Source organism: Mesobacillus jeotgali, assembly GCF_014856545.2.
In the GTDB taxonomy this organism is placed as follows: domain Bacteria; phylum Bacillota; class Bacilli; order Bacillales; family Cytobacillaceae; genus Mesobacillus.
In genome coordinates, this window is the sequence record NZ_CP109811.1 from 115,343 (window position 1) to 169,982 (window position 54,640).

Annotated in this window: 71 protein-coding genes and 1 other annotated feature; of the genes, 61 read left to right on the top strand and 10 right to left on the bottom strand. The window is 44.3% G+C overall.

Annotated features, from left to right (window positions below):
* Positions 1 to 58 precede the first annotated feature (58 nt).
* The 57 genes from cysE (at position 59) to rpsI (ending at position 42,535) form a co-directional block, all read left to right on the top strand.
* A complete protein-coding gene (cysE, locus tag FOF60_RS00560) occupies positions 59 to 745 on the top strand; it encodes a serine O-acetyltransferase (protein ID WP_192472794.1) in 687 nt (228 codons plus the stop codon).
* Positions 735 to 2,132, top strand: a complete 1,398-nt coding sequence (cysS, locus tag FOF60_RS00565; RefSeq protein WP_192472793.1) for a cysteine--tRNA ligase — start codon at positions 735 to 737, stop codon at positions 2,130 to 2,132. The genes cysE and cysS overlap by 11 nt, the downstream gene beginning before the upstream one ends.
* Positions 2,133 to 2,135: 3 nt before the next feature.
* Positions 2,136 to 2,540 (top strand): Mini-ribonuclease 3, encoded by a 405-nt coding sequence (locus tag FOF60_RS00570; protein WP_192472808.1) that lies wholly within the window; start codon positions 2,136 to 2,138, stop codon positions 2,538 to 2,540.
* Between the two features lie 286 nt (positions 2,541 to 2,826).
* Positions 2,827 to 3,555: a 23S rRNA (guanosine(2251)-2'-O)-methyltransferase RlmB gene (gene rlmB / locus FOF60_RS00575; RefSeq protein ID WP_192472807.1), complete on the top strand. Its 729-nt coding sequence runs from the start codon at positions 2,827 to 2,829 to the stop codon at positions 3,553 to 3,555.
* 2 nt (positions 3,556 to 3,557) lie between these two features.
* Complete coding sequence (locus FOF60_RS00580) at positions 3,558 to 4,067, top strand: NYN domain-containing protein (protein WP_192472792.1); 510 nt, start codon at positions 3,558 to 3,560, stop codon at positions 4,065 to 4,067.
* Between the two features lie 68 nt (positions 4,068 to 4,135).
* A complete protein-coding gene (gene sigH / locus FOF60_RS00585) occupies positions 4,136 to 4,786 on the top strand; it encodes an RNA polymerase sporulation sigma factor SigH (RefSeq protein WP_192472791.1) in 651 nt (216 codons plus the stop codon).
* Between the two features lie 357 nt (positions 4,787 to 5,143).
* Positions 5,144 to 5,293 carry a 50S ribosomal protein L33 gene (rpmG, locus tag FOF60_RS00590; RefSeq protein WP_192472790.1) on the top strand — a complete coding sequence of 50 codons (150 nt, stop codon included), beginning with the start codon at positions 5,144 to 5,146 and terminating at the stop codon, positions 5,291 to 5,293.
* 51 nt (positions 5,294 to 5,344) lie between these two features.
* The gene (gene secE, locus FOF60_RS00595) at positions 5,345 to 5,527 is read left to right on the top strand and encodes a preprotein translocase subunit SecE (protein ID WP_192472789.1); all 183 of its coding nucleotides are present in this window, start codon (positions 5,345 to 5,347) and stop codon (positions 5,525 to 5,527) included.
* 177 nt (positions 5,528 to 5,704) lie between these two features.
* Entirely contained in the window at positions 5,705 to 6,238 is a 534-nt protein-coding gene (gene nusG, locus FOF60_RS00600) for a transcription termination/antitermination protein NusG (protein WP_192472806.1), read from the top strand.
* Positions 6,239 to 6,410: 172 nt separating this feature from the next.
* Positions 6,411 to 6,836 carry a 50S ribosomal protein L11 gene (rplK, locus tag FOF60_RS00605; protein WP_139378273.1) on the top strand — a complete coding sequence of 142 codons (426 nt, stop codon included), beginning with the start codon at positions 6,411 to 6,413 and terminating at the stop codon, positions 6,834 to 6,836.
* Positions 6,837 to 7,139: 303 nt separating this feature from the next.
* Positions 7,140 to 7,832 carry a 50S ribosomal protein L1 gene (gene rplA, locus FOF60_RS00610; RefSeq protein ID WP_192472788.1) on the top strand — a complete coding sequence of 231 codons (693 nt, stop codon included), beginning with the start codon at positions 7,140 to 7,142 and terminating at the stop codon, positions 7,830 to 7,832.
* Positions 7,833 to 7,882: 50 nt separating this feature from the next.
* Positions 7,883 to 8,020: a sequence feature (ribosomal protein L10 leader region), on the top strand.
* Positions 8,021 to 8,052: 32 nt separating this feature from the next.
* Positions 8,053 to 8,553, top strand: a complete 501-nt coding sequence (rplJ, locus tag FOF60_RS00615; protein WP_192472787.1) for a 50S ribosomal protein L10 — start codon at positions 8,053 to 8,055, stop codon at positions 8,551 to 8,553.
* A gap of 57 nt (positions 8,554 to 8,610) precedes the next feature.
* Complete coding sequence (rplL, locus tag FOF60_RS00620; protein WP_144481269.1) at positions 8,611 to 8,976, top strand: 50S ribosomal protein L7/L12; 366 nt, start codon at positions 8,611 to 8,613, stop codon at positions 8,974 to 8,976.
* 158 nt (positions 8,977 to 9,134) lie between these two features.
* Complete coding sequence (locus FOF60_RS00625; RefSeq protein WP_192472786.1) at positions 9,135 to 9,737, top strand: class I SAM-dependent methyltransferase; 603 nt, start codon at positions 9,135 to 9,137, stop codon at positions 9,735 to 9,737.
* A 245-nt stretch (positions 9,738 to 9,982) separates the two neighbouring features.
* On the top strand, positions 9,983 to 13,543 hold the full coding sequence (gene rpoB / locus FOF60_RS00630) for a DNA-directed RNA polymerase subunit beta (protein ID WP_192472785.1): 3,561 nt from the start codon (positions 9,983 to 9,985) through the stop codon (positions 13,541 to 13,543).
* Positions 13,544 to 13,655: 112 nt separating this feature from the next.
* Entirely contained in the window at positions 13,656 to 17,258 is a 3,603-nt protein-coding gene (gene rpoC / locus FOF60_RS00635) for a DNA-directed RNA polymerase subunit beta' (protein ID WP_192472784.1), read from the top strand.
* Positions 17,259 to 17,442: 184 nt separating this feature from the next.
* Positions 17,443 to 17,691, top strand: a complete 249-nt coding sequence (locus tag FOF60_RS00640) for a 50S ribosomal protein L7ae-like protein (protein WP_192472783.1) — start codon at positions 17,443 to 17,445, stop codon at positions 17,689 to 17,691.
* Between the two features lie 101 nt (positions 17,692 to 17,792).
* Positions 17,793 to 18,215 carry a 30S ribosomal protein S12 gene (gene rpsL / locus FOF60_RS00645; protein WP_023626436.1) on the top strand — a complete coding sequence of 141 codons (423 nt, stop codon included), beginning with the start codon at positions 17,793 to 17,795 and terminating at the stop codon, positions 18,213 to 18,215.
* A gap of 40 nt (positions 18,216 to 18,255) precedes the next feature.
* The gene (gene rpsG, locus FOF60_RS00650; protein WP_023626435.1) at positions 18,256 to 18,726 is read left to right on the top strand and encodes a 30S ribosomal protein S7; all 471 of its coding nucleotides are present in this window, start codon (positions 18,256 to 18,258) and stop codon (positions 18,724 to 18,726) included.
* Positions 18,727 to 18,774: 48 nt separating this feature from the next.
* Positions 18,775 to 20,853, top strand: coding sequence for an elongation factor G (gene fusA, locus FOF60_RS00655; RefSeq protein ID WP_192472782.1), 2,079 nt, complete (start codon positions 18,775 to 18,777; stop codon positions 20,851 to 20,853).
* A gap of 124 nt (positions 20,854 to 20,977) precedes the next feature.
* Positions 20,978 to 22,165 carry an elongation factor Tu gene (gene tuf, locus FOF60_RS00660; protein ID WP_192472781.1) on the top strand — a complete coding sequence of 396 codons (1,188 nt, stop codon included), beginning with the start codon at positions 20,978 to 20,980 and terminating at the stop codon, positions 22,163 to 22,165.
* Positions 22,166 to 23,003: 838 nt separating this feature from the next.
* Positions 23,004 to 23,312: a 30S ribosomal protein S10 gene (gene rpsJ, locus FOF60_RS00665; protein WP_009791329.1), complete on the top strand. Its 309-nt coding sequence runs from the start codon at positions 23,004 to 23,006 to the stop codon at positions 23,310 to 23,312.
* Positions 23,313 to 23,350: 38 nt separating this feature from the next.
* Positions 23,351 to 23,980, top strand: coding sequence for a 50S ribosomal protein L3 (gene rplC / locus FOF60_RS00670; RefSeq protein WP_192472780.1), 630 nt, complete (start codon positions 23,351 to 23,353; stop codon positions 23,978 to 23,980).
* A gap of 26 nt (positions 23,981 to 24,006) precedes the next feature.
* A complete protein-coding gene (gene rplD, locus FOF60_RS00675) occupies positions 24,007 to 24,630 on the top strand; it encodes a 50S ribosomal protein L4 (RefSeq protein WP_192472779.1) in 624 nt (207 codons plus the stop codon).
* Positions 24,630 to 24,914: a 50S ribosomal protein L23 gene (gene rplW / locus FOF60_RS00680; RefSeq protein WP_225650347.1), complete on the top strand. Its 285-nt coding sequence runs from the start codon at positions 24,630 to 24,632 to the stop codon at positions 24,912 to 24,914. Before rplD ends, rplW begins: the two co-directional genes overlap by 1 nt.
* Before the next feature lie 29 nt (positions 24,915 to 24,943).
* Positions 24,944 to 25,774, top strand: coding sequence for a 50S ribosomal protein L2 (rplB, locus tag FOF60_RS00685; protein ID WP_192472778.1), 831 nt, complete (start codon positions 24,944 to 24,946; stop codon positions 25,772 to 25,774).
* Positions 25,775 to 25,831: 57 nt separating this feature from the next.
* Entirely contained in the window at positions 25,832 to 26,110 is a 279-nt protein-coding gene (rpsS, locus tag FOF60_RS00690) for a 30S ribosomal protein S19 (RefSeq protein ID WP_044393904.1), read from the top strand.
* Positions 26,111 to 26,128: 18 nt separating this feature from the next.
* Positions 26,129 to 26,470, top strand: coding sequence for a 50S ribosomal protein L22 (gene rplV / locus FOF60_RS00695; protein ID WP_079504264.1), 342 nt, complete (start codon positions 26,129 to 26,131; stop codon positions 26,468 to 26,470).
* Between the two features lie 3 nt (positions 26,471 to 26,473).
* Complete coding sequence (gene rpsC / locus FOF60_RS00700; RefSeq protein ID WP_079504263.1) at positions 26,474 to 27,130, top strand: 30S ribosomal protein S3; 657 nt, start codon at positions 26,474 to 26,476, stop codon at positions 27,128 to 27,130.
* 1 nt (position 27,131) lies between these two features.
* Complete coding sequence (gene rplP / locus FOF60_RS00705; protein WP_102264859.1) at positions 27,132 to 27,566, top strand: 50S ribosomal protein L16; 435 nt, start codon at positions 27,132 to 27,134, stop codon at positions 27,564 to 27,566.
* Complete coding sequence (gene rpmC, locus FOF60_RS00710) at positions 27,556 to 27,756, top strand: 50S ribosomal protein L29 (RefSeq protein WP_023626422.1); 201 nt, start codon at positions 27,556 to 27,558, stop codon at positions 27,754 to 27,756. The genes rplP and rpmC overlap by 11 nt, the downstream gene beginning before the upstream one ends.
* Positions 27,757 to 27,775: 19 nt before the next feature.
* On the top strand, positions 27,776 to 28,039 hold the full coding sequence (gene rpsQ, locus FOF60_RS00715; RefSeq protein ID WP_023626421.1) for a 30S ribosomal protein S17: 264 nt from the start codon (positions 27,776 to 27,778) through the stop codon (positions 28,037 to 28,039).
* 40 nt (positions 28,040 to 28,079) lie between these two features.
* On the top strand, positions 28,080 to 28,448 hold the full coding sequence (gene rplN, locus FOF60_RS00720) for a 50S ribosomal protein L14 (protein ID WP_023626420.1): 369 nt from the start codon (positions 28,080 to 28,082) through the stop codon (positions 28,446 to 28,448).
* A gap of 34 nt (positions 28,449 to 28,482) precedes the next feature.
* On the top strand, positions 28,483 to 28,794 hold the full coding sequence (rplX, locus tag FOF60_RS00725) for a 50S ribosomal protein L24 (protein ID WP_192472777.1): 312 nt from the start codon (positions 28,483 to 28,485) through the stop codon (positions 28,792 to 28,794).
* 26 nt (positions 28,795 to 28,820) lie between these two features.
* Positions 28,821 to 29,360, top strand: coding sequence for a 50S ribosomal protein L5 (gene rplE / locus FOF60_RS00730; protein ID WP_041966519.1), 540 nt, complete (start codon positions 28,821 to 28,823; stop codon positions 29,358 to 29,360).
* 25 nt (positions 29,361 to 29,385) lie between these two features.
* Complete coding sequence (gene rpsN / locus FOF60_RS00735; protein WP_009499044.1) at positions 29,386 to 29,571, top strand: 30S ribosomal protein S14; 186 nt, start codon at positions 29,386 to 29,388, stop codon at positions 29,569 to 29,571.
* A 30-nt stretch (positions 29,572 to 29,601) separates the two neighbouring features.
* Positions 29,602 to 30,000, top strand: a complete 399-nt coding sequence (gene rpsH, locus FOF60_RS00740) for a 30S ribosomal protein S8 (protein ID WP_023626417.1) — start codon at positions 29,602 to 29,604, stop codon at positions 29,998 to 30,000.
* 32 nt (positions 30,001 to 30,032) lie between these two features.
* On the top strand, positions 30,033 to 30,569 hold the full coding sequence (gene rplF, locus FOF60_RS00745) for a 50S ribosomal protein L6 (protein ID WP_192472776.1): 537 nt from the start codon (positions 30,033 to 30,035) through the stop codon (positions 30,567 to 30,569).
* Positions 30,570 to 30,601: 32 nt separating this feature from the next.
* Positions 30,602 to 30,961: a 50S ribosomal protein L18 gene (gene rplR / locus FOF60_RS00750; protein WP_192472775.1), complete on the top strand. Its 360-nt coding sequence runs from the start codon at positions 30,602 to 30,604 to the stop codon at positions 30,959 to 30,961.
* Positions 30,962 to 30,985: 24 nt separating this feature from the next.
* Complete coding sequence (gene rpsE / locus FOF60_RS00755; RefSeq protein ID WP_192472774.1) at positions 30,986 to 31,486, top strand: 30S ribosomal protein S5; 501 nt, start codon at positions 30,986 to 30,988, stop codon at positions 31,484 to 31,486.
* Positions 31,487 to 31,499: 13 nt separating this feature from the next.
* Positions 31,500 to 31,682 (top strand): 50S ribosomal protein L30, encoded by a 183-nt coding sequence (rpmD, locus tag FOF60_RS00760; protein ID WP_023626413.1) that lies wholly within the window; start codon positions 31,500 to 31,502, stop codon positions 31,680 to 31,682.
* Positions 31,683 to 31,713: 31 nt separating this feature from the next.
* Positions 31,714 to 32,154: a 50S ribosomal protein L15 gene (gene rplO, locus FOF60_RS00765; RefSeq protein ID WP_192472773.1), complete on the top strand. Its 441-nt coding sequence runs from the start codon at positions 31,714 to 31,716 to the stop codon at positions 32,152 to 32,154.
* The gene (gene secY, locus FOF60_RS00770; protein WP_192472772.1) at positions 32,154 to 33,449 is read left to right on the top strand and encodes a preprotein translocase subunit SecY; all 1,296 of its coding nucleotides are present in this window, start codon (positions 32,154 to 32,156) and stop codon (positions 33,447 to 33,449) included. The genes rplO and secY overlap by 1 nt, the downstream gene beginning before the upstream one ends.
* Before the next feature lie 58 nt (positions 33,450 to 33,507).
* Positions 33,508 to 34,158, top strand: a complete 651-nt coding sequence (locus tag FOF60_RS00775; RefSeq protein WP_167834104.1) for an adenylate kinase — start codon at positions 33,508 to 33,510, stop codon at positions 34,156 to 34,158.
* Positions 34,158 to 34,904 (top strand): type I methionyl aminopeptidase, encoded by a 747-nt coding sequence (gene map, locus FOF60_RS00780; protein WP_192472771.1) that lies wholly within the window; start codon positions 34,158 to 34,160, stop codon positions 34,902 to 34,904. The genes FOF60_RS00775 and map overlap by 1 nt, the downstream gene beginning before the upstream one ends.
* A 225-nt stretch (positions 34,905 to 35,129) precedes the next feature.
* Complete coding sequence (gene infA, locus FOF60_RS00785) at positions 35,130 to 35,348, top strand: translation initiation factor IF-1 (RefSeq protein WP_019157108.1); 219 nt, start codon at positions 35,130 to 35,132, stop codon at positions 35,346 to 35,348.
* 34 nt (positions 35,349 to 35,382) lie between these two features.
* Complete coding sequence (gene rpmJ / locus FOF60_RS00790) at positions 35,383 to 35,496, top strand: 50S ribosomal protein L36 (RefSeq protein WP_003156543.1); 114 nt, start codon at positions 35,383 to 35,385, stop codon at positions 35,494 to 35,496.
* A gap of 23 nt (positions 35,497 to 35,519) precedes the next feature.
* Positions 35,520 to 35,885, top strand: coding sequence for a 30S ribosomal protein S13 (rpsM, locus tag FOF60_RS00795; protein WP_192472770.1), 366 nt, complete (start codon positions 35,520 to 35,522; stop codon positions 35,883 to 35,885).
* 23 nt (positions 35,886 to 35,908) lie between these two features.
* Positions 35,909 to 36,298, top strand: a complete 390-nt coding sequence (rpsK, locus tag FOF60_RS00800) for a 30S ribosomal protein S11 (RefSeq protein WP_023626407.1) — start codon at positions 35,909 to 35,911, stop codon at positions 36,296 to 36,298.
* Between the two features lie 176 nt (positions 36,299 to 36,474).
* Positions 36,475 to 37,419 carry a DNA-directed RNA polymerase subunit alpha gene (locus FOF60_RS00805; protein WP_192472769.1) on the top strand — a complete coding sequence of 315 codons (945 nt, stop codon included), beginning with the start codon at positions 36,475 to 36,477 and terminating at the stop codon, positions 37,417 to 37,419.
* 80 nt (positions 37,420 to 37,499) lie between these two features.
* Positions 37,500 to 37,862 (top strand): 50S ribosomal protein L17, encoded by a 363-nt coding sequence (gene rplQ / locus FOF60_RS00810; protein ID WP_041966509.1) that lies wholly within the window; start codon positions 37,500 to 37,502, stop codon positions 37,860 to 37,862.
* A gap of 400 nt (positions 37,863 to 38,262) precedes the next feature.
* Positions 38,263 to 39,102: an energy-coupling factor ABC transporter ATP-binding protein gene (locus FOF60_RS00815; protein ID WP_192472768.1), complete on the top strand. Its 840-nt coding sequence runs from the start codon at positions 38,263 to 38,265 to the stop codon at positions 39,100 to 39,102.
* Complete coding sequence (locus FOF60_RS00820; RefSeq protein WP_192472767.1) at positions 39,078 to 39,947, top strand: energy-coupling factor ABC transporter ATP-binding protein; 870 nt, start codon at positions 39,078 to 39,080, stop codon at positions 39,945 to 39,947. Before FOF60_RS00815 ends, FOF60_RS00820 begins: the two co-directional genes overlap by 25 nt.
* A complete protein-coding gene (locus FOF60_RS00825; protein ID WP_192472766.1) occupies positions 39,944 to 40,741 on the top strand; it encodes an energy-coupling factor transporter transmembrane component T family protein in 798 nt (265 codons plus the stop codon). The genes FOF60_RS00820 and FOF60_RS00825 overlap by 4 nt, the downstream gene beginning before the upstream one ends.
* A 5-nt stretch (positions 40,742 to 40,746) precedes the next feature.
* A complete protein-coding gene (gene truA / locus FOF60_RS00830; protein WP_192472765.1) occupies positions 40,747 to 41,511 on the top strand; it encodes a tRNA pseudouridine(38-40) synthase TruA in 765 nt (254 codons plus the stop codon).
* Between the two features lie 173 nt (positions 41,512 to 41,684).
* Positions 41,685 to 42,122 (top strand): 50S ribosomal protein L13, encoded by a 438-nt coding sequence (gene rplM, locus FOF60_RS00835; protein WP_167834111.1) that lies wholly within the window; start codon positions 41,685 to 41,687, stop codon positions 42,120 to 42,122.
* A gap of 20 nt (positions 42,123 to 42,142) precedes the next feature.
* Entirely contained in the window at positions 42,143 to 42,535 is a 393-nt protein-coding gene (gene rpsI, locus FOF60_RS00840; RefSeq protein WP_167834112.1) for a 30S ribosomal protein S9, read from the top strand.
* A 100-nt stretch (positions 42,536 to 42,635) separates the two neighbouring features.
* Here the strand turns inward: rpsI and FOF60_RS00845 are convergent, their stop codons facing one another.
* The 8 genes from FOF60_RS00845 to FOF60_RS00880 form a co-directional block, all read right to left on the bottom strand.
* Complete coding sequence (locus FOF60_RS00845; RefSeq protein WP_192472764.1) at positions 42,636 to 43,277, bottom strand: response regulator; 642 nt, start codon at positions 43,275 to 43,277, stop codon at positions 42,636 to 42,638.
* A gap of 12 nt (positions 43,278 to 43,289) precedes the next feature.
* Positions 43,290 to 44,408 (bottom strand): GAF domain-containing sensor histidine kinase, encoded by a 1,119-nt coding sequence (locus tag FOF60_RS00850; protein ID WP_192472763.1) that lies wholly within the window; start codon positions 44,406 to 44,408, stop codon positions 43,290 to 43,292.
* Positions 44,409 to 44,460: 52 nt separating this feature from the next.
* Entirely contained in the window at positions 44,461 to 44,838 is a 378-nt protein-coding gene (locus FOF60_RS00855; protein ID WP_192472762.1) for a VOC family protein, read from the bottom strand.
* A 12-nt stretch (positions 44,839 to 44,850) separates the two neighbouring features.
* Positions 44,851 to 45,873 (bottom strand): S-adenosylmethionine:tRNA ribosyltransferase-isomerase, encoded by a 1,023-nt coding sequence (locus tag FOF60_RS00860; RefSeq protein ID WP_192472761.1) that lies wholly within the window; start codon positions 45,871 to 45,873, stop codon positions 44,851 to 44,853.
* A 64-nt stretch (positions 45,874 to 45,937) separates the two neighbouring features.
* Positions 45,938 to 46,588, bottom strand: coding sequence for an SDR family NAD(P)-dependent oxidoreductase (locus tag FOF60_RS00865; protein WP_319801557.1), 651 nt, complete (start codon positions 46,586 to 46,588; stop codon positions 45,938 to 45,940).
* Positions 46,589 to 46,818: 230 nt separating this feature from the next.
* Positions 46,819 to 47,511: a hypothetical protein gene (locus FOF60_RS00870; RefSeq protein ID WP_192472760.1), complete on the bottom strand. Its 693-nt coding sequence runs from the start codon at positions 47,509 to 47,511 to the stop codon at positions 46,819 to 46,821.
* A gap of 304 nt (positions 47,512 to 47,815) precedes the next feature.
* Positions 47,816 to 48,589, bottom strand: coding sequence for an endonuclease I family protein (locus FOF60_RS00875; protein WP_192472759.1), 774 nt, complete (start codon positions 48,587 to 48,589; stop codon positions 47,816 to 47,818).
* On the bottom strand, positions 48,586 to 49,551 hold the full coding sequence (locus FOF60_RS00880; RefSeq protein WP_192472758.1) for a S8 family peptidase: 966 nt from the start codon (positions 49,549 to 49,551) through the stop codon (positions 48,586 to 48,588). The genes FOF60_RS00875 and FOF60_RS00880 overlap by 4 nt, the downstream gene beginning before the upstream one ends.
* A gap of 258 nt (positions 49,552 to 49,809) precedes the next feature.
* On the opposite strand from FOF60_RS00880, the gene FOF60_RS00885 reads away from it, so the two are divergent.
* The 3 genes from FOF60_RS00885 (at position 49,810) to FOF60_RS00895 (ending at position 52,275) form a co-directional block, all read left to right on the top strand.
* Positions 49,810 to 50,253, top strand: a complete 444-nt coding sequence (locus FOF60_RS00885) for a YbaK family protein (RefSeq protein ID WP_192472757.1) — start codon at positions 49,810 to 49,812, stop codon at positions 50,251 to 50,253.
* Positions 50,254 to 50,331: 78 nt separating this feature from the next.
* Positions 50,332 to 51,048 carry an N-acetylmuramoyl-L-alanine amidase CwlD gene (gene cwlD / locus FOF60_RS00890; protein ID WP_192472756.1) on the top strand — a complete coding sequence of 239 codons (717 nt, stop codon included), beginning with the start codon at positions 50,332 to 50,334 and terminating at the stop codon, positions 51,046 to 51,048.
* A gap of 171 nt (positions 51,049 to 51,219) precedes the next feature.
* Positions 51,220 to 52,275, top strand: coding sequence for an Mrp/NBP35 family ATP-binding protein (locus FOF60_RS00895; RefSeq protein ID WP_192472755.1), 1,056 nt, complete (start codon positions 51,220 to 51,222; stop codon positions 52,273 to 52,275).
* 88 nt (positions 52,276 to 52,363) lie between these two features.
* Here FOF60_RS00895 and gerD read toward each other — a convergent pair whose 3' ends face one another.
* The gene (gene gerD, locus FOF60_RS00900; RefSeq protein ID WP_192472754.1) at positions 52,364 to 53,005 is read right to left on the bottom strand and encodes a spore germination lipoprotein GerD; all 642 of its coding nucleotides are present in this window, start codon (positions 53,003 to 53,005) and stop codon (positions 52,364 to 52,366) included.
* Positions 53,006 to 53,153: 148 nt separating this feature from the next.
* Between gerD and FOF60_RS00905 the strand changes: the two genes are divergently transcribed.
* Positions 53,154 to 53,831 (top strand): KinB-signaling pathway activation protein, encoded by a 678-nt coding sequence (locus FOF60_RS00905; RefSeq protein ID WP_192472753.1) that lies wholly within the window; start codon positions 53,154 to 53,156, stop codon positions 53,829 to 53,831.
* Positions 53,832 to 53,839: 8 nt separating this feature from the next.
* Here the strand turns inward: FOF60_RS00905 and pdaB are convergent, their stop codons facing one another.
* Positions 53,840 to 54,592, bottom strand: coding sequence for a polysaccharide deacetylase family sporulation protein PdaB (gene pdaB / locus FOF60_RS00910; RefSeq protein ID WP_192472752.1), 753 nt, complete (start codon positions 54,590 to 54,592; stop codon positions 53,840 to 53,842).
* Positions 54,593 to 54,640 lie beyond the last annotated feature (48 nt).

The window sequence follows — 54,640 nt, forward strand, 5'->3', positions numbered from 1 at the left end:
AAGGTGCTCACTAATGAGCAAAAACCATAATAAATTTTAAAAGAAGGAGGATTTCACCATGTTTAAGATGATGAAGGAAGACATAGATGTTGTTTTTGATCAGGATCCTTCTGCCAGGAGTGTGCTGGAAGTGGTTTTGACATACGCAGGCCTGCATGCGATATGGTCCCATCGTTTGGCGCATGCTTTCTATAAGCGGAAGTTTTACTTTATCGCAAGGGCCATTTCGCAGATCAGCCGTTTTTTCACGGGGGTAGAAATCCATCCGGGAGCTAAGATTGGCAGACGTTTTTTCATCGACCATGGGATGGGGGTCGTCATTGGTGAAACGTGTGAGATCGGAGATAATGTGACCGTATTCCAGGGAGTGACCCTGGGCGGTACTGGCAAGGAAAAGGGCAAACGCCATCCGACTGTTAATGACAATGCTCTGATTGCGACCGGCGCGAAGGTTTTAGGTTCGATTACGATTGGGGAGAATTCTAAAGTGGGTGCTGGATCCGTTGTCCTGAAGGATGTGCCGCCGAACTCCACAGTTGTGGGCATTCCCGGCAAAATCGTCATCCAGGACGGCGTCAGGGTCAAAAAGGATTTCAATCATCGCGATTTGCCGGATCCGGTAGGGGATCGATGCAAGGAAATCGAGATGCAATTGGTTAAATTGAAAAAAGAACTTGATTTAGTCAGATTACAAGAAGAACTGGAAGCTGCGAAGCAAGGAAGGGGCATGGAAAATGGCAATTAAAATTTATAATACACTCACTCGAAACAAGGAAGAGTTTATCCCTTTAGAAGAGGGAAAAGTGAAAATGTATGTATGCGGTCCTACCGTCTATAATTATATTCACATTGGAAATGCCCGCCCGGCTATCGTTTTCGATACGGTCCGCCGCTATCTTGAGTTCCGCGGCTATGATGTACAATATGTTTCGAACTTTACCGATGTCGACGACAAACTGATCAAAGCAGCGAATGAACTTGGAGAAGACGTACCGACAATCGCTCAACGATTCATCGACGCTTATTTCGAGGATGTCCACGCATTGGGCTGCAAGAAAGCCGATGCACATCCACGGGTAACGGAAACGATGGATTTGATTATCGACTTTATCAGCGCGTTGATTGAAAAAGGCTTTGCCTATGAATCAGGCGGAGACGTGTACTACCGCACGAGGGAATTTAAAGAATACGGCAAGCTTTCACATCAATCCATTGAAGAGCTAAAGGTTGGAGCGAGGATCCAGGTTGGGGAAAAGAAACAGGATGCGCTTGACTTTGTGCTTTGGAAATCGGCTAAAGAAGGTGAGATTTCCTGGGATAGTCCTTGGGGCAAAGGCCGTCCAGGCTGGCATATTGAGTGCTCGGCGATGGCCCGCGAATACCTTGGAGATACGATCGATATCCATGCAGGAGGCCAGGATCTGGCATTCCCGCACCATGAAAATGAAATCGCCCAGTCAGAGGCATTAACAGGAAAGACGTTTGCCCGCTACTGGATGCATAATGGATATATCAATATTGATAATGAAAAGATGTCTAAGTCACTTGGCAATTTCGTGACGGTTCATGACATCATTAAGCAGGTTGATCCACAGATTTTAAGATTTTTCATGATTTCTGTCCATTACCGGAATCCAATCAACTACAGCCAGGAGCTGCTTGAAAAGACACAGGCCGCTTTCGAACGCCTGAAGACATCTTACCAAAATCTGAAGCACCGTATGGGAGCGAGCGCGAATCTTACCGATAACAACCAAGAATGGTTGGGTAAAATCGCCGGTCTTCGCGAGCAGTTCATCAATGATATGGATGATGACTTCAATACCGCAAACGGCGTATCAACCTTGTTTGAACTTTCTAAGCTTTCTAATCTGTACTTGATGGAGAAAAATACTTCCGAGGAAGTCATCCAAGCATTCATGAATGAATTCGAAACCTTGTTTGATGTACTTGGCCTGTCACTGAAGGATGAAGAGCTGCTTGATGAGGAGATCGAGGCGCTGATTGAAAAAAGAACACAGGCCCGCAAGGAAAGGAACTTCCAGCTTGCCGATGAAATCCGTGACCAGTTAAAGGAAATGAACATCATCATCGAGGACACTCCTCAGGGCATCAGATGGAAAAGAGGCTAAATGATGCTGCATTACGAACAAAAAATAGATGAAAAACAATTGAATAGCCTTGCGCTTGCTTATATGGGTGATGCCGTTTATGAACTGTATGTCCGGCATCACCTGCTGCAAAGCGGCAAGGTCCGGCCAAACAAGCTGCATAAAGAAGCAACTGCTTATGTGTCGGCGAAGTCGCAAGCGAAATACCTTCATAAGCTGATGGAGATGGACATGCTATCCGAAGCGGAGATCACGATTGTAAAAAGGGGCCGGAATGCGAAGTCAGGATCTGTCCCGAAAAACACCGATGTTCAAACATACCGTTACAGCACAGCCTTTGAGGCACTGATCGGTTATTTGTATCTGGCAGGTAATGAGAAACGGATAGAGGAACTGATTACCACAGTATTTGCACTTGCTGAAGAATAGATGGGAGGAAAGATTCCAGATGAGCCAGAAACAGCAACATAAACAGAGCCGGAACAATAGGCAAAAACCAGTTGATGACAATAAGCGGAAACCAGTGCGGAACAAGGCGCAAAGACAGGACGAAAAGCCAAATAATCGTCCAGCGAGAGGCAAGGACCAGAAACACGAAGCAAGACAGGACCGAAAACATGAGGCTGGACGCGATCGGAAACACGAGCCAAGACGTGACCAGAGGCAAGGGCAAAAACCTGATCAGGTTAGGGATCAAAATGAAAATCAGGATTATATCATCGGTAAAAATCCGGTAATCGAAGCGTTAAAATCAGAACGTGACATCAACAAAATCCTGATTGCTGAAGGCTCCCAGAGCGGACAGATGCAGCAGGTAATCGGAATGGCGAAGGAAGCCAATGTCATCGTCCAATTCGTCCCCAAAAAGAAAATCGATCAGCTGGCCGATGGCAACCACCAGGGTGTCATCGCACAGGTTGCAGCCTATGAATATGCGGAGATCGATGATTTGTTTGCTTTAGCAGAAAAGAAGAACGAGGCTCCTTTCTTCTTGCTTCTCGATGAAATTGAGGATCCCCACAATCTTGGCTCCATCATGAGGACAGCTGATGCATCAGGTGCGCACGGGATCATCATTCCCAAGCGGAGAGCGGTTGGGCTGACCGCGACAGTGGCAAAATTATCGACAGGCGCAATCGAATATATTCCGGTTGCGAGAGTCACGAATATGGCTCAGACCATCGATGAATTGAAAGAACGCGGTGTCTGGATAGCAGGCACGGATGCTTCGGCAAAGCAGGATTTCCGTCAAATTGATGGAACATTGCCTCTTGGCCTGGTGATCGGCAGCGAGGGTAAAGGTATGGGAAGGCTGATTAGGGACAAGTGTGATTTTCTTTTAAGTCTTCCAATGGTTGGACATGTCACTTCCTTGAATGCATCAGTGGCTGCGGCCCTCTTGATGTATGAAGTTCACCGCAAACGACAACCGCTAGGGGAATAGGAATGGATATCCTGCTTGTTGACGGCTACAATATCATCGGCGCATGGCCGGAGCTGGTCAGCTTGAAGAAGAGAGAGCTCTCTGCCGCCAGGGACCGGCTGGTTGAAATCATGGCAGAGTACCAGGCGTATACCGGCTATCGCGTCATCATTGTTTTTGACGCCCATTTTGTATCAGGAACACAAAAGAAGTATAAGAACTACAAAGTGGAAGTAATTTTTACAAAAGAAAATGAAACGGCGGATGAACGGATTGAAAGGCTGGCGATCGAACTCAGCAACCGTAAAACGCAGATCCATGTAGCCACCTCAGACTATACTGAGCAATGGGCCATTTTTGGACAGGGAGCACTAAGGAAGTCAGCAAGGGAGCTGCTTAACGAAACAAATTTAATTAGTAAAAAAATAGAAAAAAGTGTGAAAGTGATCCAGGAAAAAAAGCCTAGTGCCAAGATTCCGCTTACAAAAGAAGTGGCAGAAATTTTTGAAAAATGGCGCAGAGGAGAGCAATGACCTGTTGACGCCTTAAAAACGCCTGCTGTATAATATTTCTAACTGTATGTGCGGGCGGGGGGATCGAAATGAGTGCTGACATCGGGAATCGTTTAAATGACTCTTATTTATTGCTGGAAGATGAAGAAATTGTAGAAGCTGTACACAGAGGAGAAAGTGATGCACTTGATTTTCTGATTCACAAATACAGGAATTTTGTTCGGGCGAAAGCACGGTCATATTTCCTGATTGGAGCGGATAAAGAGGACATCGTGCAGGAAGGAATGATCGGCTTATATAAAGCGATCCGTGATTTCCGTGAGGACAAGCTGACATCATTCAAAGCATTTGCAGAACTGTGCATTACCCGTCAGATCATTACGGCCATCAAGACGGCCACAAGGCAAAAACACATCCCGCTTAACTCCTATGTTTCCCTGGACAAGCCGATTTATGATGAAGAATCGGACAGGACACTGATGGATGTTTTATCCGGAGCCAAAGTGATGGACCCCGAAGAATTATTTATTAATCAGGAAGAGTTTGACCAGATTGAAGTGAAAATGTCTGAGCTGCTGAGTGACCTTGAACGAAAAGTGCTCGCCTTATATTTGGACGGACAATCCTATCAGGAAATTTCGGAAGAGCTGAATCGCCATGTCAAGTCAATCGACAATGCACTTCAGCGCGTGAAGCGGAAACTTGAGAGGTATCTCGAGTTGAGAGAGCTGTCAGTGTAGGTTGAATTGCCGAAAAATAGGCACAAAACTGACTTTTTGTAGCTGGAATTATTAATTTTTCATTTGGATAATTGGCCAGCTCCAGCGCCTAGCCAGTTTTCATCCTCGAGACCGCTTCTTCGAATATCTTGCGAGAAGCGTTAGCTTTGAGCAGCTCGAGTCGCTTCGATCCGCCCAATGAAGTCAAAGAACGACTTCACCGGTCGGCCCTCCAGCGCTTGTCGGGGCTGAACAAGGCGCTTGCGCTTTTCTGTTATTGACACAAGCTATCAGCCGTGGTATCTTTTTAAAGATATAATAGATGGCGGTTTCATGCACCAGATTGGAATCAGCCTGTTGAAGCGGGTGTGAGTGTCAATGAACAACAAAGTGACTCTTGCTTGTCAGGAATGCGGTTCCCGCAATTATTCCACACCGAGCAACAAGCAAACGCAAACAGAACGGCTGGAGCTGAAAAAGTACTGCAGCAACTGCGGTGCCCATACAGTTCATAAGGAAACGAAATAAGGTTTTCAGATAGATCATCATATGGAATTCCGATAAGTTGGAGGTTACAAAATGCAGCGCATCACTAATTTTTTCAGTGAAGTTGGACGTGAAATGAGGAAGGTCAGCTGGCCTAGACGCAAAGAACTGACTCGCTATACGATTACGGTTCTGTCTACAGTCGCTTTTGCTGCTCTATTCTTCGCAGTGTTAGACCTTGGTATTTCTGAATTGATTCGCGTAATTCTTGAATAACCACTACTCACTCATGGTATAATGGAAAATATAAACGCAGGACAAGTTTAAAAGCCCGGATAACGGGTTTTTTATTTGCTTGAAAAATTCGCATTCAATGCCGGGGCTGCAGTTTACGCATGACGGTTACGCCGGGCGTCTGGAAATGGGGAGGGACGGACGAATTAGTCCTCGATGATGGAAAAGAATTGGTATGTAGTGCATACTTACTCAGGTTACGAGAACAAGGTAAAGACAAATCTTGAAAAGCGTGTTGAAACAATGGGCATGCAAGATAAGATTTTCCGGGTGATCGTACCTGAAGAAGAAGAAACAGATTTCAAAAATGGTAAAAAGAAAGTTGTTAAGAGAAAGACTTTCCCTGGTTATGTCCTGGTAGAATTGGTCATGACAGATGACTCCTGGTATGTTGTCCGCAACACTCCGGGTGTAACCGGATTCGTAGGATCTGCTGGTGCAGGTTCAAAACCAACTCCGTTATTGCCTGAAGAAGCAACATTCATCCTCAAGCGCATGGGTATGGTGGAGAAGAAGGTAGATATCAACTTCGAACTAGGTGAAACTGTCCAGGTCAGCGAAGGACCGTTCGCCAACTTCACAGGCACAATCGAAGAGATTGATAAAGACAAGGCGAAGCTTAAAGTTCTTGTCAATATGTTCGGCCGCGATACTCCGGTTGAACTTGAATTTTCGCAGATTGAAAAATTATAATCTTAAATAGCTTGAAATCAACTTTAAAAAGTGTTAATATTTCATAGGTCAGTATGTCTTGGACGATTGACAGATATATGTCAAGTTCTTTATTTCATATAAAGACTTTTAAAATGAGTGGGAGGGGAAAATCCCCTATTACCACATCACGGACTTTAAGGAGGTGTGTCTCGTGGCTAAAAAAGTAATTAAGATGGTTAAGTTGCAAATCCCTGCTGGTAAAGCCAATCCGGCACCACCAGTTGGACCTGCACTAGGTCAAGCCGGTGTTAATATCATGGGATTCTGTAAGGAGTTTAACGCTCGTACAGCTGATCAAGCTGGACTAATCATTCCGGTTGAAATCACGGTTTTTGAAGACCGTTCATTTACATTTATTACGAAAACTCCTCCTGCTGCAGTTCTTTTGAAGGTAGCAGCTGGAATCCAGTCTGGTTCTGGTGAACCAAACCGTAATAAAGTAGCAACAGTCAAGCGTGAGAAAGTACGTGAGATTGCTGAACAGAAAATGCCTGACCTTAACGCAGCTAGCGTTGAAGCAGCAATGCGCATGGTTGAAGGTACTGCACGCAGCATGGGAATCACTATCGAAGACTAATTTCTGCTGCAGAGGATGAATGGGTTGCGGAGCTGAATTAGATTTCACCCGCAACCTTTTGTCTGAAACGGCGCCTTTATGGCGCCTTCGCTTTTCGAGCTCTGGTGCTTTGTTAAAAAGCACCTCCGCTTTTCGTTGTCTAGCTGCGGCGCCTAGCCCCTCGACCGCTTCGGTCCGCCCGTTGAAGTCAAAGAACGACTTCATCGGTCGGCCCTCCAGCGCCTGTCGGGGCTGGACGAGGCGCCTCCGCTTTTCATCGTGGGAGGTTATTCCGTTAAAACCACAATACAGGAGGAAATAAAAATGGCTAAAAAAGGTAAAAAGTATCTTGAAGCTGCTAAGCTTGTAGATCGCTCTCAAGCATATACAGCTGCTGAAGCAATTGAGCTTGCTAAAAAGACAAGCACAGTTAAATTTGACGCTACAGTTGAAGCTGCTTTCCGTCTGGGCGTAGACCCTAAGAAAGCTGACCAGCAAATCCGTGGAGCAGTTGTGCTTCCAAACGGAACTGGTAAAACTCAACGTGTCCTAGTATTCGCTAAAGGCGAAAAGTTAAAAGAAGCAGAAGCTGCGGGCGCAGACTATGTTGGCGATTCAGAATACATCAACAAGATCCAGCAAGGCTGGTTTGAATTCGATGTAATCGTTGCTACACCTGACATGATGGGTGAAGTTGGTAAGCTTGGTCGCGTATTGGGACCTAAAGGCTTAATGCCAAACCCTAAGACTGGCACAGTTACTTTTGATGTAACGAAAGCAGTTAACGAAATCAAGGCTGGTAAAGTAGAATACCGCGTTGACAAGTCTGGTAACATCCATGTACCTATCGGAAAAGTTTCTTTCGAAGACAACAAGCTTGTTGAAAACTTCAACACAATCTTCGAAACTATGATGAAGGTTAAGCCAGCTGCAGCAAAAGGAACTTACATGAAGAACGTTACGATCTCTACTACAATGGGACCTGGCGTTAAAGTAGATCCTTCAACTGTAAAATAATAGTATTTGACAATCAACGAAGGATTGGATATAATTCTTCTTGTTGTGAAAATAAAATAACATTTGTACCGCAGACAGCAGGGGCATAATGCTTAATAACCTGCCGAGGTCATACGATAGAGCAACACTACTTGCTATTGTATACTTCCTCCGTGTCTGTCCAGATACGGAGGTTTTTATTTGATCGGTATAAATGCAAAAATCTACAGGAGGTGTAAGGATGAGCAAAATCATCGAAGTGAAAAAGCAAATCGTTGACGAGATTGCTGGCAAACTAAAAGAAAGCAAATCAACAATCGTTGTTGATTACCGCGGACTTACAGTTTCTGAAGTAACTGAACTTCGTAAAGAGCTTCGTGAAGCTGGCGTAGAATTCAAAGTTTACAAAAACTCTATGACACGCCGTGCTGCTGAAGCTGCTGAACTTGCTGACTTGAACACATCTTTAACTGGTCCTAACGCAATCGCGTTCAGTACTGAAGATGTAGTTGCACCAGCGAAGATTCTTAACGAATTCGCTAAGAAGCACGAAGCCCTTGAAATCAAAGCGGGCGTAGTTGAAGGCAACATCGTTACAGTAGAAGAAATCAAGGCACTTGCAGACCTGCCGTCTCGCGAAGGTCTACTTTCTATGCTACTCAGCGTACTTCAAGCTCCAATCCGCAATCTTGCTCTTGCTGCAAAAGCTGTTGCAGAACAGAAAGAAGAGCAAGGCGCGTAAGCTAAGAATAATCACCGTTTAACAATAAAAAACTAACCTATTAGGAGGAAACAAATCATGACTCAAGAACAAATCATTGAAGCAGTTAAAAATATGACTGTTTTAGAACTTAACGATCTAGTAAAAGCAATCGAAGAAGAATTCGGCGTAACTGCTGCTGCACCAGTAGCAATGATGGGTGGAGCTGCTGCTGGCGGCGCTGCTGAAGAAAAGACTGAGTTTGACGTAGTTCTTGCTTCTGCTGGCGACCAGAAGATCAAGGTTATCAAAGTTGTTCGTGAAATCACTGGTCTTGGACTTAAAGAAGCGAAAGAAGTTGTTGACAACGCTCCTAAAGCTCTTAAAGAAGGCGTTTCTAAAGAAGAAGCTGAAGAAATCAAAGCTAAGCTTGAAGAAGTTGGAGCTAACGTCGAAGTTAAGTAATCAACCTTACAATAAAAAGCTCGCTGCTAAAGCGGGCTTTTTTTTCGCTTTATTAGTTTCAAATTTTGCTTTTTAAGATTTAAAAGTTTATAATACCGCAGTAGCAATGCAATCCGCGATCGCATTCTTCAAATGAATCCCCGTGGAGGTGAGAGATTTTGACTGAACATTATTACTCCCGCAAACCCAGTACTGACAGCAGTCCGGTAAAATGGCAAAGCGAATTGAAGGGGAATAGCTTCCGCTTCAAAACAGACAGTGGTGTTTTTTCGAAAAAGGAAGTCGATTTTGGGTCAAGGCTGTTGATCGACACGTTCGAATTGAATAAAGCTGATGGATTGATTCTTGATGTTGGGTGCGGCTATGGGCCGATTGGTCTTTCGCTAGCAAAGGCTTATCCTGATGCAATGATCCACATGGTGGATGTCAATGAAAGGGCGATTATGCTTGCTGAAGAAAATGCGTCCGAAAATAAAGTGAACAATGTGAGAATCTATGAAAGTGACCGGCTGACTGGAGTGGAGGAAAAAGGATTCAATGCAATCCTTACGAATCCGCCGATCCGTGCCGGGAAAAAGATTGTGCATGATATTTTCGAACAAAGTTTCCTTCATTTAGCTGAAGGCGGAGAGCTTTGGGTGGTCATCCAGAAGAAGCAGGGTGCACCGTCCGCGATGGATAAAATGAAAGAGCTTTTTGGCGAAGTAGATATTGCGGCTAAAAATAAAGGATACTTTATTCTCAAATCTGTTAAATGTTGACGTGAGAAAACCGCTATGTTAATATTATAAAATGCCAATATATTAGTTTCCTTTTCAATTGCTATTTTCAACGAAAGTTGTATAATTTTGGGCATTAAGGGAAAACTAACAAAATAATTGTTCGTTGCAGGAAATGTGGTTTTTAGGTGAAAACCCTTTTTCTTTTTGTCTTTTGAAATGGAGGAAACTTCATGGACAAGACAGGGATAGATGAATAATAACGCTTGATTTGAGGGGTGAATCAGTTGACAGGTCAACTAGTTCAGTATGGACGACACCGCCAACGTAGAAGTTATGCTCGCATCAGTGAAGTTTTGGAATTGCCGAATTTGATTGAAATTCAAACCTCTTCCTATCAGTGGTTTCTTGATGAGGGCCTCCGTGAAATGTTCCAGGACATTTCACCGATTGAAGACTTTACTGGTAACTTATCGTTAGAGTTTATCGATTACAGTCTTGGCGAACCGAAATATCCAGTGGAAGAATCAAAAGAAAGAGACGTCACTTACTCTGCACCATTGCGAGTAAAGGTCCGCCTTGTGAATAAGGAAACAGGTGAAGTAAAGGACCAGGATGTCTTCATGGGCGATTTCCCGCTTATGACAGAAACTGGCACGTTTGTAATTAACGGTGCTGAAAGGGTTATCGTTTCCCAGTTAGTGCGTTCACCAAGTGTATACTACAGTGGAAAACTTGATAAGAACGGAAAGAAAGGGTTCACTGCGACCGTTATTCCGAACCGAGGCGCCTGGTTAGAGTATGAAACAGATGCCAAGGATGTTGTATATGTAAGGATCGATCGTACGAGGAAGCTCCCTGTTACGGTTCTTTTGCGTGCATTAGGGTTCGGTTCTGATCAAGAAATCATTGATCTGATCGGTGATAACGAATATATCCGTAATACTCTTGAAAAAGACAATACGGAAAGCACGGAAAAAGCGCTTTTGGAAATTTACGAGCGTCTCCGTCCTGGCGAACCGCCTACAGTTGACAACGCAAAAAGCTTGCTGGTTTCAAGATTCTTTGATCCAAAGCGCTATGACCTTGCAAATGTAGGGCGTTATAAAATCAACAAAAAGCTTCATATTAAAAACCGTTTATTCGGGCAAAAGCTTGCAGAAACATTAGTAGATCCTGAAACAGGAGAAATTATTGCAGAAAAAGGAGTCACTTTAGACCGCCGAACTCTGGATAAGATCATTCCTGCGCTGGAAAAGGATGTTGGCTTCAAGAATTTCAGCCCTTACGGCGGCGTGGTTGAAGAGGATGTAACTTTACAAAGCATTAAGATCTATGCTCCGAACGATGAGGGCGAAAAAGAAATCAATGTTTTAGGTAATGCCTATGTCCCTGAACCGATCAAAAACATCACGCCTGCTGATATCATTGCATCCATCAGCTACTTCTTTAACTTGCTGCATGGTGTTGGCGACACAGATGACATCGACCATTTAGGAAACAGACGTCTTCGTTCTGTAGGTGAGCTGTTGCAGAACCAATTCCGTATTGGTTTGTCAAGAATGGAGCGTGTAGTCCGTGAAAGAATGTCCATCCAGGACACAAATACGATTACACCACAGCAATTAATCAATATCCGCCCGGTCATTGCGTCCATTAAAGAGTTCTTTGGAAGCTCCCAGCTTTCACAGTTCATGGACCAGACGAACCCGCTGGCTGAATTAACACATAAAAGGCGTCTATCCGCATTGGGACCTGGTGGTCTTACACGTGAACGCGCTGGCTTCGAAGTGCGTGACGTTCACTATTCCCACTACGGACGTATGTGCCCGATTGAAACGCCTGAAGGTCCAAACATCGGTTTGATCAACTCCCTTTCAAGCTTCGCGAAGGTAAACCGTTTCGGATTCATCGAGACACCATACCGCCGTGTAGACCCTGAAACAGGAAAAGTGACAAGCCATTTCGATTACTTAACAGCTGATGAAGAAGATAACTACGTAGTTGCACAGGCGAATGCACGGCTTTCTGATGACGGTTCATTCGTTGACGACGAGGTTATTGCGCGTTTCCGCGGTGAAAACACTGTTGTTAAGCGTGACCGCGTCGATTATATGGATGTATCACCTAAGCAGGTTGTATCCGCAGCGACCGCGTGTATCCCGTTCTTGGAAAACGATGACTCCAACCGTGCCTTGATGGGTGCGAACATGCAGCGTCAGGCTGTTCCATTGATGCAGCCTGAAGCACCAAGAGTCGGAACTGGAATGGAACACGTTTCTGCCAAAGATTCCGGTGCTGCAGTTATCTGTAAGCATGAAGGAATCGTCGAGCATGTTGAAGCGCGTGAAGTCTGGGTGCGCCGTGTCAAAGAAGTAGACGGACAGGAAGTCAAGGGTGACCTTGATAAGTACCGTATGCTGAAGTTCATCCGTTCCAACCAGGGTACATGCTACAACCAGCGCCCTATCGTAAGCGCTGGCGACCGTGTAACAAAGGGTGAAATCCTTGCTGATGGCCCTTCTATGGAAGCTGGAGAACTTGCACTTGGCCGTAACGTTCTTGTCGGCTTCATGACTTGGAACGGTTATAACTACGAGGATGCGATCATCATGAGTGAGCGCCTCGTTAAGGATGATGTTTATACATCAATCCATATAGAAGAATATGAGTCAGAGTCCCGCGATACGAAGCTTGGACCTGAAGAAATCACACGTGATATCCCGAACGTCGGGGAAGATGCATTAAGAAACCTTGACGAGCGCGGAATCATCCGTGTAGGCGCCGAAGTGAAAGATGGAGATCTTCTCGTAGGTAAGGTAACACCTAAAGGGGTTACGGAATTGACTGCAGAGGAACGTCTCTTGCACGCGATCTTCGGTGAAAAAGCAAGGGAAGTCCGCGATACTTCATTGCGTGTTCCACATGGCGGCGGCGGGATTGTCCTTGACGTCAAAGTGTTCAACCGTGAAGATGGCGACGAGCTTCCTCCTGGCGTTAACCAGCTTGTCCGTGCTTACATCGTACAGAAGCGTAAAATTTCTGAAGGTGACAAAATGGCAGGACGCCACGGTAACAAAGGGGTTATCTCTAAAATCCTTCCGGAAGAGGATATGCCTTTCTTACCGGATGGAACACCAGTCGATATCATGCTTAACCCACTAGGGGTACCATCGCGTATGAACATCGGTCAGGTTCTTGAACTTCACCTTGGTATGGCTGCGCGCTACCTTGGAATTCATGTAGCTTCTCCGGTATTTGACGGTGCCACTGAAGAAGATGTATGGTCAACGATCCAGGAAGCGGGTATGGCTCGGGATGCGAAAACAGTCCTATATGATGGCCGTACAGGTGAACCATTCGATAACCGTGTATCAGTCGGTGTCATGTATATGATCAAGCTTGCTCACATGGTAGACGATAAGCTTCATGCTCGTTCTACTGGACCATACTCACTTGTTACGCAGCAGCCGCTTGGCGGTAAAGCCCAGTTCGGCGGACAGCGTTTCGGGGAGATGGAAGTTTGGGCGCTTGAAGCATACGGCGCTGCTTACACATTGCAGGAAATCTTAACTGTCAAGTCCGATGATGTTGTTGGACGTGTGAAAACATATGAAGCAATTGTAAAAGGTGAAAACGTACCAGAACCAGGCGTTCCGGAATCCTTCAAAGTATTGATGAAAGAACTCCAGAGTCTTGGTATGGACGTGAAGATCCTGTCAGGCGATGAAAAAGAGATCGAAATGCGCGATTTTGATGATGAAGAAGAATTGCAGCATGCAGAAACATTGACAATTGCTCCTGAAGCAGAAGAAATGGATTCTGAAAAAGTAGGAATGAAAGAATAGGTCCATCTAATTGGCACACGTGAACAAACAGTTGAATAACAGTATTGTCCACGTGTGTTCCTTTTTGTGGCCCATAAGGGTAAAACCCTAGATTAAAAGGGAGGTAGGCCCCTTGCTAGATGTTAATAATTTTGAGTACATGAAAATTGGCCTTGCTTCACCAGACAAGATCCGTTCATGGTCTTTCGGTGAAGTTAAAAAGCCGGAAACAATCAACTATCGTACTTTAAAACCAGAAAAAGACGGCTTATTCTGTGAGCGTATCTTCGGACCGACGAAAGACTGGGAATGTCACTGCGGAAAGTACAAGAGAGTCCGCTACAAAGGCGTGGTCTGTGACCGATGCGGAGTTGAAGTCACACGCGCAAAGGTCCGTCGTGAAAGAATGGGACACATTGAGCTTGCAGCTCCTGTATCTCACATTTGGTATTTCAAAGGAATTCCTAGCCGCATGGGGCTAGTCCTTGACATGTCTCCGCGCGCGCTTGAAGAAGTTATTTACTTTGCTTCTTATGTGGTAACGGAAACTGGCGACACTGCTCTTGAAAAGAAGCAATTGTTGTCAGAGAAAGAATACCGTGCTTACCGCGAAAAATACGGAAACAAGTTCCAGGCTGCCATGGGAGCTGAAGCGATTAAAAAGCTGCTTTCTGACCTCGACCTTGACAAAGAAGCAGACATGCTGAAGGAAGAATTAAGAACAGCACAGGGCCAGCGTCGTACTCGTGCGATCAAGCGTCTTGAGGTTGTAGAAGCATTCCGTGGGTCAGGCAATGAGCCATCATGGATGATTCTAGATGTACTTCCAGTCATCCCGCCGGAATTGCGCCCGATGGTACAGCTTGACGGTGGACGTTTCGCAACTTCCGACCTGAATGACCTTTACCGCCGAGTAATCAACCGCAACAACCGTCTTAAGCGTCTTCTTGACCTTGGTGCACCTAGCATCATCGTCCAGAACGAAAAGCGTATGCTTCAGGAAGCTGTTGACGCGTTGATCGATAACGGCCGCCGCGGTCGTCCAGTAACTGGACCAGGTAACCGTCCATTGAAGTCCCTTTCTCATATGCTGAAAGGTAAGCAAGGTCGTTTCCGTCAAAACCTTCTTGGGAAGCGTGTTGACTACTCAGGCCGTTCTGTTATCGTCGTAGGTCCAAACCTGCATATGTACCAGTGCGGACTGCCGAAAGAAATGGCTCTTGAGCTATTCAAGCCGTTCGTCATGAAAGAACTTGTACAAAAGGGCTTAGCCCATAACATAAAGTCTGCCAAACGCAAAATCGAGCGCGTACAGCCGGAAGTCTGGGATGTGCTTGAAGATGTCATCAAGGAGCACCCTGTATTGCTGAACCGTGCCCCGACTCTTCACAGACTTGGAATCCAGGCGTTCGAGCCAACATTGGTCGAAGGACGCGCAATCCGTCTTCACCCGCTTGTATGTACAGCTTACAACGCTGACTTCGATGGTGACCAGATGGCGGTTCACGTTCCACTTTCTGCAGAAGCACAGGCAGAAGCACGCCTATTGATGCTTGCTGCTCAGAACATCCTGAACCCTAAGGATGGAAAACCGGTTGTTACTCCTTCACAGGATATGGTTTTAGGTAACTATTACCTGACTCTGGAAAGAGAAGGTGCTGTCGGTGAAGGTATGGTCTTTAAAGATGCGAACGAAGCATTGATCGCATACCAGAATGGCTATGTACACCTTCATACTCGTATTGCAGTTGCCGCTTCATCACTGGGCAACCAGACATTTACAGAAAAGCAAAATGGCCAACTCTTGGTTACGACAGTCGGAAAATTGATTTTCAATGAAATCCTTCCGGCATCATTCCCTTACATCAATGAGCCTTCTAAGCAAAATCTCGAAGAGGAAACTCCTGAGAAGTACTTTGTAGAAAAAGGTGCTGATGTAAAGGAAGTCATAAAGTCAATGCCATTGGTGGATCCGTTCAAGAAGAAAATTCTTGGAAACATCATTGCTGAAGTGTTCAAGAAGTTCAAAATCACTGAGACATCAAAAATGCTTGACCGTATGAAGGGACTAGGCTTCACATACTCGACTAAAGCGGGTATTACGGTTGGTGTGGCAGATATCGTGGTTCTTAAAGAGAAGCAGGAAATCATTTCAGAAGCACAGACTAAGGTAGATAATGTTCTTAAGCAGTTCAGACGCGGTTTGATTACCGAGGATGAGCGTTATGATCGCGTTATTTCCATCTGGAGCCAGGCGAAGGATAATATCCAGGCTAAGCTGATGAAATCACTAGATAACTCAAACCCAATCTTCATGATGAGTGACTCTGGTGCCCGTGGTAACGCGTCTAACTTCACGCAGCTTGCTGGTATGCGTGGTCTGATGGCCAACCCGGCTGGACGTATCATCGAGTTGCCGATCAAGTCAAGTTTCCGTGAAGGTCTGACAGTATTGGAGTACTTCATCTCCACTCACGGTGCACGTAAAGGTCTTGCCGATACAGCACTTAAGACAGCTGACTCAGGTTACCTGACTCGCCGTCTTGTAGACGTAGCACAGGATGTCATCGTTCGTGAAGACGATTGTGGTACAGATAGAGGCTTGTTTATCAAATCGCTTAAAGATGGTACTGAAGTAATCGAACCACTGGAAGAGCGTCTGATCGGCCGCTATGCAAGAAAGGCTATCAAGCATCCTGAAACTAAGGCTGTGATTGTACCTGAAAACGGATTGATCACAGAAGACTTGGCTGTTGAAGTAACTGAAGCTGGAATCGAGGAAGTGTGGATTCGTTCTGCATTTACATGTAATACACGCCACGGTGTATGTAAGAAGTGTTACGGTCGCAACCTTGCGACTGGCCAGGAAGTCGAAGTTGGCGAAGCAGTCGGTATCATCGCTGCCCAGTCAATCGGTGAGCCAGGTACACAGCTTACAATGCGTACATTCCACACAGGCGGTGTTGCAGGAGACGATATCACACAAGGTCTTCCGCGTATCCAGGAATTGTTTGAAGCACGTAATCCTAAAGGGCAGGCTGTCATCTCTGAATTGGAAGGTGTCGTAGTCGGCATCAACGAAGGAAAAGATCGTCAGCAGGAAATCGTCATTCAGGGTGAAATCGAAAGCCGCACATACAATGCGCCATATACAGCACGCCTAAAGGTTGCTATAAATGATCATGTAGAACGCGGTCAAGAACTCACAGAAGGTTCGATCGACCCTAAGGAACTTTTAAGAGTCAAAGACGTTCAATCCGTGCAGGAATACTTATTGAAAGAAGTTCAAAAAGTATACCGTATGCAGGGTGTTGAAATCGGCGACAAGCACGTAGAAGTAATGGTGCGCCAGATGATGCGCAAGATCAGGGTTATCGACGCAGGTGAAACAGATGTACTGCCAGGCACATTGCTTGAAATCCATCAGTTCACTGACGCTAACCGCAAAGCACTTCTTGAAGGAAAAATGCCGGCAACAGGACGTCCAGTACTGCTTGGTATCACAAAAGCATCACTTGAGACGGATTCATTCCTGTCTGCAGCATCCTTCCAGGAAACAACGAGAGTGCTTACTGATGCAGCGATCAAAGGCAAGCGCGATGAGCTTCTCGGCCTGAAAGAAAATGTCATCATCGGTAAACTTGTTCCTGCTGGAACTGGTATGCAGCGCTACAGAAGAGCTGAACCAATTTCTATGGAAGAAGAAAATGCTGAAGATGCCATCACTGTAGAATAAAATAAAGAGCGCGGCGCTCTCTGCTACGGCAGAAAGTGCCGCCTTTTTAAAGATAAAAAAAGAGTATTTCTATGAATAAACCGATACTCTAGCGAAAAAAGTTTTCTAATGTTGTTGACATCCCTTGCGCTAGATGTTAATATTTCAAAGGTGCTCCTATTTACCGGTTACTTTGGAGGATATCATGTCTTATGAAAAAGTAGCTCAGGCTAAAAAGATTATAGTAGGATCAAAGCAAACAGTGAAAGCACTGAAGGCTGGCGAAGTAATCGAACTGGTCATTGCGAAGGATGCTGACATGAAAGTGACAGCGAATCTATTGCAGACTGCCAGTGAAATGAACACCGCCATCACCTATGTCGACTCTATGAAAAAATTAGGGAAGGCATGCGGGATTGCCGTAGGAGCTTCAGCTGTAGCGATAACCAAGTAAAAACTGTTTTTGCAGTGGACTGCAAGAACTTTGTTTTTTGTAAAAAAATGAACCACCTGGATGTGTGGGCTTACACAAAATGTGAAGGGAGGAAAATGATCATGCCTACAATTAACCAATTAGTGCGCAAGCCACGTAGCTCAAAAGAGGAGAAGTCAAAATCTCCGGCGCTAAATAAAGGTTACAACAGCTTCAAAAAAGCACAAACTAACGTTTCATCTCCACAAAAGCGTGGTGTATGTACTCGTGTTGGTACTATGACTCCGAAGAAGCCGAACTCAGCGTTGCGTAAATACGCTCGTGTACGTTTGACTAACGGAATTGAGGTAACAGCTTATATCCCTGGTATCGGGCACAACCTTCAAGAACACAGCGTTGTTCTTATCCGTGGAGGACGTGTAAAAGACTTACCGGGTGTACGTTACCACATCGTTCGTGGTGCTCTTGATACTGCTGGTGTTAACAACCGTATGCAGGGCCGTTCTAAGTACGGTACTAAGAGACCAAAAGCAGCTAAGAAATAATAACCAAAACTATTAACCCTTTTTGAAAGGAGGAAATTACATGCCACGTAAAGGTCCAGTTGCAAAGAGAGACGTATTGCCGGATCCGATTTACAACTCAAAGCTTATCACTCGCTTGATCAACAAAATGATGATCGATGGTAAGAGAGGTAAATCACAAAAGATCCTTTATTCAGCTTTTGATATCATTCGTGAGCGTTCAGGCAAAGAGCCAATCGAAGTATTCGACGCAGCTCTTAAGAACATCATGCCTGTTCTAGAAGTAAAAGCACGCCGTGTAGGTGGAGCTAACTACCAAGTACCAGTTGAGGTGCGCGCAGATCGCCGTACAACACTTGGTCTTCGTTGGTTGGTGAACTACTCACGTCTTCGTGGGGAAAAGACAATGGAAGAGCGTCTTGCTAACGAAATTCTTGACGCTGCTAACAACACTGGTGCTTCTGTTAAGAAGCGCGAGGATACACACAAAATGGCGGAAGCAAACAAAGCATTCGCTCACTATCGTTGGTAATCTTACCTTCAATCTAAAAACACTCATACTAGGAAGGAGAAAGACCAAATGGCAAGAGAGTTCTCCTTAGAAAAAACTCGTAATATTGGAATCATGGCTCATATTGATGCTGGTAAAACAACAACAACTGAGCGTGTTCTTTATTATACTGGCCGTATTCACAAGATCGGCGAAACACATGAAGGTGCTTCTCAGATGGACTGGATGGAGCAGGAACAAGAGCGTGGAATCACGATCACTTCTGCTGCAACAACAGCTTCTTGGAAAGAACACCGCGTTAACATCATCGATACACCAGGACACGTAGACTTCACTGTTGAAGTTGAACGTTCTCTTCGTGTACTTGATGGTGCAGTAGCAGTACTTGACGCACAGTCAGGTGTTGAGCCTCAAACTGAAACAGTTTGGCGCCAGGCTACTACTTATGGAGTTCCACGTGTAGTATTCGTTAACAAAATGGATAAGTTAGGCGCGGACTTCTTGTACTCAGTATCAACTATTCATGATCGTCTTCAAGCTAACGCTCACCCGATCCAACTTCCGATCGGTGCTGAAGATGAGTTCGAAGCAATCATCGACTTAGTTGAAATGAGAGCAATCTTCTATGGTAATGACCTTGGAACAGAAATCACTGTTGGGGAAATTCCTGAAGAATATATGGCTCAAGCAGAAGAATACCGCGAAAAGTTAGTTGAAGCGGTAGCTGAGCTTGACGAAGAATTAATGGAAAAATACCTAGGCGGAGAAGAGCTTACAGTCGAAGAGATCAAAGCTGCGATCCGTAAAGGTACAACAAATGTTGAATTCTACCCAGTTATCTGTGGTTCAGCATTCAAAAACAAAGGTGTTCAGCTAATGCTTGACGCTGTTATCGACTACCTTCCATCTCCACTAGATGTACCTGCGATCCAGGGCCATCTTCCGGATACTGAAGAAGTGGTTGAGCGTCACTCTGACGACAACGAGCCGTTCTCTGCTCTTGCGTTCAAAGTTATGACTGACCCTTATGTTGGTAAATTAACATTCTTCCGCGTTTACTCCGGAACTCTTGATTCTGGTTCTTATGTCCAGAACTCGACTAAAGGAAAGCGCGAGCGTATCGGACGTATCCTTCAGATGCACGCGAACAGCCGTCAGGAAATCTCAACGGTTTACGCTGGTGACATCGCTGCAGCTGTAGGTTTGAAAGATACAACTACTGGTGACACTCTATGTGATGAAAAGTCTCTAGTTATTCTTGAATCCATGCAGTTCCCAGAGCCTGTAATCCAGTTATCAGTTGAGCCTAAGTCAAAAGCTGACCAGGACAAGATGACAACTGCATTGCAAAAGCTTCAAGAAGAAGATCCTACATTCCGCGCACACACTGACCAGGAAACTGGACAGGTTATCATCGCAGGAATGGGTGAACTTCACCTTGACATCATCGTTGACCGTATGAAGCGTGAATTTAAAGTGGAAGCAAACGTTGGTGCACCTCAGGTTGCATACCGTGAAACTTTCCGCGAATCAGCTAACGTTGAAGGTAAATTCGCTCGTCAATCCGGTGGACGTGGTCAATACGGACACGTTTGGATCGAGTTCTCTCCAAACGAAGAAGGAAAAGGCTTCGAATTCGAGAACGGTATCGTCGGTGGTGTAGTTCCACGTGAATACATCCCAGCGGTTCAAGCTGGTCTTGAAGACGCTCTAGATCGCGGAGTTCTTGCAGGATATCCAATCGTAGACATCAAGGCAAGACTGTTTGACGGTTCTTACCACGATGTTGACTCCTCTGAAATGGCGTTTAAAATCGCTGCTTCAATGGCACTTAAGAATGCTGCTTCCAAGTGTAAGCCAGTTATCCTTGAGCCTGTCATGAGGGTTGAAGTTGTTATCCCTGAAGAATATCTTGGAGATATCATGGGTATGATCACTGCTCGTCGCGGACGCGTCGAAGGTATGGATGCTCGTGGTAACGCACAAGTAGTTCGTGCGATGGTTCCACTATCAGAAATGTTCGGTTATGCAACTGCTCTTCGTTCAAGCACACAAGGACGCGGTGTATTCTCAATGCACTTCGACCACTACGAAGAAGTTCCTAAATCTGTTTCTGAAGAAATCATCAAAAAAAATAAAGGTGAATAATTGATTTTCACCTATTAATCAAGTATAACTACTAATGTAAGCATAACGCTGTGGAATAGGGGAACCTATTTCACGGCACATTAAAATATACTTAATTTTCATATACTAAAGGAGGATTTTTCTAATGGGAAAAGCTAAATTCGATCGTTCTAAGCCACACGTTAACATTGGTACAATTGGTCACGTTGACCATGGTAAAACTACTCTAACAGCTGCTATCACAACTGTTCTTTCAAAAGCAGGCGGCGGTGAAGCACGCGGTTACGACCAAATCGACGCTGCTCCAGAAGAGCGTGAGCGTGGAATCACAATCTCAACTGCACACGTTGAGTACGAAACACCAAACCGTCACTATGCACACGTTGACTGCCCAGGACACGCTGACTATGTTAAGAACATGATCACTGGTGCTGCTCAAATGGACGGCGGTATCCTAGTAGTATCTGCTGCTGACGGCCCAATGCCACAAACTCGTGAGCACATCCTTCTTTCTCGTCAGGTAGGCGTACCTTACCTTGTTGTATTCATGAACAAGTGTGACATGGTTGACGACGAAGAACTTCTTGAACTAGTAGAAATGGAAGTACGTGACCTTCTTTCTGAGTACGACTTCCCTGGCGATGACATCCCAGTTATCAAAGGTTCTGCTCTTAAAGCTCTTGAAGGAGCTCCAGAATGGGAAGAAAAAATCAACGAGCTTATGGCTGCAGTTGATGAGTACATCCCAACACCAACACGTGACACTGACAAGCCATTCATGATGCCTGTTGAGGACGTATTCTCAATCACTGGCCGTGGAACAGTTGCTACTGGTCGTGTTGAGCGTGGACAAGTTAAAGTCGGTGACGTAATCGAAATCATCGGTCTTACTGAAGAGCCAAAATCAACTACTGTAACAGGTGTTGAAATGTTCCGTAAGCTTCTTGACTATGCTGAAGCTGGAGACAACATCGGTGCACTTCTTCGTGGTGTAGCTCGTGAAGATATCCAACGTGGTCAAGTACTTGCTAAGCCAGGTTCTGTTAAGCCACACACAAAGTTCACTGCTGAAGTATACGTTCTTTCAAAAGAAGAAGGTGGACGTCACACTCCATTCTTCACAAACTACCGTCCACAGTTCTACTTCCGTACAACTGATGTAACTGGTATTTGTAACCTTCCTGAAGGCGTAGAAATGGTTATGCCTGGTGACAACATCGAAATGACTGTTGAACTAATCGCTCCAATCGCTATCGAAGAAGGAACTAAGTTCTCAATTCGTGAAGGCGGCCGTACTGTAGGCGCTGGCGTTGTAGCTTCTATCCAAGAGTAATTTTTAATAGAAACAATGAAGCAGCTGGATGACGATCCAGCTGCTTTTTTATATTTTCATGTGGTTTAGGACCTCAAAAAATTAATCAAGAATTTCATGTTTCTTCTATATTATAAATATGCCAATCTCCGGGATGGGTTAGAAACAGGAAAGCGGTAAAAACTAAAGCGCTGCATTACCCGAAAATGGAAGACGTAATTGAAACGGAAATCTAAAGCCTTGCATTGCCCGAAAGGAGCACATAAAAGAGAAAACGGTAAAAGCAGAAGCATTTCATTGCCCGAAAATGGAGCATGAAAGAGAAAACGGTAAAAGAAGAAGCATTTCATTGCCCGAAAATGGAGCATGAAAGAGAGAACGGTAAAAGCAAAAGCAATTCTTTGCCCGAAAATGGAGCATAAAAGAGAAAACGGTAAAAGCAGAAGCTTGTTGCCCGAAGAAGGATCACCGAAATCAAAAAGGTAAAAGCAGAATCGCTGCCTTGCCTGTAATGAGTTAATAATAAATAATCCTCAAGTAAAACAACTTTAATAATTTCTTATGCTCTTCTATAACTCCACAGGAATTATTTTCTCCGCGTCCAAATAGTTAGAAATCTCTTTCCCTACTTGTAAAATATCAATGCGCCCGCTATAATAGTAAAAGTGTGTTAAACATAATTAAAAAGCGGAATACTTCTTGCATTTGGGTTATGTTTTATGTATAATAGACAATGTTGGTCTTTGACTGCGATGATGCGAAAGGTTGCTGACACACCCGGCCGCTTTGCCATGGCGAGTGTGTGGGAAATTTTCGCGGAGAATGTCTATTTTAAAATAGGCGAAAAGGAGGGAAAGTAATGGCAAAACAAAAAATTCGTATCCGTTTGAAAGCTTATGATCACAGGATTCTTGATCAGTCTGCTGAGAAAATTGTTGAAACTGCAAAACGTTCTGGTGCGGCGGTGTCTGGTCCAATCCCACTACCTACAGAAAAGTCAATTTACACAATTCTTCGTGCGGTGCATAAGTACAAGGATTCACGTGAGCAGTTCGAAATGCGTACTCATAAGCGTCTGATTGATATCATCAATCCGACTCCGCAAACGGTCGACTCACTAATGCGTTTAGACCTGCCATCAGGTGTAGATATCGAAATCAAACTTTAATAAATAAATCATTAAAATTCACAGGAGGTGTGACTGAAATGACCAAAGGAATCTTAGGAAGAAAGATCGGTATGACTCAAGTATTTGCTGAAAACGGCGACCTTATCCCGGTTACTGTTGTAGAAGCTTCTCCTAACGTGGTGCTTCAAGTGAAATCTGCTGAGACAGATGGCTACGAAGCAATCCAGCTTGGCTTTGAAGACAAGCGCGAAAAGCTTTCTAACAAACCTGAAAAAGGCCACGTTTCAAAGGCAAACACTGCTCCTAAGCGCTTCGTAAAAGAATTCAACGGAGTCGATGTAGCAGGATATGAAGTTGGTCAGGAAGTCAAAGTTGATATTTTCGCAGAAGGCGATATCGTAGATGTTACAGGAATCTCAAAGGGTAAAGGTTTCCAAGGTGCTATCAAGCGTCACGGACAATCTCGCGGACCAATGGCTCACGGTTCTCGTTACCACCGCCGCCCTGGTTCAATGGGTCCTGTTGCTCCAAACCGCGTATTCAAGGGTAAATTGCTACCTGGACGCATGGGTGGAGAGCAGATCACTGTTCAAAACCTGCAAATCGTTAAAGTTGACGCAGAGCGTAACCTTCTTCTAATCAAAGGAAACGTTCCTGGTGCTAGAAAAGCCCTTCTAAAAATCAAAGGTGCTGTAAAAGCTAAGTAATTTTTACAGGAAAGGAGGAAATAAGAATGCCTAAAGTAGCATTATTCAGCCAAGCTGGTTCACAAGTTGGAGAAATCGAACTTAATGATTCAGTATTTGGTATTGAGCCTAACAACCACGTAATGTTCGAAGCAGTAGTTATGCAAAGAGCTTCATTACGTCAGGGAACTCATAAAACTAAAATTCGTTCTGAAGTAGCGGGCGGTGGACGCAAACCATGGCGTCAAAAAGGTACTGGCCGTGCTCGTCAGGGATCTATCAGATCTCCACAATGGCGCGGAGGCGGTACTGTATTCGGACCAGTTCCACGCAGCTACAGCTATAAATTGCCTAAGAAAGTTCGTCGTTTAGCTATCAAATCTGCTTTATCATCAAAAGTACAATCTGAAAACATCTTTGTTCTTGAAAGCCTTGCTTTTGAAGCTCCAAAGACAAAGGAATTCAAAAACGTACTTAGCGGTCTTTCTGTTAACACGAAAGCATTGATCGTAACAGCAGGTCTTGAAGAGAACGTAGCACTTTCAGCGCGTAACATTCCTGGAGTAACTGTTGTTACTGCTGATGGAATCAACGTATTGGATGTTCTAAATCATGATAAGCTGATCATGACAAAAGCAGCTGTTGAAAAAGTAGAGGAGGTGCTTGCATAATGGATGCACGCGATATCATTAAGCGCCCCGTTATTACAGAACGTTCTTCTGACCTAATGGCTGAGAAGAAATACACTTTCGAAGTTGATACTAGAGCTAACAAGACTCAAGTTAAAGATGCGATTGAAACTATTTTCGGCGTTGACGTTGAAAAAGTTAACATCATGAACTACAAAGGTAAGTTCAAGCGTATGGGCAAGTTCGGCGGTTACACAAATAAGCGTCGTAAAGCAATCGTTAAACTTACTCAAGACAGCAAAGAAATCGAATTCTTCGAAGTATAATAATCCAATAAGAAGAGGAGGGAAACGAAATGGCGATTAAAAAGTACAAACCTACCTCCAACGGTCGTCGTAATATGACAGCATCTGATTTTGCTGAAATTACAACTGACAAGCCGGAAAAATCCTTGCTTGCTCCGTTGCACAGAAAAGGCGGTCGTAACAACCAAGGTAAGTTAACTGTTCGTCATCAAGGTGGCGGCCATAAGCGTCAGTACAGAATCATCGATTTTAAACGTACAAAAGATGGCATTCCAGGACGCGTTGCCACAATTGAGTATGATCCAAACCGTTCAGCAAACATTGCGTTAATTAATTATGTAGATGGTGAAAAGAAATATATCCTAGCTCCTAAAAACCTAGTAGTAGGTATGGAAGTTATGTCTGGCCCAACAGCTGACATTAAAGTAGGTAATGCTCTTCCACTAGCTAACATTCCAGTTGGTACAGTAGTACACAACATCGAATTGAAGCCTGGCAAAGGCGGACAATTAGTTCGTTCTGCTGGAACTTCTGCACAGGTTCTTGGTAAAGAAGGCAAATATGTATTAATTCGTTTGAACTCAGGCGAAGTACGTATGATCCTTGCTGAGTGCCGTGCAACTGTAGGTCAAGTCGGCAACGAACAGCACGAATTGATCAACATCGGTAAAGCAGGTCGTTCACGCTGGTTAGGCAAGCGCCCAACAGTTCGTGGATCTGTTATGAACCCTAACGATCACCCACACGGTGGTGGTGAAGGACGTTCACCAATCGGACGTAAGTCTCCAATGTCACCATGGGGTAAACCAACTCTTGGTGCTAAGACACGTAAGAAGAAGAACAAATCCGACAAGTTTATTGTACGTCGTCGTAAAAAATAACGGGATTGAGCTACGGTTCGCGGGAACCGTAGGGCAATCACGAAGGGAGGTTCAATCATGGGTCGCAGCTTAAAAAAAGGACCTTTTGTTGATGAGCACTTAATCACAAAGATCGAAAAGTTAAATGAAACTGAAGGCAAGAAAGTTGTTAAAACTTGGTCTCGCCGTTCAACGATCTTCCCACAATTCATCGGACACACTATTGCTGTCTACGATGGTCGCAAACATGTACCTGTTTATGTCACTGAAGACATGGTAGGCCACAAGCTTGGAGAATTCGCTCCAACTCGTACTTACAAAGGTCATGGTAATGACGATAAGAAAACAAGACGTTAATGAGAGGAGGGCATCCAAATGCAAGCTAAAGCTGTTGCAAGAACAGTTCGTATTGCTCCTCGTAAAGCTCGCTTAGTTCTAGATTTAATTCGAGGAAAGCAAGTTGGTGAAGCAGTTGCTATTTTAAACCTTACCCCAAAGGCAGCTTCTCCAATCGTAGAAAAAGTGTTGAAGTCTGCATTGGCAAATGCAGAGCACAACTATGAGATGGATGTTAATAACCTTGTCGTATCGGAAGCTTACGCTAACGAAGGACCAACGTTGAAACGTTTCCGTCCACGTGCTATGGGCCGTGCAAGTGCTATTAACAAACGTACTAGCCACATTACTATCGTTTTATCAGAAAAGAAGGAGGGATAATCAGTGGGTCAAAAAGTAAATCCAGTCGGTTTGCGTGTCGGAATCATCCGTGATTGGGAATCAAAATGGTACGCAGGCAAAGACTACGCTGATCTTTTACACGAAGACCTTAAGGTTCGTGAGTACATCACTAAGCGTTTACGCGATGCTTCTCTTTCTAAAGTAGAAATCGAGCGCGCTGCAAACCGCTTGAATGTAACTGTCCACACAGCGAAGCCAGGAATGGTTATCGGTAAGGGCGGTACTGAAGTTGAAGCACTTCGTAAAGCGCTAAACGAACTGACAGGCAAACGTGTTCATATAAACATTCTTGAAATCAAAAAAGCTGATATCGATGCGAAATTGGTTGCTGAAAACATTGCGCGCCAATTGGAAAACCGTGTATCTTTCCGTCGCGCACAGAAGCAAGTTATCCAACGTGCAATGCGTGCTGGCGCTAAAGGTATCAAGACAATGGTATCCGGCCGTCTTGGCGGTGCAGACATCGCTCGTTCAGAACAATACAGCGAAGGAACAGTTCCACTTCATACTCTTCGTGCCGATATCGATTATGCTACTGCTGAAGCAGATACAACTTACGGTAAGCTAGGCGTTAAAGTATGGATTTATCGTGGAGAGGTCCTTCCTACGAAGAAGAAAACTGAGGAAGGAGGCAAATAATATGTTATTGCCTAAACGCGTTAAATATCGCCGTCAACACCGTGGCAAGATGCGCGGTCAAGCAAAAGGCGGTACTGAAGTAAACTTCGGTGAATTCGGTTTGCAAGCTCTTGAAGCTTCATGGATCACAAACCGTCAAATCGAATCTGCCCGTATTGCAATGACTCGTTACATGAAACGTGGCGGTAAAGTCTGGATCAAGATTTTCCCTCACAAGCCATATACTGCAAAGCCTCTAGAAGTCCGAATGGGTTCTGGTAAAGGTGCTCCTGAAGGTTGGGTAGCAGTTGTTAAACCAGGCAAAGTAATGTTCGAAGTTGCTGGCGTTTCTGAAGAGATCGCTCGCGAAGCATTACGCCTTGCATCACACAAGCTTCCTGTAAAGTGCAAGTTTGTTAAACGAGAAGAAATTGGTGGTGAATCTAATGAAAGCTAATGACATTCGTGACCTTACCACTGCTGAAATTGAACAAAAAGTTAAATCATTAAAAGAAGAGCTATTCAACCTGCGCTTTCAATTAGCGACTGGACAACTTGAAAACACAGCTCGCATTCGTGAAGTACGCAAAGCGATTGCTCGCATGAAAACTGTAATTCGTGAACGAGAGATCGGCGTTAACAGATAATTGAGAGGAGGTTCTCACAATGAGTGAACGCAACCAACGCAAAGTTTATACTGGACGCGTAGTATCTGACAAGATGGACAAAACTGTTACTGTTCTTGTTGAAACATACAAAAAGCATCCTTTATACGGCAAGCGTGTAAAATACTCTAAGAAATTCAAAGCTCATGATGAGCAAAACGAGGCAAAAATCGGCGACGTAGTACGTATCATGGAAACTCGTCCGCTATCTGCCACAAAACGCTTCCGCCTTGTAGAAGTGGTGGAAAAAGCTGTTATTATCTAATTGTTCGGATTAAGGTTTATTCCGAAGGGAGGTTACTCGCATGATCCAACAGGAAACACGTTTAAAAGTTGCTGACAATTCAGGTGCTCGTGAGGTTCTTACTATTAAGGTTCTTGGCGGTTCCGGCCGTAAGACTGCTAATATCGGAGACGTTATCGTCTGCACAGTGAAACAGGCAACACCAGGTGGCGTTGTTAAAAAAGGTGACGTTGTCAGAGCAGTTATCGTTCGTACAAAAACTGGTATGCGCCGTACTGACGGTTCTTACATTAAATTTGACGAGAATGCTTGTGTAATCATCCGTGACGATAAGAGTCCTCGTGGTACTCGTATCTTCGGACCAGTTGCACGTGAGCTTCGTGACAACAACTTCATGAAGATCGTTTCATTAGCTCCAGAAGTACTATAATCTATTTCAAATGCCTTTAAGGAGGTGCACACAGATGCATGTAAAAAAAGGTGACAAAGTAATGGTCATCTCTGGTAAGGACAAAGGCAAAACAGGGATCATCCTTGAAGCTTATCCAAAGCAAAGCCGTGTTCTTGTAGAAGGAATCAACATCGTGAAAAAACACGCTAAGCCTTCTCAAGTCAATCCACAAGGTGGAATCTTGAACCAGGAAGCACCTATCCATGTATCAAACGTAATGCCTGTAGATCCGAAGTCTGGCAAGCCAACCCGAGTTGGTTACACTGTCGAGAACGGCAAGAAGGTACGCGTTGCTAAAAAATCCGGTGAAGTTCTAGATAAATAGTCTATTGAAGAAGGGAGGTACAATCGATGAACCGCCTAAAAGAAAAGTTCAACAATGAAATTACTCCTGCTCTTATGAGCAAGTTTAACTATAAGTCAATCATGGAAGTTCCTAAACTTGAAAAGATCGTAATCAACATGGGTGTAGGTGACGCTGTTGCCAACGCTAAAGCTCTTGATGTTGCAGTTGAGGAATTAGCAACGATCACTGGTCAAAAGCCAGTTGTAACTCGTGCTAAGAAATCAATCGCTGGCTTCCGCCTTCGTGAAGGTATGCCAATCGGTGCGAAAGTAACACTTCGCGGTGAGCGCATGTACGAATTCATCGACAAGTTAATTTCAGTATCTTTACCACGTGTACGTGACTTCCGCGGTATCTCCAAGAAGTCTTTCGACGGACGCGGTAACTACACACTTGGTGTTAAAGAACAGTTAATCTTCCCTGAAATTGATTACGATAAAGTAAATAAAGTACGTGGCATGGACATTGTTATTGTAACGACTGCTAACACTGATGAAGAAGCTCGTGAACTATTAACACAATTCGGAATGCCATTTCAAAAGTAATCTCTAATAAGAGGGAGGCGAAAACGTGGCTAAGAAATCAATGATTGCGAAACAAAAACGCACGCCTAAATACAAAGTACAAGAGTACACTCGCTGTGAGCGCTGCGGCCGTCCGCACTCTGTATACCGCAAATTTAAGCTTTGCCGTATTTGTTTCCGTGAATTAGCATACAAAGGACAAATTCCTGGTGTGAAAAAAGCTAGCTGGTAAAACTGAAAGCTCTGGAAGGAGGTAAATTAAATGGTCATGACAGATCCGATTGCAGATTTGCTAACTCGTATTCGTAACGCGAATATGGTTCGTCACGAAAAACTAGAAGTACCTGCTTCTAACATTAAAAAAGAAATCGCTGAGATCCTTAAGCGTGAAGGTTTCGTGCGTGACGTTGAATATATCGAAGACAATAAGCAAGGTATCATCCGTATCTTCTTGAAGTACGGTGCAAACAATGAGCGTGTTATCACTGGTCTTAAGAGAATCAGTAAGCCAGGACTTCGCGTTTATGCAAAATCAACTGAAGTACCACGCGTACTTAACGGTTTAGGTATTGCTCTAGTATCAACTTCAAACGGCGTTTTAACTGACAAAGAAGCTCGCGCTAAGCAAGTGGGCGGAGAAGTTCTAGCATACGTTTGGTAATAGATTTTTCTGAATGAATGGAGGTGCAACAAATGTCACGCGTAGGTAAAAAACCAATTGAAATTCCAGCTGGTGTTACTGTTACTCTTGATAACAATCACGTAACAGTAAAAGGACCAAAAGGTGAATTGTCTCGTACTTTTCACTCTGACATCGAAATCAAGATCGAAGAGAACGTAATCAACATTTCTCGTCCAACTGATAACAAAGAACATCGTGCATTGCACGGAACGACTCGTGCGGTTCTTGCTAACATGGTTGAGGGTGTATCTAAAGGATTCGAAAGAGGTCTTGAGCTAGTAGGTGTCGGTTACCGTGCAGCTAAGCAAGGTAACAAGCTTGTACTTAACGTAGGATACTCTCATCCGGTTGAAATCGAGGCAGAAAAAGGCCTTGAAATCGAAGTTCCTTCAAACACTAAGGTGATCGTAAAGGGAACTGACAAAGAGCGTGTTGGCGCATTGGCTGCTAACATCCGTGACGTACGTCCACCAGAGCCTTACAAAGGCAAAGGTATTCGTTATGAAGGCGAATATGTACGCCGCAAAGAAGGTAAAACAGGTAAGTAATGCCGCATAGGTTAACGAAAGGAGTGACGTAAATGATTACGAAGGCTGATAAAAACGCTACTCGCCGTAAAAGACACGGTCGTGTCCGTGCGAAACTTAGCGGAACTGAAGCTCGTCCTCGTCTAAATGTGTTCCGTTCAAATAAGCACATTTATGCTCAACTAATCGACGATGTAAAGGGAGTAACTCTAGCGAGTGCTTCTACTTTAGATAAAGAAGTTAATGTTGAAGGCAATAACCTGGAAGCAGCAAAGCAAATCGGTGAATTGATCGCTAAGCGTGCTGTGGAAAAAGGTTATAAGTCAGTAGTATTTGACCGTGGCGGATACCTCTATCATGGCCGCGTTCAAGCACTTGCTGATGCTGCCCGCGAAAACGGCTTAGAATTTTAATAGAAAAAGGAGGGACACAAAAAGATGCGTCGTATTGATCCAAACAAACTTGAACTTGAAGAACGCGTAGTTACGATTAACCGTGTTGCTAAAGTTGTTAAAGGTGGACGCCGTTTCCGTTTTTCTGCTCTAGTAGTAGTAGGAGATAAAAACGGTCATGTCGGCTTTGGTACTGGTAAAGCACAAGAAGTACCTGAAGCGATTCGCAAAGCTATCGAAGATGCGAAGAAGAACCTAATCCAAGTACCTATGGTTGGTACAACAATTCCTCACGAAGTTATCGGACACTTTGGTGCTGGTGAAATCCTTCTGAAGCCTGCTTCTGAAGGTACTGGAGTTATCGCTGGCGGACCAGTTCGTGCGGTACTAGAATTAGCAGGTGTTGCTGACATCCTGTCTAAGTCACTTGGAACTAACACTCCAATCAACATGGTTCGTGCAACTCTTGAAGGTCTATCTCAACTTAAGCGTGCAGAAGAAGTAGCAAAACTGCGCGGTAAATCTGTGGAAGAACTGTTAGGATAAGGAGGGAAATCAAATGGCTAACAAATTAGAAATTACCCTCACTCGCAGCCTGATCGGCCGTCCGCAAGATCAGCGCGAAACAGTTAAGGCTCTTGGATTACGTAAAATGAACCAAACAGTTGAGCAACAAGATAATGCAGCAATCCGCGGCATGATCAACAAAGTTTCTCACCTTGTTACTGTAAACGAAAAATAATTTATCCTTTTTAAAATAAGGAGGTGCCAACATGAAACTTCATGAATTAAAGCCTGCAGAAGGTTCCCGTAAAGAACGCAAGCGTCTAGGACGTGGTATCGGTTCTGGCCAAGGTAAAACTGCTGGTAAAGGTCATAAAGGTCAAAACGCTCGTTCTGGCGGCGGTGTACGCCCTGGTTTTGAAGGTGGTCAAACTCCTTTATTCCGACGCTTGCCGAAACGCGGTTTCACGAACATCAACCGCAAAGAGTACGCAGTCGTTAACCTTGATGCTCTAAACGTTTTCGAAGAAGGAACAGAAGTGACTCCAGAACTTTTAATCGAAACAGGTCTTGTCAAGAAGGAACTAGCAGGTGTTAAGATCCTTGCTAAGGGAAACCTTGAAAAGAAATTAACTGTTAAAGCTCATAAGTTCTCCTCTGCAGCCGAAGAAGCGATTAAAGCTGCCGGCGGTCAAACTGAGGTGATTTAATGTTCCAGACAATCTCCAATTTTATGCGCGTGGGTGAAATTAGAAATAAAATTCTCTTCACCCTTTTAATGTTGATTGTATTTCGTATCGGTACATTTATTCCTGTACCGAGCGTAAATGCAGATATTTTGAAAGCACAAGATGACATGAGTGTCTTCGGTGTGCTGAATACTTTCGGTGGCGGTGCGCTGCAGAACTTCTCGATCTTCGCGATGGGAATCATGCCGTACATCACTGCTTCAATCATCATCCAGCTCTTGCAGATGGATGTTGTGCCAAAGTTTACCGAATGGTCCAAACAAGGAGAAGTCGGACGCCGTAAATTAGCTCAGTTTACCCGCTATTTCACGATCGTTCTTGGTTTTATCCAGGCACTAGGTATGTCTTATGGCTTTAACAATATGGCAGGTGGATTACTGATCCAGAATGCCGGTATCACAACTTACTTGCTGATTGCTGTTGTCCTGACAGCCGGAACTGCATTCCTGATGTGGTTAGGCGAACAGATTACGGCAAAAGGCGTAGGAAATGGTATTTCAATTATTATCTTTGCAGGTATCGTTGCTGGTATTCCGACAATGGCCAACCAGATTTATGCACAGCAGTTCTCTGATGCAGGTGACGCTTTGTTCCTTCGTATCGTGACTATGCTGTTGATCCTATTGGCTGTTATCGCGATCGTGGTTGGAGTTATCTTCATCCAGCAGGCAACTCGTAAGATACCAATTCAGTACGCTAAACGCATGAGCGCAGGTAACAACGCGGTTGGCGGCCAGAACACTCACCTTCCATTGAAAGTGAATGCTGCTGGTGTTATCCCGGTAATCTTCGCGATTTCGTTTATCGTTACACCTCCGACAATCGCTCAGTTCTTCGGCACGAATGATGTGACACTCTGGATCCAGAAGACGTTTGATTATACACAGCCGATCGGTATGATCGTGTATGTGGCATTGATCATTGCGTTCACGTATTTCTATGCGTTCATCCAGGTGAATCCTGAACAAGTTGCCGAAAATCTGAAGAAGCAAGGTGGATATGTCCCAGGCATCCGTCCGGGCAAAAACACACAGGAATACTTGACTAGGGTCCTTTACCGTCTGACTTTCGTCGGCGCGATCTTCCTTTCAGTAATCTCTGTGCTGCCAGTATTTTTCATTCAATTTGCTGGTCTGCCTCAATCAGTACAGATTGGCGGAACAAGCTTGCTAATCGTGGTAGGCGTTGCGCTTGAAACGATGAAGCAGCTTGAAGCTCAGCTTGTAAAACGCCATTATAAAGGCTTTATAAAATAAGATTTAGGGGACTCCTTGGTTCCCTGAATCTTTAATAGAGACTGAGGGGGGAAATCTTGTGAATTTGGTTCTGATGGGGCTTCCGGGTGCCGGGAAGGGCACGCAAGCCGATAAAATTGTTGGTAAATACAACATCCCTCATATCTCAACAGGAGATATGTTCCGTGCAGCTATCAAAGAAGGAACGGAACTTGGATTACAGGCAAAATCATTTATGGACAAAGGAGAGCTAGTTCCTGATGAAGTAACAATCGGGATTGTCCGTGAGCGCTTAAGCAAAGCTGACTGTGAAAAAGGATTCCTCTTGGATGGATTTCCGCGCACAGTTGCCCAGGCTGAAGCACTGGATACTATGCTTGCTGATCTTGGCAAAAAAATTGATTATGTCATCAACATTGATGTTGATCAAAGCATTCTGATGGAACGTTTGACAGGACGCAGGATTTGTAAGAACTGCGGCGCTACCTATCACCTTGTGTTCAACCCTCCTGCAAAGGAAGGCGTTTGTGACCGTTGTGGCGGCGAGCTGTACCAGCGCGCTGATGATAATGCCGAAACTGTTCAAAACCGCCTGGATGTAAATGTCCAGCAGACAAAGCCACTGTTGAACTTCTATGAAGATAAAGGCTACTTACGCAATATCAACGGTCAGCAAGACATTAATGTCGTATTCGCTGATATCGAAGAATTGCTCGGGGGCTTGAATTAATGATCGTTTGTAAAACCGCTCGTGAAATAGAGATTATGCGAGAAGCAGGTCGCATTGTAGCGATGACTCACCAGGAGTTGAAGAAGCATATTGCTCCTGGCATTACAACTAAAGAACTGGATGCAATTGCCGAGGATTTCATCCGCAAACAAGGTGCAACTCCTTCTTTTAAAGGTTATAATGGTTTTCGCGGCAGCATCTGTGCATCAGTTAATAACGAACTAGTTCACGGGATTCCTGGCGAACGGGTTCTGAACGAAGGCGACATCATCAGTATCGATATCGGAGCAAAGTACAACGGATACCACGGGGACTCTGCATGGACTTACCCGGTAGGAAAGATTGATGAGGAAGCCCAGCGTCTTTTGGACGTGACTGAAGAGTCTTTGTTCATAGGCTTGAAAGAAGCCAAGCCAGGGGAACGTCTTTCGAACATCTCCCATGCGATTCAAACGTATGTGGAATCAGAAGGCTTTTCTATTGTTCGTGAGTATGTCGGCCATGGAATTGGGCAAGAATTGCATGAGGACCCGCAAATTCCTCATTACGGACCTCCTAACAGAGGACCTAGGCTGAAGCCTGGTATGGTTCTATGCATAGAACCGATGGTGAATGCAGGAAGCCGCTATGTGAATACGTTAGCCGATGATTGGACTGTTGTAACGGTTGACGGTAAAATGTGTGCCCACTTTGAGCATACAATCGCGATCACAGAAACTGGTTTTGAGATTTTAACAAAAGCCTGATGAAGTGATTGGCCGTCTAGTTCTGTTTTTAGTCTTTAAATAGGCGGAAATGAGATTTCTATGCGGACGGGATGCCAGCTTTATGTTATAATCATAAGGTTGAGTATTTCTCAATGATATTCTCAATTGCTTGCTGCTTAGAACGTGTCACCAATAGGAAGCTACATTCCGTCAACGCGGAGTATATGATTTAATACGATTTGAATAAGGAAGGGAGACCAGTTTATGGCGAAAGATGATGTAATTGAAATTGAAGGCACAGTATTGGAAACTTTGCCTAATGCAATGTTTAAGGTAGAATTAGAGAATGGTCATACAGTGTTGGCTCATGTTTCCGGCAAAATCAGAATGCACTTCATTCGGATCCTGCCTGGAGATAAAGTAACAGTCGAGCTTTCTCCATATGATTTGACTCGCGGAAGAATTACTTACCGCTTTAAATAAACCGTGACTCCGTACTATCAAGGAGGTTAGAGTAATGAAAGTGAGACCATCTGTTAAGCCAATCTGCGAAAAGTGCAAAGTTATTCGCAGAAAAGGCAAAGTTATGGTGATCTGTGAAAACCCTAAACATAAACAAAAACAAGGATAATTCTAAAGGAGGTGCGCATCTAGATGGCACGTATTGCTGGTGTAGATATTCCACGTGAAAAGCGTGTAGTTATTGCTTTAACATACATTTTCGGAATCGGCAGATCAACTGCTGTGAAGGTTCTAGCTGAGGCTGGTGTTTCTGAAGACACTCGCGTTCGCGATCTTACTGAAGAGGAACTTAACAAAATCCGTGATATCATCGACAAGCTAAAGGTTGAAGGTGACCTTCGCCGTGAAGTTTCACTAAACATCAAGCGTCTAATGGAAATTGGATCATATCGTGGCTTGCGTCATCGTCGTGGCTTGCCTGTTCGCGGTCAAAACACGAAGAACAACGCACGTACTCGTAAAGGTCCACGTAAGACTGTAGCTAACAAGAAAAAATAATCCGTAAAGGAGGGTAACTTTAAATGGCTCGTAAAACTAATACACGCAAACGCCGCGTCAAAAAGAATATTGAAAGTGGAGTTGCGCATATTCGTTCAACTTTCAACAATACTATCGTAACAATTACAGACGTACATGGTAATGCATTATCATGGTCTAGTGCAGGTGCGCTTGGTTTCAAGGGTTCACGTAAATCCACTCCATTCGCAGCACAAATGGCAGCAGAAACTGCAGCTAAAACTTCTATGGAACATGGTTTGAAAACTCTTGAGGTTACTGTTAAGGGACCAGGTGCTGGACGTGAAGCAGCAATCCGTGCTCTTCAAGCAGCAGGTCTTGAAGTTACAGCAATCAAAGATGTAACTCCAGTTCCACATAACGGCTGCCGCCCGCCAAAACGTCGCCGTGTTTAATTTTTCTGTATAGAATTTGTAGTCCTGTCTATAATGGGATATGATACAAATATTTTCTAGGTATACAGAAATCATTAATCCAGTTGTTGTGCACAAACGGGAACGTATACATGGGGGAATTTCGGTAAGGTAAAGAGCCTGCCGGGGTTTCGACGTTTTAAAGGAGGGTATATTTGATGATCGAAATAGAAAAACCAAAAATCGAAACGGTTGAGATCAGCGATGATGCCAAGTACGGCAAGTTTGTCGTAGAACCGCTTGAGCGTGGATATGGTACAACTTTGGGTAACTCCTTACGTCGTATCCTATTATCCTCACTCCCAGGTGCAGCTGTCACATCGATTCAAATCGATGGAGTACTTCATGAGTTCTCAACAATTGAAGGCGTCGTAGAAGATGTAACATCAATCATTTTGAACGTTAAGAAATTAGCGTTGAAAATCTACTCTGATGAAGAGAAGACACTTGAAATTGATTTACAGGGCGAGGGTCCAGTGACTGCAGCGGCAATCACGCATGATAGTGATGTTGAAATCCTTAATCCGGATCTTCATATCGCGACACTTTCAAGCAAAGGTTCATTGCGTATGCGCCTGAATGCAAGAAGAGGCCGCGGGTACAATCCTGCTGATCAAAACAAGCGGGAAGACCAGCCGATCGGTGTCATTCCTATCGACTCAATCTATACACCGGTTTCACGCGTTTCTTATCAAGTAGAAAACACACGCGTAGGGCAAATGACGAATTATGACAAGCTGGTATTTGACGTATGGACAGATGGCAGCACAGGTCCTAAGGAAGCTATTGCACTGGGTTCAAAAATCCTGACTGAGCACTTGAATATTTTTGTCGGTTTAACTGACGAAGCTCAAAATGCTGAGATCATGGTAGAGAAAGAAGAAGACCAAAAAGAAAAAGTCCTTGAGATGACGATTGAGGAACTAGATCTTTCTGTTCGTTCATATAACTGCTTAAAGCGTGCCGGTATCAACACTGTCCAGGAGCTTGCTCACAAGACAGAGGAAGATATGATGAAGGTTCGCAACCTTGGCAGAAAATCACTAGAAGAAGTAAAAGCAAAACTAGAAGAGCTAGGCTTAGGCTTACGCAAAGATGACTAGTTAATGCAGGTTAACTAGGCATTTTGCTGTCAGTACTAATAACTGCCGGCTTATGACTTCAACAAAGGAGGGAAACACTCATGGGATACAGAAAGTTAGGACGCACAAGTGCCCAGCGTAAAGCAATGCTACGTGACTTAACAACTGATTTGATTATCAATGAGCGTATTGAAACTACTGAAACACGTGCGAAAGAACTTCGTTCAGTTGTTGAAAAAATGATTACTCTTGGAAAGCGCGGAGATCTTCACGCTCGCCGTCAAGCTTCTGCTTGGGTTCGTAATGAAGTTGCAAACGCTGAAACAAACCAGGATGCAGTTCAAAAACTATTTGCTGACATCGCTCCACGCTACGCAGAGCGCCAAGGTGGATACACTCGTATTATGAAACTTGGACCACGCCGCGGTGACGGTGCGCCAATGGTTATCATCGAGTTAGTTTAATACCATTAAACACTCAAACAAGGGCGATGGACAGTTTATACAAACTTGTTTCATCCCCTTTTTTTGCTATAAAGGGTAAATCCCTTTCGAAAACTAAAAAAAGCAGCACAAGCCAAAAACGAGCGTTATGATGCGCAGGCCACTGGGAAAGAAGAGTTCACTGGCCCCATCGGCCGGTTACTTCGGGACTCTCCTGAATCGGTTAGCGATAACCGGAGCTGTTCTGCCTGTCTCGTCTAGCTCATGTACTTCTCCCCAGTCCATTCAGGACCCTGCACTATGCGGATCGCTTCCGCCCGGGGAGAGGTGCAGGCTTTTTTTATATACAAAGAATTTTATTATAATCGAAAAAAGATAGAATCAGAAGAGTCAGTTAAGATGAGTTGAGAGGAGGGCGGAGATGAGCAAACCCTTAGTCAGAATAGAAAATGTATCTTTCAGTTATGAAGGGCAGCAGACTCCCGCGCTAAAAAATATCACTTTTGATATTTTAGAAGGAGAGTGGCTGGCGATTGTCGGGCATAACGGCTCTGGAAAATCAACACTTGCCAAGCTATTGAACGGCCTGCAATTCCCGCAGGAAGGTTCAATCGAGGTATGTGGGATTATTTTGTCAGAGGATACGATTTGGGATATTAGAAAAAATGTAGGAATGGTTTTTCAAAATCCTGATAACCAGTTCGTTGGAACAACGGTTCGGGATGATGTGGCTTTTGGTCTGGAAAATCACGGCGTACCTAGAGAAGTAATGGTAGAGCGCGTGCAGAATTCACTTGATAAAGTCAATATGGGAACCTTTCTAAATCAAGAGCCGCACCATCTGTCAGGCGGCCAAAAACAACGTGTGGCCATTGCAGGTGTCCTGGCACTGCAGCCGTCGATCATTATACTGGATGAAGCAACATCGATGCTCGATCCAAGAGGCCGTGCTGAGGTGATCGAAACGGTCCGTGAGCTGAAAGATCGAGAGAACATAACGGTCATATCGATAACACATGATCTTGAAGAGGCTGCGAAAGCGGACAGAATCATCGTCATGAACAAAGGAGAGCTATACCGCGAAGGAACTCCTGAGGAAATTTTTGAATTGGATGAAGAGCTGATCAAGCTGGGGCTGGATATTCCCTTCCCTGTAAAAATGAGCAAAATCATGCGTAAAAAAGGAATTTCACTTACGAAATCATATTTGACAGAAGAAGAGCTGGTGACGGAACTATGGACATCTCACTCAAAAATGTAGAATATCGTTACCAGGCTGATTCCCCTTTCGAACGACTTGCGATTTCAGATGTCTCCATCGATGTACCTTCTGGAACATACCTTGCGGTGATTGGACATACGGGTTCTGGCAAGTCAACTGTGCTGCAGCATCTGAATGCCCTGTTAAAGCCGACTAAAGGCTCTGTTTTGATCGGCAGCAGGGAAATCAAAGCTGGCCGCAAAGAGAAGAATTTAAAGGGTGTCCGCGAGAAGGTGGGCATTGTCTTTCAATTCCCGGAGCATCAGCTATTCGAAGAAACAGTGGAAAAGGATATCATGTTTGGCCCGATGAACTTTGGCGTTACCGAGAAGGAAGCAAAGGCGCGAGCAAGAGCCTCTATCAATCTTGTCGGACTATCTGAAGAAATTCTTGAAAAATCACCATTCGATCTTTCAGGCGGTCAAATGCGCCGTGTTGCCATTGCTGGCGTACTGGCAATGGAGCCAGAGGTCATTGTCTTGGACGAGCCTACTGCGGGTCTTGACCCACGCGGGCGTAAAGAAATCATGGACTTATTTTATTCACTTCATAAAAAAAGAAATTTATCTACTGTACTTGTTACCCACAGCATGGAAGATGCTGCCCGCTATGCGGATGAAATTGTCGTCATGCATCAGGGGAAGGTTTTTACAAAAGGGACACCTGATGAGATATTCTCGAATCCGAAAGCATTGATTGAACTGGGCCTTGATGTACCAGAGGTAGTCGGCCTGCAGCTGAAGATTGAAGAAGCCTTCAAAACGAAATTCAGCAAAATCAGCCTTTCCGAGGAGGAGCTTGCCCAAATGGTGGCAGAGCTTCTGGAAGGGGGCGTTCCAGAATGATGGAGAAAATGATTTTTGGCCGTTACGTGCCGGGAGATTCCATTCTTCATCGGATGGATCCGCGTTCTAAGTTGATCACTGTCTTCCTGTTCGTCATCGTCGTGTTTATCGCGAACAATGTCGTTACGTATGGAGTTTTAGCAGCTTATACTCTTATCATGGTAGGATTGTCGAGGGTTCCACTGCGATTCTTATACGGCGGTCTCAAGCCCGTATTCCTGCTGGTGATTTTCACGTTCCTGCTTCATATCTTCATGACCAAGGAAGGCGATGTCATCTTAGATCTGGGATGGCTGAAAATATATGAAGAAGGGTTAAGGCAGGGTATCTTTATTTCGCTGAGGTTCCTGCTGCTGATTCTGATCACATCACTTTTGACATTGACCACTACTCCAATCGAGATTACAGATGGTCTGGAGACATTGCTGAATCCTTTAAAGAAGTTAAAATTCCCCGTCCATGAACTGGCATTGATGATGTCGATTTCCCTGAGATTCATTCCGACGCTCATGCAGGAGACTGACAAAATCATGAAGGCGCAGACAGCCAGGGGAGTGGAGTATAACAGCGGTCCAATCAAAGACCGGATCAAGGCGATTGTTCCATTGCTGATTCCGCTGTTCATCAGTTCATTCAAGCGGGCCGAAGAACTGGCAGTCGCAATGGAAGCACGGGGCTACAAGGGCGGCGAAGGCCGGACGAAATACCGCCAGTTGACCTGGGGAGTGCCGGATACTATGCTGATTCTGTTCCTGGCAGCTGTCACGATCCTATTAATCATCTTAAGAGGGTAATCATTATGCCGCGAATCAAATGCATAGTTTCATACGATGGCACCGGCTTCTCCGGTTACCAGGTCCAGCCTGGCAAAAGAACGGTCCAGGGTGAGCTGGAAAAGGCCCTTGAGAAGCTTCACAAGGGTACAAGCATCAGAGTCAGTGCATCAGGCCGTACAGACGCAGGAGTCCATGCCCGCGGCCAGGTTATCCATTTTGATACAAAGCTTGAAATTGAGCCTGCCAGGTGGCAAATAGCGCTTAATTCATTACTGCCTGATGATATTGCTGTTAGCTCAGTAGAATATGCCAGGCCGGATTTCCATGCTCGCTTTGATGCTGTCGGCAAGGAGTACCGTTATTTTTTGCTGCTATCAAAGCATCGCGACCCTTTCCAGCGGAACTATGCCTACCAGTTCCAGTATGAACTTGATCTCGACGCAATGAGAGAGGGTGCAAGGCTGCTGCTTGGCACACATGATTTCACTAGTTTTTGCTCGGCCAAGACTGAAGTGGAAGACCGTGTGAGGACCTTGCAGAAAATTGATATTTTTGAAGATAACGGACTGCTGGTTTTCAGGTTTGTCGGTAATGGCTTTTTATATAATATGGTCAGGATCCTTGTCGGGACATTGCTGGAGGTAGGGACAGGCAGGAGGCAGGCTGACAGCATGCACCAGCTGCTTGCAGAACAGGACCGCACGCAGGCCGGCAAGACGGCTCCTGGACACGGGCTGTATCTGTGGAAGGTTATTTATGGCGATAAAGATCATCGATTCGGAAATTAATTTTAAAAAAATGATATGACAACTATTCCTGGTGTTGACAATCTCTCAACCACAGGTTAAGATATCATATGTATGTATTTTAAACCCACGATCAGCCCCGGAAGAGCTTTATCGTGTTTGAAAATATACCAAAATGAACTTGATTTTTTTTTGACTATTTAGGAGGGAAACTCATGCGTACAACGTTTATGGCAAATGCCAACAATATCGAGCGTAAATGGTACGTAGTTGACGCTGCAGGCAAGACTCTAGGTCGCCTTTCAACTGAAGTTGCAGCTATTCTGCGTGGTAAACATAAACCAACTTTCACACCACATGTTGACACTGGTGATCACGTAATCATCATCAACGCTTCTCAGATCGAACTAACTGGTAAGAAATTGACTGACAAAATCTACTACCGCCACACAATGCACCCAGGTGGATTGAAGCAAAGAACAGCTCTTGAAATGCGTACAAACTACGCTGAAAAGATGCTTGAACTTGCAATCAAAGGTATGCTTCCAAAGAACTCTCTTGGACGCCAAATGTTTAAAAAGCTTCATGTATATGCTGGTAACGAGCATCCACATCAAGCACAACAACCTGAAGTTTACGAACTTCGCGGATAATTATTAAGGAGGTAATTAACTTGGCACAGGTTCAATATATCGGTACCGGTCGTCGTAAGAGCTCCGTTGCGCGAGTTCGTCTCGTACCAGGCACTGGAAAAATTACAATCAACGATCGTGAAATTGAAGATTATATCCCATTCGCAGCTCTACGTGAAGTAGTTAAGCAGCCGCTTGTTGCTACTGAAACTGTAGGAAGCTACGATATCCACGTTAACGTAAATGGCGGTGGATACACTGGCCAGGCTGGCGCAATCCGTCACGGTATCTCTCGTGCATTGCTTCAAGCTGACCCAGAATTCCGTCCAACACTTAAGCGTGCTGGACTACTGACTCGTGACGCTCGTATGAAAGAACGTAAGAAATACGGTCTTAAAGGCGCTCGTCGTGCACCTCAGTTCTCAAAGCGTTAATTTTTGGCGCTTCAAAAAAGCTCTCAACCAATTGGTTGAGAGCTTTTTTATTTCATCGAAACAGTATTATACATTGCAGAGCCTGTAATCAAGCTATTTCTTATTTCACCAATTTATTTTTCACTGCAAAAAGGGCAGCCTGGGTCCGGTCAGCCAGTTCGAGTTTTGCCAGCAAATTAGATACATGTGTTTTTACCGTTTTTTCCGTGATATACAAGGAGGCGGCAATCTCTTTATTGCTCTTTCCTTTAGCGATCTCTTTTAAGACTTCCAGTTCTCTTTTCGTTAGTTCTTCTTGTAAGCCTTTTTTTGGTTTGCTGCTGTTTGATAAATTGGCTAGTAAATGTGAAGTGGCTTTCGGATGAAGCTGGTTCTCTCCTTTGACCATTTTCTTGATGGATGTAACAAGTTCATCAGGCTGGATATCCTTCAATTGAAATCCGGAGGCACCTGCTTCTAGTGCGGGGATGACATGGTCCTGGTCGGAGAAACTGGTGAGAATCATGATTTTAATGCCTGGGTCTTCTTCTTTAATCATCTTCGTAGCTTCAATTCCATTCATTTCAGGCATGGCTAAGTCCATCAAGATAATATCAGGCTTGAGCTCTCTTGCCATTTCAACCGCTTTTCTGCCATTTTCGGCTTCTCCGATAATTTCAAGGTCTTTTTGAGTTTTTAGAAAAAAGACGAGGCCTCTTCGGACGACATGATGATCGTCTGCGATTAATATGCGTATACTCATTGTATTTTCCCCCTAGAGTGGAATGGTTATCTTTATTTCGGTTCCACTTCCCAATTGGCTTCGCAATCGAAACAGGCCGTTCAGTGCTTCTGTCCTTGCTTTCATATTCTTTAAGCCTAATGAAGGAATTGAAAGGTTTTCATTATAATGAAAGCCGCAGCCCCCATCTTTAATGGTTAAAGTGGCCTCATTTTCAGAAGCATGAAGTGATAAAAAGACCTCTTGGACACCGGAATGCTTTTTACAATTGGCGATTGCTTCTTGTCCAATTCTCCATATAGCTTCTTCAACTTTTCCGGGCATGCTGGTTGCTCCCGTCACCTTTGCCTCTATAGTCAGACCAAGCATTTCCCCATAACTCTTTAGTGCGCTGACAAGTCCATTCTCGAGACCCTGAGGCTTCAGCTGCCAAATGAGTGATCTCATTTCTCCGAGTGCTTCCTGGGTCAAGTCCTGCATATAGCTAAAGGTTTGCTTCACAGCTTCATCCTCTGTCATTTCCATTCCAGCTCTGGCTGTCAGGCTGAGAGAAAACAATAGCTGGTTCACCGAGTCATGCAGGTCCCGTGCAAGCCGGTTTCTTTCCGCAACAAGAGCTGTTTCTTGTTCACGCTGAGTGAGTTTGATGCGTTTTAATGCTGTACCAATTTGATAGGCAATTGCTTCGAGCAGGGCAAGCTCATTTTTATGAAAATGTTTTTTGTTTGGTGACCCCACATTCAATAAGCCGAACCGTTCTTTTCCGGCGCGGAGGGGGACAGTAGCGTGATGGGTTAATCCACAGGTTTCCCCAGCACCTTCGTCAAGTGCGTCTTCAATTCGCTTACATTCAATGATATTACTTGCTTTTTTTAAAGTATGGTTATTATATTTATTCACACACCAGCACTCACCGTGACACATTCTTTCCTTCTGATTCATTGCCAAAGCGGGTGGAAGGGCGAAATCTGCCGTAAGTTCGTGGTTTCCGTGAGCATCAATAAGAAAAATCCAGCCAGTTTGAAGTCCTGTTATATGCAAAAGCCTTTTCAGGACATCAGATAGCATAGTCTTCGTGTCTGTTCCTTCGTTTAACAGCTCTGCAATTTCTTTCAGGATGCCGATTTCTTCATATTGCTTTTCCTCAGTCATTCCAGCACCTCCTTCACCGTCCTGTTATCTAATGTCATTATAGCTCATTTTTTCAATTGCGGATGTTAAAAACTGGTGCATGCTTTGCGGGGAGGTGATACCTGTAAAATTCGATCATTTCATGATTGGGTCCTTCAAAAAAGACTGTTTCCCAGCCGTTATCCAGTTTATAAGGTCCTTCTGCTATTTGGTTTGACTCTAAAGTTTTGATCACTTGCTGAAGGTCGGGAACTTCAAAACAAATATGGACCGAGTTTGTGCTATGTGGATGACATACTAGTTCGAGCCGGAAATGACGGGACGCTAGGAACGCAATCTTTTCCCCCAGGAAAGAAAGCCTGCTTTCCAGTTCTAAGCCCAATAAATCTGTATAAAAATTTATCGACTCTTCAAGATTGGTTACTTCCAAGCCGATATGATGAAGGCGCATAAATACCTCCTATTATATGATAAGATTCATATCACCAAACTCGTGCCATAAATAACCTTCATGGATTGCTTGATGATAGGCATGAAGCAAGTGATGTTCTGGTAAAAAGGCAGTCAGCATATCCAGGTGGCTAGCCTTTGGTTCATGCAATCCAGTGATGATTCCGTCTACTATTTTTAGAGATGACTGCTGATTAATATATAAATTTGTAGTACCTGAGAGTTCTCCGTTTCTCGCAGCGCTTTCGAGAGCCCGGACGACAGTCGTCCCAACTGCGATGACTCTTTTGCCAGAAGAATGAGCCTTGAGGATTTTTTCCATTGTCTGTTCAGAGATGTGATATTCCTCAGGATTTTCTTTTGGGTCCACATGATCCTCTAGCAAATAACTAAGCCCTGTGTGCAATTGAATGAAATCGATTTGAATGCCTTTCTTCTTCAATTCAAATAACAGCTCCCAGCTAAACGCTCTGCCGGCAGATGGCATCTCCACAGAACCGGGGTGGGTGGCAAATACATTTTGATAGTAATTGAGGTCCCATGGTTGTTCGATATATTCATACCGGATCGGGGCACCAAGAACATAGATTAGATCTAATAACTCACTCCCGTTTTTATTGAATTTAATCGTCTTTAGCGGAGATGTCTCGGTCTCAGCGATCACCCTAGCAGTCAATTTTTCTGAGAAGTGCAGAGTATCACCCACTCTGACAGAGTTTGCGATGATGAGAGCCTCCCAAGTGTCAGCGAAAACCCGTCTGGCTAAACGGATTTCCACTTTTGGTGAAATTTGAACTCCTTTCCTTCTGCAGTCTCCTTGTAGCGAAGCAGGGATGGTGCGGCTATTATTTAAAATGATTAAATCACCGGGCTGAAGGAAACGGGGGAGATGATAAAAACGATTGTGTTTCATTTCACCGGTTTTTCGGCTCAGCGTCATCAACCTTACTTGATCCCTTCTTAGGCCTCTTTTTTCCGGAGGAAGGTTCGCATTCAGGTTTTCAGGCAGAATAAAATCCAGTGCACCTGTTTCCATTACAATCCCTCCTCTGATTGAGCTTCAAAGCGCTGGCCATTTATGCCTTTGGCCTTATCTGATGCTAAGTGAAGAAAGATGTCCACCACATTCTCAGGTTTTGCCAAGGGTAATCGCAATCAGGAACAGCTAATTGGTGCATTTCAGTGTCCATCTCACCAGGGTCTACCATATTTACACGAACATTGGTAGCACTTAACTCATCTGCCCATGTTTGAGTAAGGCCTTCCACAGCAAACTTTGAAATCCCATATGCTCCCCAGCCTGCATAGCCAACATGGCCAGCCTCAGACGTGACATTGATAATAGAACCTTCATTACGCTCAAGCATGATTGGGATGACTCTCTGGCTGACTAGAAATGCGGAGACTGCATTGACTCTTAACACCTCTGCAAAATCCTCTGCAGGATAATCCAGGAGCAGAGGCATTGGACTAGGGCCTAATACGGAAGCATTATTAACCAGCACATCGATCTGTCCATATACTTCCTGAGTTAAGGCTACGAAACGTTCCACATCCCTTGGCTGTGATACATCTGCTGTAATCGCCAATACTTCAGCACCTAAACCCTGGGCTTCTTGTTTGACTTTTTCTAGCCTATGCTCGGATCTTGAGCAGATGGCAAGTCTTGCTCCTTCCTTCGCAAAAGCCATTGTTAATGCTTTACCTAAGCCTTTAGAGGCACCAGTTATCATGACTACTTTTTTATTCATTTTGAATCATCTCTCCTTATTAGCTTGTTATATTAAGCATAAAGAGGATTAACAAAATTTCCCTCGGAAGAAAGCTTGAACTTTACCTACAACTTTTGGATGAGAAATAGGGGGAAGATGATCTGAATGCATTTTGTGTTAACCTTTGGGGGCTTTTATCAAGAGGAGAAACCTTGTGGCAGCATAATGCAAAAAGACGGAGGAAATGGTGCATTCCTCCGTCTTCTATATTAATCGTCGTATCCTTGCATGGAATCGATATGGCTGGCAATCATGGCAATGATGGTTGGAGCTTCTTCTTTTGTGAAAATGAAATTCGTTTCGTCTTTGATCATTTCGTCATCCTCTGTCCAAATTCGATTGATGCGGCGAAGGACTCCGTCTCCTGTATCCTGCACAAGCCCAAACTGATAGGTGACTTCTACATCATCTTCCATCAGGAAGGCTGTAACCTCGGGAGTTTCCCACTCGACATCAATTTCCTCGAGAATATCGTCCTCATCTATCAGCTCCGCCACATATAGCTCATCATCTTCATGAATTCCCTCATCTTCATAATATACAGTATCGTCATCCTCCGTTGCATAAACGACATCGAGTTCGTCTTCATCGTCGTTTGTGTAATCGTGGAAGCCCTGGTGAACCGCATCGACAATATCATCAATATCTGAAAGAATGACACGCGCCGGCTGCCCCAGGTCTTCATCAATGGTTTCCGTATAAAACTCCTCATTATGCGGGTCAAAGTATAATATATAGAAATAATCTCTTTCGCCATCATCATAATCCACAAAGAACTGAATCCGCGGATGTTTCGCGCCTCTCTCAACAGCCATCTGGCCTTCCTGATCATATTTTTCACAAATAGACTCAAGATGGTCCTGCAGCTCTCCAACTACCCGGTCAAACCATTCCATAGACATAGAAATCATCCCTTCCTCTGTATTCTCGATTAGCTTGCCCTAATATGAACATATTCTGTGTTAGTAAATTAGAGGAAATAGAGCAGGCGGCTCGCACGAGGCATAGAGAGTAGATAATAGCGTCTACATTGCCCGAAAGCTCGGGAACTAAGTCAAAACGGTAAAAGAAAAGCCTCTGCATTGCCCGAAAACGCAGGAACGAAGTCAAAACGGTAAAAGGAAAGTCTTTTCATTGCACCACAATCCAAAAACCTCCCCAACTCAAAGAAAAACCGCCTGTAATCTAACGCTCAGGCGGTCTACTTTATAAGCCAAGCAAGTCTCCAGCCAACTCCGGAAAATCAATAAAAGGATTTCGGTTCCCCTGGAGTTCCTGTATTGCGGCATTCCGATGCTTTTCATATAGAGTAACAGGGTGTTCCTGATGCCAGCCAAGCAGAAGCTTGAAGTCCATCTGTGCATCAAGCTTGATGACATCCATATATCTTATTGCAAAATAAAAAACGGCTCTCGCGACAATACCCTTGCCATATTCCGGTTCGAATTTCCCTTCTTCCACCATGCCGCAGCCAGACCTAATGCCTGAAGCAGCAAGTTCAGGTTCATAGGATGAGAAATCATGATAAGGGTGATTGCTTCTCATGCTGTTGCAGGCTGGCTCACAGGTAAACAAGTGGTGGAGGTCGCCTCGCATTGGCTCATCACCATCAAACCATGATTGTGGAACAACATGTTCAGTATTAAAAAGAATATCAGAACTGGCTGTAAATCCTCCTTGCCTAAGAGTCTCCATGAGTCGCAAATCCTCCTCAATCACCTCGACAGGGTCAAGGTTTTGTCCTGAATACAGGCTCTTCAGCTGAAGGTTCTCCTGCAAGTCCACCCATGGATAAACGTAATCATGCGGCGAATACTTTAAATGGGAGGAATGTGTCCGGACCAGCAGAGAATGGAGCTCTTTTGGTGTAAAAGCAGTATCGCAATAATACTCATTGCGAACTCGAGCATCCAGCTCTGCATCATAATACGATTTATTCTCGATGTTATGGATATACGCCTCACTAGCCGAAAGAATCATATCGCATCCATAACCATCGTTTTAAAGCTCTGGTCGAAGATTTCAGCCAGATGCTCAGGCACAGTCAGGTAAACAAGACCGTTGCCCTCCAGCTTTGGTGAGTTACCGAGCGGGACTGTCCGCTTGACCAGTTGCGCGTACAACTCTGGTTCTGTCAATTCTCGCTCAAAATGGGCTTTTGCATATGTCTTGATCAATGCCAGTGCACCGGATACGTGCGGAGCAGCCATAGAGGTACCGCTCAAAGTCGCGTATTTTCCATTGAGGTAGGTTGAAGTGATTCGCTCACCGGGAGCCACGACATCAATTTCATTATGGGAGTTGGTAAAATCGGATGAGCCTCGTTCAAGGTTTACAGCTCCAACACTGATGACTTCGTTATATGCACCAGGGTAGGCGAATTCATTGGTAGAATCGTCGCCATCTCCCTCATTGCCAGCAGCACAAACGACGAGGATATTCTTTTTAACAGCGGCTTGAATTGCCTCGTGCAATTCGGGTACGTCAGCTGGTCCGCCAAGCGACATCGAGATAATATCTGCTTCCTGCTCAATGGCATAGTGAATTCCATTGATAATCCATTCATACCTGCCTGAACCGGCCTTGTTCAACACCTTTACAATCAGCAGCCCGGCTTCTGGGGCAACGCCGATGACGCCAGACTCATTTTCCTGAGCGGCAATCGTGCCTGCCACATGTGTACCATGACCATTGTAGTCCGTATAAAGATCAGGGTTGCCACGGTCATCATCTGTAAAATTCCTTCCGCCAATGATTCGGTCCTTTAAATCAGGGTGTGTCGTTTCACAGCCAGTATCCAATACAGCAACCTTAATTCCTTTTCCTTTTGTTTCATTCCAAAGCTTGGGTGCCTGGATCAGCTCAACACCTTTTGGCACCTCTTTGATTTCCTCCGCTTCATCAATCACGGTATAAGGAATAACGTGAACACCTTGCTCCATTTCTTTCCCTCCTTAGAGATTAAATTGAAGCGAGTTCTAGTTGTGATAATAAGTCTAACAATTCTGACTATTAATTAAAAGGACCGATAGTAGGGTATTTGCTAGAAATGAATAACCATAATTGGGCATTTCATCCTAACAGGATTGCTGAAATCTTATTCAGTAAACGTCTGTGAAAACTGGAAAAGGAATCGTCGGTTGATATTGCATTACACCCTTCAAGAGGTTGAACACTACTTCTTAAGGGGTGAGAATACTTTGAACGTCGTAACGACATTTGTAGATAAAAGAAAACAAAAACAAGTGAAATATGAGCGAGCGATGCTCCGTGAATTATCCATCAACATCCTGCAGGGCAGGGTGAAACAATATTTTGGCTCATCAAGGCTGACCTCGAACCTGATCATGAATTCAGGAATCGAAGAAGCTTGTTATGATGTAGCGATAGAAGCCTATTTACTTGGTGCCAAGTTCAGCCGGTTTGGGTATTTCGGTGAACCAATAGAGGCAGTTAAACCTCGCTGTGAAAAAGAAGAGCGCCATTTGATTGACACCTTATATAACTTTTTCCTATTTTGGGGGAAGGGTGAAGAGGGAGCCGGTTCCGAAGAGCTTTATTATTTATGCGAACAGTATGTCGACAGCTGGTGGAGAGAAGGATTCATGAAGGGTGAAAAGAAGTATAAGCTAAGATTGCACTAGCAGCAATAGTTCTAAATCATCTACCTGTCCCATATAGTTTATTATCAGGGACTAGCTGGGGAGAGGATGGTTTAGAACATGCTGAAGAAACTCAAAATCGGATTATTTGCAGCCGGCCTTGCCGTGCTTTTCCTAATATTGCAGTATGACTTTGCCGACAATGATTCTTGGGAATCCTGGAACCTGCCGCTTTCGGGGAAAATCATCTATCTTGACCCAGGGCATGGAGGGGTTGATCCCGGAGCAGGGGAAGAGGAACCCTTTGAAAAAGATATCGCGCTCAATGTTTCCCTGAAATTGCGGGATTATCTCCAGCAACAGGGGGCTCTCGTCATTATGACGCGCGAAACAGATGTCGACCTAGCGGATAAAGGCCTTAAAGGCTACAGTAAGCGAAAGGTACAGGATTTAAAAAGAAGACTGGATTTGATTAATGAATCCGAAGCTGATTTTTTTGCGACGATCCATTTGAATGCGATTCCCTCATCAAAATGGAAAGGGGCGCAAACATTCTACTCCACTAATTACAAAGAAAACAAACGCGCCGCCAAACTAATCCAGGACGAATTACGCAGGAACCTTGAAAACACAGATCGAGATGCAAAGGCAGCGAATAGCATCTATTTGCTGAAGCATACCAATAAGCCGGGTGTACTGGTCGAAATCGGATTTTTATCCAATCCGCAGGAAGCGGCAAACCTGAAAGATGAAGCCTATCAGGAAAAGATAGCGGCCTCCATTTATGACGGGATGCTCCGTTATTTTACAGATGAACAGAAATTTTGGGAAAAATAAAGAAGGGTCATGGGATCCTTCTTTTCTCATGGGGACTTTTATTTATAGGTTATTCTGATTGATATTGGTAAAAATATCTTTCAGAAATGTGTGATAGGTTTAACACTTAGGAATTTTATCAATATGTTATACTGTCCTTGGAGATAAATTTTTACAGAGGAAGGTGTCATTATGTTAACTGAAGCAAAGGTGCGAGAAAGTTTAAAAGACCTTAAGGAACCATTTTTACATAAAACACTCGAAGAAATAAATGCAATCGAAGAAATCAAAATCAAAGAAGAGAAGAATCATGTAAGCGTTAAAATAGCTATCGCGAAAACAGGTACAGCTGAACAGCTGCAGCTGCAGACGGAGATTGTCAATATTTTAAAAGGCGCCGGAGCGGCATCAGTTGGCTTGCGCTTCTCTGAACTTCCTGCAGAAGTTCTTTCGAAGTTCCAGACAGCGGCTCCTGAAGAAGAGGAAGGCCTGCTTTCTCCTAATAACCAAACAACGTTCATTGCGATTGCGAGCGGAAAAGGCGGAGTAGGGAAATCAACGGTATCCGTGAACCTTGCTGTCTCTCTTGCGCGTTTAGGTAAAAAAGTCGGACTTGTTGATGCGGACATCTATGGTTTCAGTGTTCCTGACATGATGGGCATCACAAAACGCCCGGTTGTAAGAGGGGAAAGAATCATTCCTGTTGAAAGGCACGGAGTAAAGGTCATCTCCATGGGATTCTTTGTGGAAGATAATGCACCGATCATCTGGCGCGGGCCAATGCTTGGTAAAATGCTGAACAGCTTCTTCAATGAAGTTGAATGGGGAGAGCTCGACTATCTCCTATTGGACCTGCCTCCAGGAACAGGGGACGTGGCGTTGGATGTGCACACCATGCTGCCATCATGTAAAGAAATCATCGTTACTACACCACACCCGACAGCGGCATTTGTTGCGGCACGTGCTGGTGCGATGGCGCTTCGAACAGAACATGAGATCCTAGGTGTCATTGAAAACATGTCCTACTTTGAAAGCAAGCTGACCGAGGAAAAAGAATATGTCTTTGGACAAGGCGGCGGCGAAAAGTTAGCGGACGAGCTTAATACACAGCTGTTAGGCAAACTGCCATTAGGCCAGCCAACATGGAATGAAGAAGACTTTGCACCATCCATTTATCAGGAAGACGATAAAATTGGAGCGATTTATACGAATATTGCCCAGCAAGTTGTGCAAATGCTTGAAAAATAATAAGAGAGCCTCTCCGTTATCTGGAGAGGCTCATTTACTTATAATCAGCTAAAGCGGTTGTCGGGCTGACCAAAGGCTAATACAATCATTACTGTCCTCCAGAACCTCCGCCTGATTCTTCGCCGCCACCGCCTCCGGAACCTCCGCCGCCTTCTTCGGAGCCACCTTCAGGTTTCTGAGTTGGCATTTCCTCAGCAGCTTTGACAATCAATGCCTGAAGCTTTGCTTTGAATAATGGGCTTTCAAAGGTTTCAGTCATGACCTTTTGCAAATGCTCCCGGTATTCTTTGCTTTTCAGCAAAGTGGTCAATTCCTTTTCAAGCTCCGGGTCTTTCATTACCTCAATCATCATGCCCTTATATTCTGGATCCTTCATAAGATCCTTTAACAGCTTTTCATTTTCCTTCTTCATGCTTTTTGCAACGCTCTCAGCGAATTTTGGATCTTCAAAGGATTTTTTCCAAAACTCCATGCCTTTTTCGGATGTCATTGTTTTTTCGACTGTATCAATTACGACCGGCTGGTCCATTATTAGCTTTTCCTTCATGCCATCGTCACCCATGACTTCCTGAATCGCTTTTTTGCCATCGTCAGTCTTCAGGATATCGACAACCATCTTCTTTGTTTCCTCATAATCGACTTGCCCCCCTGCTGACTCGGCTGGAGCAGCGCAGCCGGCAGCTAAAAGTAAAAAGGAAGCAGGGAGTATATACTTCATGAGTTTCTTCATCTTCCATTCCCCTTTCACATAGACAGCCCTAATTTTAGGATGAGTAAAATGACAAATTGTTATACACGAATAACGACACCTAGATTTTTCAAATCCTCATTGGTACAATCAAATAGTGAAGTTTAATTTGGTTTTGGGGGAAAAAATCGTGACAAGCCGTAATTGGGTACATTTATTTCTCACCACCCTGGTTGTTGGAGCGGTGACAACTGCTGTGGTTGGTTTTATTGTCCGCTGGAGTGAATTCCAGCAGCTATTAAGTGATTTCAACATTCTTGAATTCCTTTCAATTTTAGTATGGCTAATGGGTGTTGGTCTTATATTTAGCATTCTTAGCCAAATGGGTTTCTTTGCATATTTGACGGTACATCGCTTTGGTCTTGGAATTTTTAAATCTCTATGGAATCCAGTACAGGTTCTGTTGATTGCCTTTGTATTGTTTGACCTTGTATATCTGCGTTTTACCATATTTGCGGAAAGCGGCGAGAGTATCATTTCCTATTTGGGCCTCGCGGTGATCGTACTGGCAGCGGGGCTGATTGTGGCGTTCATGAAGGTTAAGCAGACAAATAAAGAGGCATTTATACCAGCATTATTTTTCATGGTTGTCGTAACGGTGATTGAATGGGTGCCGGTCCTCCGAGTGAACGAGCATAGCTGGCTATATCTCATGCTATTCCCATTATTAGTATGTAATGCCTATCAGCTATTGGTTCTGCATAAGCTTAACCAGAGGTCACTCCAGGAACGGAAAGCCCTTGAAGAAAAGGCTAAGACAAAGACAAAAACAAGTAAAAAGGCACAAAAAAAGCCGTCCAACGCATAGTTGGACGGTTATTTTATTTCTGCTGATTTAGAGTCACCATTGGCGATCATTTCTGAAACTGTGACCATTTTCAAATTTTTCGACCTGATGTCTTTTAAGACCAGAGGAAGTGCTTCCGCTGTTTGCTTAGCTGAATCAGAAGCATGCATTAACAGGATATCTCCTTTTTTTGCTTTAGAAGCATTCGCGGCGATTACATCAGTACCAGGATTCGTCCAATCCTTTGTGTCAAGACTCCAGTGGACTACCGTATATCCAAGGCGCTCAGCAATTTTCAGTGTCCGTTGGTCAAAGTGACCGGTAGGGGCCCGCAGCAGCTCAATGTTCTTAACATTAAGCTTTTTAAATGCCTCCTGAGCCTTTAGGATATCACGCCTGATTTTATCATCCTCAAGATCGGTATAATCCTTATACTCATAGCCCAGCATACCAATTTCATAACCTTCTTTCACCATTCGGTTCACCAAGTCTGGATGCCTTTCTGCCCAGGAGCCTGATAAGAAGAAGGTTACCGCTCCTGCTTTCTCTTTCTTCAGGACGTCAAGGATCGGTTCCGCTTTTTCATCGCCCCAGCCAATATTAAAGGTCAAAGCCAAATCCTTTTCTCCTTTGTAGATGGCCTTAGGACCGTCCTTAGCTGAAAAAGCAGGGATTTGCACCATGTTTTCCATGTAAAAAAACCAAGCTGTAAAAAAGGCTGCAATTACAATGACAAAAGCTGTTTTAATCGACTTCGCATTCATTACGTAAAAGAAATTCATTTTTTCACCACCTCGTCCAATGCACTCCTTGTCTAATTTTTATTCTCC

Excerpts from the sequence above, each read along its gene's own strand:
- cysS (WP_192472793.1), top strand. The coding sequence starts at position 735 with ATGGCAATTAAAATTTATAATACACTCACTCGAAACAAGGAAGAGTTT.
- FOF60_RS00855 (WP_192472762.1), bottom strand. The coding sequence starts at position 44,838 with ATGCGCCTTCATCATATCGGCTTGGAAGTAACCAATCTTGAAGAGTCG.
- pdaB (WP_192472752.1), bottom strand. The coding sequence starts at position 54,592 with ATGAATTTCTTTTACGTAATGAATGCGAAGTCGATTAAAACAGCTTTT.
- rplL (WP_144481269.1), top strand. The coding sequence starts at position 8,611 with ATGACTCAAGAACAAATCATTGAAGCAGTTAAAAATATGACTGTTTTA.
- rpsE (WP_192472774.1), top strand. The coding sequence starts at position 30,986 with ATGCGTCGTATTGATCCAAACAAACTTGAACTTGAAGAACGCGTAGTT.
- rpmG (WP_192472790.1), top strand. The coding sequence starts at position 5,144 with ATGAACAACAAAGTGACTCTTGCTTGTCAGGAATGCGGTTCCCGCAAT.
- secY (WP_192472772.1), top strand. The coding sequence starts at position 32,154 with ATGTTCCAGACAATCTCCAATTTTATGCGCGTGGGTGAAATTAGAAAT.
- rpsH (WP_023626417.1), top strand. The coding sequence starts at position 29,602 with ATGGTCATGACAGATCCGATTGCAGATTTGCTAACTCGTATTCGTAAC.
- FOF60_RS00820 (WP_192472767.1), top strand. The coding sequence starts at position 39,078 with ATGGACATCTCACTCAAAAATGTAGAATATCGTTACCAGGCTGATTCC.
- FOF60_RS00895 (WP_192472755.1), top strand. The coding sequence starts at position 51,220 with ATGTTAACTGAAGCAAAGGTGCGAGAAAGTTTAAAAGACCTTAAGGAA.
- FOF60_RS00580 (WP_192472792.1), top strand. The coding sequence starts at position 3,558 with ATGGATATCCTGCTTGTTGACGGCTACAATATCATCGGCGCATGGCCG.
- sigH (WP_192472791.1), top strand. The coding sequence starts at position 4,136 with ATGAGTGCTGACATCGGGAATCGTTTAAATGACTCTTATTTATTGCTG.
- rpsK (WP_023626407.1), top strand. The coding sequence starts at position 35,909 with ATGGCTCGTAAAACTAATACACGCAAACGCCGCGTCAAAAAGAATATT.
- FOF60_RS00640 (WP_192472783.1), top strand. The coding sequence starts at position 17,443 with ATGTCTTATGAAAAAGTAGCTCAGGCTAAAAAGATTATAGTAGGATCA.
- rplW (WP_225650347.1), top strand. The coding sequence starts at position 24,630 with ATGGATGCACGCGATATCATTAAGCGCCCCGTTATTACAGAACGTTCT.
- FOF60_RS00870 (WP_192472760.1), bottom strand. The coding sequence starts at position 47,511 with ATGTCTATGGAATGGTTTGACCGGGTAGTTGGAGAGCTGCAGGACCAT.
- rplE (WP_041966519.1), top strand. The coding sequence starts at position 28,821 with ATGAACCGCCTAAAAGAAAAGTTCAACAATGAAATTACTCCTGCTCTT.
- FOF60_RS00880 (WP_192472758.1), bottom strand. The coding sequence starts at position 49,551 with ATGGAGCAAGGTGTTCACGTTATTCCTTATACCGTGATTGATGAAGCG.
- FOF60_RS00805 (WP_192472769.1), top strand. The coding sequence starts at position 36,475 with ATGATCGAAATAGAAAAACCAAAAATCGAAACGGTTGAGATCAGCGAT.
- FOF60_RS00850 (WP_192472763.1), bottom strand. The coding sequence starts at position 44,408 with ATGACTGAGGAAAAGCAATATGAAGAAATCGGCATCCTGAAAGAAATT.
- rpmD (WP_023626413.1), top strand. The coding sequence starts at position 31,500 with ATGGCTAACAAATTAGAAATTACCCTCACTCGCAGCCTGATCGGCCGT.
- rplQ (WP_041966509.1), top strand. The coding sequence starts at position 37,500 with ATGGGATACAGAAAGTTAGGACGCACAAGTGCCCAGCGTAAAGCAATG.
- FOF60_RS00860 (WP_192472761.1), bottom strand. The coding sequence starts at position 45,873 with ATGGAAACAGGTGCACTGGATTTTATTCTGCCTGAAAACCTGAATGCG.
- rplP (WP_102264859.1), top strand. The coding sequence starts at position 27,132 with ATGTTATTGCCTAAACGCGTTAAATATCGCCGTCAACACCGTGGCAAG.
- rplB (WP_192472778.1), top strand. The coding sequence starts at position 24,944 with ATGGCGATTAAAAAGTACAAACCTACCTCCAACGGTCGTCGTAATATG.
- infA (WP_019157108.1), top strand. The coding sequence starts at position 35,130 with ATGGCGAAAGATGATGTAATTGAAATTGAAGGCACAGTATTGGAAACT.
- rplM (WP_167834111.1), top strand. The coding sequence starts at position 41,685 with ATGCGTACAACGTTTATGGCAAATGCCAACAATATCGAGCGTAAATGG.
- rplO (WP_192472773.1), top strand. The coding sequence starts at position 31,714 with ATGAAACTTCATGAATTAAAGCCTGCAGAAGGTTCCCGTAAAGAACGC.
- FOF60_RS00815 (WP_192472768.1), top strand. The coding sequence starts at position 38,263 with ATGAGCAAACCCTTAGTCAGAATAGAAAATGTATCTTTCAGTTATGAA.
- rplJ (WP_192472787.1), top strand. The coding sequence starts at position 8,053 with ATGAGCAAAATCATCGAAGTGAAAAAGCAAATCGTTGACGAGATTGCT.
- rplF (WP_192472776.1), top strand. The coding sequence starts at position 30,033 with ATGTCACGCGTAGGTAAAAAACCAATTGAAATTCCAGCTGGTGTTACT.
- rpsL (WP_023626436.1), top strand. The coding sequence starts at position 17,793 with ATGCCTACAATTAACCAATTAGTGCGCAAGCCACGTAGCTCAAAAGAG.
- gerD (WP_192472754.1), bottom strand. The coding sequence starts at position 53,005 with ATGAAGAAACTCATGAAGTATATACTCCCTGCTTCCTTTTTACTTTTA.
- rplR (WP_192472775.1), top strand. The coding sequence starts at position 30,602 with ATGATTACGAAGGCTGATAAAAACGCTACTCGCCGTAAAAGACACGGT.
- rplC (WP_192472780.1), top strand. The coding sequence starts at position 23,351 with ATGACCAAAGGAATCTTAGGAAGAAAGATCGGTATGACTCAAGTATTT.
- FOF60_RS00825 (WP_192472766.1), top strand. The coding sequence starts at position 39,944 with ATGATGGAGAAAATGATTTTTGGCCGTTACGTGCCGGGAGATTCCATT.
- rpmC (WP_023626422.1), top strand. The coding sequence starts at position 27,556 with ATGAAAGCTAATGACATTCGTGACCTTACCACTGCTGAAATTGAACAA.
- rplN (WP_023626420.1), top strand. The coding sequence starts at position 28,080 with ATGATCCAACAGGAAACACGTTTAAAAGTTGCTGACAATTCAGGTGCT.
- rplV (WP_079504264.1), top strand. The coding sequence starts at position 26,129 with ATGCAAGCTAAAGCTGTTGCAAGAACAGTTCGTATTGCTCCTCGTAAA.
- rpsS (WP_044393904.1), top strand. The coding sequence starts at position 25,832 with ATGGGTCGCAGCTTAAAAAAAGGACCTTTTGTTGATGAGCACTTAATC.
- rpsJ (WP_009791329.1), top strand. The coding sequence starts at position 23,004 with ATGGCAAAACAAAAAATTCGTATCCGTTTGAAAGCTTATGATCACAGG.
- cysE (WP_192472794.1), top strand. The coding sequence starts at position 59 with ATGTTTAAGATGATGAAGGAAGACATAGATGTTGTTTTTGATCAGGAT.
- tuf (WP_192472781.1), top strand. The coding sequence starts at position 20,978 with ATGGGAAAAGCTAAATTCGATCGTTCTAAGCCACACGTTAACATTGGT.
- truA (WP_192472765.1), top strand. The coding sequence starts at position 40,747 with ATGCCGCGAATCAAATGCATAGTTTCATACGATGGCACCGGCTTCTCC.
- nusG (WP_192472806.1), top strand. The coding sequence starts at position 5,705 with ATGGAAAAGAATTGGTATGTAGTGCATACTTACTCAGGTTACGAGAAC.
- map (WP_192472771.1), top strand. The coding sequence starts at position 34,158 with ATGATCGTTTGTAAAACCGCTCGTGAAATAGAGATTATGCGAGAAGCA.
- fusA (WP_192472782.1), top strand. The coding sequence starts at position 18,775 with ATGGCAAGAGAGTTCTCCTTAGAAAAAACTCGTAATATTGGAATCATG.
- FOF60_RS00570 (WP_192472808.1), top strand. The coding sequence starts at position 2,136 with ATGCTGCATTACGAACAAAAAATAGATGAAAAACAATTGAATAGCCTT.
- FOF60_RS00865 (WP_319801557.1), bottom strand. The coding sequence starts at position 46,588 with ATGAATAAAAAAGTAGTCATGATAACTGGTGCCTCTAAAGGCTTAGGT.
- FOF60_RS00845 (WP_192472764.1), bottom strand. The coding sequence starts at position 43,277 with ATGAGTATACGCATATTAATCGCAGACGATCATCATGTCGTCCGAAGA.
- rpsM (WP_192472770.1), top strand. The coding sequence starts at position 35,520 with ATGGCACGTATTGCTGGTGTAGATATTCCACGTGAAAAGCGTGTAGTT.
- cwlD (WP_192472756.1), top strand. The coding sequence starts at position 50,332 with ATGCTGAAGAAACTCAAAATCGGATTATTTGCAGCCGGCCTTGCCGTG.
- FOF60_RS00875 (WP_192472759.1), bottom strand. The coding sequence starts at position 48,589 with ATGATTCTTTCGGCTAGTGAGGCGTATATCCATAACATCGAGAATAAA.
- rpsQ (WP_023626421.1), top strand. The coding sequence starts at position 27,776 with ATGAGTGAACGCAACCAACGCAAAGTTTATACTGGACGCGTAGTATCT.
- rpmJ (WP_003156543.1), top strand. The coding sequence starts at position 35,383 with ATGAAAGTGAGACCATCTGTTAAGCCAATCTGCGAAAAGTGCAAAGTT.
- rpsG (WP_023626435.1), top strand. The coding sequence starts at position 18,256 with ATGCCACGTAAAGGTCCAGTTGCAAAGAGAGACGTATTGCCGGATCCG.
- rplD (WP_192472779.1), top strand. The coding sequence starts at position 24,007 with ATGCCTAAAGTAGCATTATTCAGCCAAGCTGGTTCACAAGTTGGAGAA.
- rplX (WP_192472777.1), top strand. The coding sequence starts at position 28,483 with ATGCATGTAAAAAAAGGTGACAAAGTAATGGTCATCTCTGGTAAGGAC.
- rplA (WP_192472788.1), top strand. The coding sequence starts at position 7,140 with ATGGCTAAAAAAGGTAAAAAGTATCTTGAAGCTGCTAAGCTTGTAGAT.
- secE (WP_192472789.1), top strand. The coding sequence starts at position 5,345 with ATGCAGCGCATCACTAATTTTTTCAGTGAAGTTGGACGTGAAATGAGG.